Genomic DNA, 45,231 nt, shown 5'->3' on the forward strand with positions numbered 1-45,231 from the left:
GATCAACCCGAACGCCAGCGACATCTTGTTGATGTTGCTGTCGATCATCGCTGCCGCATCCGCATCATTGCCGGTCACCAGCTTGGTCACGTGGCGCGGCACATCGTTGCTCAGGGTCGAATACACCTGATCGTTCGCTGCCGTCAGCGCACTGGCCGCCGTCACGATCAGCACCACCCGCAGCGCACCGGTCACCAGTGCCATCATCGGCTCGCGCGAGCGACCGGTCACGATCATGAAGCCCTGGATCATGATCCAGATCGTCACCAGCACCATGATGATGCTCATCACCCAAGTCCCCATGCTGAACAGCAGATTGTCCTGGAAGATCACGATTTCCTTGTCAAGGAAGTCGAAGATCAGCCTGAAGAACGCCCATTGCGCGACACTATCCATCACTCACCCCTGCTGTTTCAGCCCTTCACCCCATCATCGATTGCGGGCACGATCCGTGTGAGACGCACGCAACGCCTCTTTCATGGCCTTGCCGGCCGTCAAGTCGACTGCGGCGCCGAGCAATGAAAACTCGCGTGTGCCATTGAGTGCACGATCCGCCAGCGTGGTCTGCGCGGCGCGCAGGTATTGCAGGCGGGCGTGGTAGGCATCCATGTAGGTCTTGTCCTGCAGGTGGTCGATCTGCAGCTGCGCCTGCAATGCCAGGATCTTGTTGGTGTTGGTTTGCAGCTTGCCGTAATCCTGGTAACCCTTGAGATTGTTGCGCTCTTCCTCGAGCTTGGCCAGGTCTTCATGCCGCTTCTTGGCGCGTGCGTACATCTCCAGCGAGTACTGGTACTGCGCCAGTTCAGTGGTCACGATTTCGGTACAGATCGTCCACTGCTGCCGGTGCACGTCCTCGGCCTTCCTCCCGGGCCGACTCCCGCAGCGTTCGGTGTTCTCGAACCGCGCTTGGGTGATCTTGGTCTTGTCCAGATTGGCGATGGCCTGGCCACCATGGCCCTTCATTTCCATCTCGCCCGGATCCTTGGTGATCTCGTTGGTGCCGCTGTTGCCACCAATCGTGTTGCTATCACGGATTTCCTTCAGCGTGCTGCGTGCTTCCCGGTCCTGCACTCGCCACTCGGCGGAGGCCGACAGGCTCAGTACCAGTGCCATGCCGGTGACAGTGAACAGGCCGTCGCGCAGCCAGCGACGACGGGGGGATGCAGGCCGCCGGGCGGGGCCCTGCGGGGGGCGGTGCGTGTGCGTGTTCATCCTCGTCTCTCCTTTGCTCTCATGCTCAAGCCGTGGCGCTGGCCATGGGCCGGTTCCAGCCCGGTTCGGTATCGCGCAAGCGCTTCTTGCCCGAGCCCTTGCGCTGTTCGTAAAACTCTTCCAGCCAATCCTGCGGTTGCAGGGCATCGACTTCGATCCCGCGTTTCCTGGCCTGCTCTTCCAGTACCCGGTGCAGGACTTCGATGTTGTCGGTGCTGGCCGAGATCACCGCCAGTGCGTCGTCCATGCCGCGCAGGTTGAGCTGGCAGATGGCCGAGGCGTGGCCCTGCTTGACCAGGAAGCAACGCGAGCGCTCGTCCAGTTCCTTGACCACGGCGAACTCGGCATCGGTCAGCTTCAGCCCGTCCACATAGTCTTCCTTGCTGGCGTTGGGGTTGGGCAGCAGGATCAGGGTGGCGGTCTGTTCGATCAGGGCCGCGGAAATGTCGCTGTGCAGCGCGTCTTCGGGGCTCTGCGTGGCGAAGATGCCGAGGCCATTCTGTTTGCGGATGGTCTTCTGCTTGTTCTTGGCGAACTCCTTGAGCCCGCCCTTGCCTTCCAGGATCTTCCAGAACTCGTCCATCACGTAGATCAGCGGACGGCCGTCGATCAGCGATTCCAGCCGATGCAGCAGGTACTGGATCACCGGCACGCGCACTTCGGGGTTCTCGATGATGTCGGTGTAGTCGAAGCCGATGATCGGTGCCTTGTGCAGGTCGATGGTGTCCATCGGGTTGTCGAACACCCAGCCCAGCGAGTTGCCCTGGGTCCATTTGCGAAGGCGAGCGTACAGCCCGTCATCGCCCATGTTGGGCAGGCTCTTCTGGAAGTTGCTCATGCTGCGCAGGTGCGGCGGCATGTCCAGCATCGCTTCCACTGCGCGGAAGATGTCCTCTTCCTCGCGCGCGGTGTAGTCCGGCTTGCCGGCCAGCACCTTGATCAGCTCGGCGAGGAACTGCACGTTCGCTTCGTTGCGCTCGCACTGGAACGGGTTGAAGCCGGTCGGCTCGCCGCTTTCCAGGGCCAGGTAATTGCCGCCGCAGGCGCGCACGAAGATCTCCGCGCCGCGATCCTTGTCGAAGAAGAAGATCGTCGGCACCGGGTCGAACTTCTGCGCCTGGCTGAGCAGGAAGTTGATCAGCGCGGTCTTGCCGGTACCGGACTTGCCGATGACCATCGTGTTGCCGATCGCCTTCTCGCCCAGCGAATCCTCGCCCGGCAGCGTGGCATGGAAATTGAAGTAATAAGGCTGCCCGTTGGTGGTCTGCAGCGTGGTGACGCACGGGCCCCACGGGTTGCGGTCCTGCTTGCCGCCGGCGAAGTTGTGCAGCGGCGAGAGGCCGAGGAAGTTGAGCGAGCTCACGTTCGCCAGCCGCGTGCGGTACTTCCAGTTGCCCGGCAGCTGCGAGAAGTACGAGGCGGCGATCGCCATGTTCTCCTTCGACGAGACGAAGCCGGCATTGGCCAGTTCCGCACGCGCCGCGGCGACCTGCTGGCCGAGCTGCTCCTGCGAGGCGGCATACAGGGTGAGGATGAAGTGGTACTCGCCGAGCACGAAGTTGCCGGAGGCGAGCTGGTCCATCGCCACGTCCAGTTCGGCGATCTGGCTCACCGCCTTGTCGCCGGAGGAAATCATCATGCCCTTGGTGCGTTCCAGCGCCTTGAGCGCGTCATAGCGGCTCTTGGGGCTGAACGAATGGGTGATGACGTACTCGAAATCGAGATACTTCAGGCCATTGAGGATGCCCGGCCAAGTGCCCTCCGGGTATTCCTTGACGTTGAGGATGGCGCCGAAGTGGTTCTTGCCCTCGGGCGTGTTGACGATGAAATCGCCGGTCTTGCTGGAAAACAGGTGCCGGCTCACCGCGAGGTAGTCCTTCACCGGGGCATCGAGCACCGGCACCGGCTCGTCGATGCGATTGAGGATGTAGCCGTACAGTTCCAGAACTTCGGAGAACACCACGCCGTTGTCGGCTTCGTACATGCCGAGGCGGTACGGGGCGTATTCCTTCAGCACCGCTTCCACGTTGGCGGCCAGCTCCTGGATGCGGCTGATCGCCTCCTTCTGCTCGGCTTCGAGCCGCGCCAGGTCGCTGGTCTTCTCGCGCAGGTGCCGGTTCTCCGGCATCGGCCGGTAGAGCATGGTCAGGTACAGTTCGTTCTGCATCAGCTTCTGCGTCGAGAGCGACTGGAAATACTCGTCGGACAGTTGCTGGTTGAACGGCTGTGCGAAGCGGCCGCCATCGCCGATGGTGCGTCGCCGGCGGATGTCATGCACCCAGAACGCGACGTTCACGAAATCCGGCGCGCGCAGGGTCTGCAGCAGGCGGTTGAAGGTGGCGTGCTTGTGTTCGAGCTCCCATTCCTCGCGCCCGACGAACGGCAGGCCTTCCAGCCGCCATGCCACCAGGAAATCCCCGCCCGTGGTCTTCACCACCGTGGGCGAGACATGGGTGGAGAGGGGGATGAACTCGCTGCTGGAGGTGTCGGGGTTGAACATGTCGGGTCAGGCAGGCATGCCGGCGCTCAGTCCTTGCGGGCGGGTTTGCTTCGGTAGGGGTTGGGGTTCAGCACCAGCAGGCCGTCATGCTCGCGCATGTTGCGCGCGCGCATGCGGAAGGTCATCCACAGGCCCAGCAGGCGGAAGATCAGTTCGTCCCGCTTGGCCATCATGCGCATGATGAAGATGACCACCGGCACGAAGATCAGGAACAGCAGGTTGGTGTACATGGCGAACAGCAAGGCGCCCCCGGCCCCGATGAAAAAGGGCACGTACGGCACCCCGAGGAACATCGGGGGCCGGGTGCAACCACGAAAGAGGATGTGCTTACGCATTCCTCACCGGGCTTTCGACAACCACGTAAGTCGTGGTGGCGCAGTTCTTCTTGAAGTCATCGCCGGCACCGATCACCATCGCCGCCAGCTGGCTCGCGGCACCGATCAGCAGGCCGCCGATCAGGATCGGCGCGACATCGGAAATGCGCTTGTGCGCGAATGCGATCTGGTAGCCGGCGAAGATGATGGCGATGGTCACGATCACGATCGAGGCGACCTTGAGGATGCTGTACACGTTGCCCATCACGCCGCAGATCTTGTCGGTGGCTTCACCGAGGTTGGCATCCTGGGCCAGCGCCATTGGCAGCAGCAGGACTGCGGCCCACAGCAGCAGCTTGCCGAAGCGTTTGATGGCAGGGCGAATGGATTGGGTGGGAGCAGTCTTCATTTGCGTGGGTTCCTGTCGGGGCTGGTTCAGAACACAAACGCCGCGTCCCCATTCTTCGGCGTTTGCGGGGAGGGTGAAGGGGTCGCCGCCGGGGTGGCGGTGGCGCGTGCCGGCACCGGTCCGGTGTCGGCGCTGGCATTGAGCATAACCGGCGTGGATGACGCCTCTGCGGCGGCCGCCTGGGCCGGGGTCAGTTCGCGTGCAGCCGCCAGCCCGGCGCGCCGCTCGATGAGCGAAGCGGTGACGGCTTCGGCACGTTGCCGGACGGCATCGGGCAGCGTGGGCGCCGCTGCCGCCTGGCTGCTGCGGCTGGCGGGCGCGGCGGCAGTGCCGGACCTGCGGCTGGAGATCACCGGGATCGCCAGCGAAGGCGTTTCCGGACTGCGCATGGCGAGCATGGAAGCCTCGACCTTCTGCACGTAGCCATGCCGGTAGCCGGTGGTGAAATTGCCCGAGTAGTAGCAGCTGAACGCCTTGCCCCAATGCCCGCCCGAGCGGGTATGGCATTCGCGCAGGATGCGTGCGCCGGCGTTGAGATTGGGGCAGGTCTGGAAGGCGGTACGGTAATTGGCGAGCCCGTACTTGGCGAGGTTGTAGCGGTTGACCTGGGCCAGGCCGAGGGAAAAGTTGAAGCCGCGGGCCTCGAGCATTTCCGCGGTGGCGACGGCCTCTTCGAGGTTGCGCGGTTGACGTGCCAGACGGCCACCCACCACCCCGATCGCATACGGGTTGTAGGACGACTCGACCTTGACCACATGGTGCATGACCGATGCGGGAACATCGATCTGGCACCCCATCAACTCCATGCCCGGCAACATTGTGCTGAACCTCCTGCGGCTTCCTGCCAGTTATGGATTATTCACGCTGATCAAGTCAAGTCAAGCGCCATGCCGCGCCGCGGCCGGCTCAATCGAACACGCGATCGGGCGTGTAGTCGATGCCGGTGATGTAGCGTCGCCCGGCGTGCGCCTTGATATGCACCACGATGTCGATGGTGAGCATCAGCAGGCGCTTGATGGTGGCGAACTCCAGGCCCGCCCCTTCCGGTGAGGCCTTGACCATCAAGGCCATCTGGTCCCAGGTCTGGCGGGTGTCGCCGGCGTGGCAGCTGGTGATCGATCCGGGGTGGCCGGAGGCGCAATTGCGGATGAAGTAGAAGGCTTCATCGCCGCGCAGCTCGGCCAGGATGATGCGGTCCGGCTTCATGCGCAGGCACGCTTCCATGCAGTTCTTCGCGGTGATGTTGCTGCTGCTCTGCCCGCCCTTGGAATACAGCAGGTGGACGGCATTCTGGTGCGGGATGAACAGCTCGCGCGCGTCCTCGATGGTGATCAACCGTTCGTTGAGGTCCACGTGGTCGACCAGCGACTTCATGAAGGTCGTCTTGCCGCTGCCGGTGGCGCCGGAAACCACGATGTTCTTGCGGTAGCCGACGGCGTGGCGGAAGAAGCCGCCGTAGTCGCGCGCCTCGCGCAGGGCAAGCAGGTGCTTGTCATGCTCGCTCAGCTCGCCCTCGCCTTCGAGGATCTCGTCGAAGAAGCCGTCGTCCTGGTATTGCTGCAGGGTGCGGTTCTGCCGTGCCGGCAGGCGGATGGTGATCGAGATCTTGCCCGGGTCGCAGGCCGGGGGAATCACGAACTGTGCGCGCTGCCCGGTCGGGAAGGTCAGCGAAACCATCGGGTCGGCATCGGTGATGCGCTGTCCGGTGTTGCTCTCGTTGACCACCGCGGTGCAGAACTGCCGGGCGCGCTCGAAGGACAGGGTCGGGACTTCGATCCGCTGCCAGCCGTCACGGGTTTCGATGTACAGCTCCCCGGGACGGTTGATGCAGATTTCGGTCACGTCCGGCGAGCCGAGATATTCCTGGATGCCCAGCACCTGGTACTGGTAATCCAGGAATTCGTTGGATATCCGGGCAACCGGGGATACGTCGTCTTCCACGCCCTCCTGCCTCAGCGTCCGCTCAGCACGCCGGTGAAGTCGACGTCCTGGGACACGTACACGTTCAGCATGCTGCCCTGGTTGATGGTGATGGTGGGTTGACGCAGTGCGCTGTCCTGCACCGCCTGCTGGGCCAGGCTTTCCACGGTACGCGCGGTATTGCTCTGGAACGGCTGGTCGACCACCATGCCGCTGCCCGGGTAGTAGACCGAGCCGCGCGGCCCATGCTTTTCGCCGGCGTACTTGAACGCGTCGCTGATCAGGCTGACCAGCACCGCCGTGGCGATGCGGTTGCCCCAGTGGGCGTTGCGCTGTCCGGGATGGCCGGAACCACCGAGGCTGTCCACGCCGGGGCTGGACATGGTCACGTCCAGGCCGGTGGGCGTGATCGCACGATCCCAGACCACCGCCACCCGATCGCGCGCCACGGTGTCATTGCCGTAGGTGCCCAGCAGCTTGGTGCCCACCGGGAGCAGCAGGCTGCGTCCGTTGATCGAATAGATCGGCTCGGCGACGACGCAGGAGGTGGCCCCGCCCAGATCGGTCACGATGCGGGTTTCAAGCACGCAGCGGATATAGGTACCCCGCACCAGCAGGGTATTCGGGTTGGCAAGCCGCTTGGCGCTGGTCTTCGGCGTGGAAACGGTCGCCACCGCGGTGGCCGACTCCGGATCCATCCCCCCCATGCCCGGGATTTGGCCCGGCATGCCCTCGTCCGGCGGCAGCTGCGAGTTGCCCATCCGCCGCTCGAGCAGGCTCGGGCCGGTCGGTCCCGCCGGCGCGGCCGGGCCGCCGCCCGCATCCGAGTACATGTAATCGTCCGGCGGCAGCACCGGGGGCGGGGGCGGGGGTGGAGGCGTGATCACTTCCACCGGCGCCACTGCCACCGGCGGCTGCTCCGGCAACTCGGGGGTTTCGATCACCGGTGCGGGTGCGGTGGCCTGGCTGGCGCCCGTGTCGCGATTGGTCAGCGTGGTCATGAACCAGAAGGCCATGAGCAGCATGGTCAGCACGATGCCGGCCAGGAAGAACAGGGCCTTGCGATTGAGCTGGCGAACCTCGTTGACGGTCAGCGTGGGCGCGCCTTCATCCAGATCGTGCCCGGCATCGCCCTGCTGCATGTAGGGGTTCGACTGGCCCGCTTCCCGGCGCTCGGCGTCTTCGGGCCTGCCCTCCTGCGGGTTTGCGGAATAGTCGGGGGGATAATTGCTGCTCATTGATAGGCACCTCGACGCAGGCCGATGACGTTGGATCCCTGCCGGATCACCAGGAACGGGTAGACCCCGTGGACGATGATGGTGCTGTTCTCCACCGTGGTGTTGAGCAGGAATTCCTGGCCGCGCTTGCTTTCGCGTGCAAACACCGCCGGGAAGTTCCCGGTCGGGATGCCACGCATGTCGGACATCTTGATATAGGTGAAGCGGCCATCGTCATAGACGTTGATCGGCACCAGCCAGGACGCCTTGCTGCGCGTGGCGTATTCGTAATTGAAGTTGTAGACCCGCGTCGGATCGAGGCTGGTATTGGCTTCCGCGGGTTTTGGCGCCTCCTTGGCCACCGCCGCGAAGGTGGCGTCGGTCGGGTAACGGAAGGAAACCCGGTACTGGACCCCGGCCTGCTTGGCCTGCTCCAGTGCCCGCCAATCGGTGGCGACCACTTTCAACTCGAAGATGTAGGAATTGGTTTCGGTGCGCACCATCATGTTGGTGTCGACATCGACGTTCTTCGGACGCAGGTAGAACACGTTGTCACGGCGGCTCACGTCCCAGCCACTGCTGAAGCCCAGGCTGTAATCGAGCACGTTTTCGTTGGGGCTGATTTCGATCGCGGTGGTGATGCCGAGCCCGGCGCGGATGGTGTACATCTTGCCCGGCTCGTAGAGATATTCCTGGATCGCCTGTGCGCGTGCCTGCGGGACGGCGCCCCAGGCGATACCGGCAGCCACGCACGCCGCCATCAAACGGAACCACGTCGTTTTCATCATTGCGACTCCTGCCCTTCGTCCGGCTGCGCGCCGGCTTCATCCTGTGCCTGATCCTGCGCGTCTTCGGCCGCCACCGCCGCATCGGCCGCGGCCGATCCCGCGGGCCTTGCCGGCTGCAGGGCCGGGGCGGCGAATTCGGCTGGCGGCGTGGTGAAGTCCTGATCGACGCGATAACGGGTGACATGGAATCGCAGCGGATTGACCATGCTGTCACGCTCGTTCAGCTTGATCTCGGGCCGATACACGAATTCGATGTTGGCGATCTTGTTGTCCAGCGGGCGCAGCGCGCCGGTGGCGACTTCGTAAAGCTGGCGCTGGAAGCGCACCACCGCACTGGTCGGCGGCCGCCCGGGAGGGCCGTCATTGAGCACCAGACTGAGAATCTTCACCCGCACCGCGGCCTGCGTGCCGTAGAGGTTGAACAGGCTTTGCGGGTTGTTGCGACTGCGCTCGGCAAGATAGCCGTTGCGCACCTGCTCCGAGGACATGGTGTAGACCACGCGGTTGTCGCGATCGGAAATCCAGCCGCCCGGTTCGTAGGACTCGCGCGCGATGATGTACTGGCTCACGTTGCTGTTGTTGACCGCCTTGTTGGCGCTCATGCGGTCGAAGGAGCCACTTTCATTCAGGCGCGCCAGGGTCGCGGTTCCCGAGGTCGAGTCCGCCATGACCAGGTAGGGCTCGCGCTTCTCCATGTGCGGCACCACGTAGAACAGGCCGGCGGCCAGTCCGAACGACATCAGCAACGATGCCCCGGCAACGCGCCACGCCCGCCTTTCGCTGCGTCGCGCCATGTCGGCTATCGTCAGCTCGAAGTCCTGTGACTTCCTGACCTTCTGTTCAATCTTTTCCGTTGCAGGCTTTTTCTTGAATTTCATGTTCGTGCTTCATGCCGCGGGGACGCAGCGCGTGGCGGCGGGGTGCCGGGGCGGAACAGGCGGGAAGGCATCACGGGGAGTCGGGGGAGCCCGCTGCCTCCGGCTGCGGGCGCGGGCGCACCACGAAGGAGCCGTTCTGCAGCGTGATCTGCACGCCCTGCGGGGCATACAGGCGATCCAGCTCGGCGGCAGCGTGCTCGGCGGACGTGGTGCGCACGGTGGAAACCGGCGCGTGCAGCGTGTAGTCATTGCCGACCTGGTAGCTCAGCCCGAGGCGGGCATCCTCGCTCCAGCGTGCCAGCAGCTGCCGGAGCGTGCCGTCCAGCGGCGTGGCATGGAAGGTGTAGGCGGGATTGAGCGGAATCGCCTGCGGCTCGGCGGAGAAACGGTTCACCGGCCGCCATTTGCCATTGAATTCGGGCGCCGGCGTGGTGCCACACGCTGCCAACACGACGGCTGCACCTGCAAGCAGGGCACGCCAAACACGAAAATTCATATCGAGCTTTCCTCGTTCAATCTTTCAATGTACCCACGGAGTGCGGTCGGGCTGGCCTTCACCTTCCCAAGCGCCCTCGCGCATGGCGGCTGGACACACCGTGCGGTACAGCCGTTCGCCATCGACCTCGCGCTGGCTCCAGCTGATTGAATAGGGATACGGGCAGGAGGTGGAGGGGACAATGCAATAGCCGGGCGTGACGATCCACAGACCCAGGCTCGGCTTGAGCGGATTCCATGCACGCGGGCGCTCGCGCATGCCCTGGGTGCAGAACAGGAAAGGGTCGTTATCGCGGAACAGACGACCGCTGGAGTCTTTCAGTTCCGTGTAGCACCCGGTGGGCGTGCTGACTCCCATGCACGGCGGGCCGGATTGCTGGGCTGTCACCGCACTCGGCAGTGCAATCAGCGCTACGGAAACAATGAAGCCGCAAGTCCTTTTCATGGCATTCCCCAAGCTTTGACGCATTTCTAACACACGCCTTTGACGTTTGTCACCGGCGAGGGCGCTCGCACGTTTCACGAATCCCTGTCCTGTCCGGCCGCGGCGGCACGCTTCCCGCGCTCTCCGGAACCCGCCATAGCAAACCACCTTGCCACCATAATGGCAAATCCGCGCGCGAACGCGCCCCCGGCTGGACAGCCGGCCGGCTCGAAACCTGCGCTCGCGCATGCCGGATGCACCGCAGCCTCGACGTGGCACGGCGGCTCTGGCGCACACATCGGGCCGGGCTGCCGCCTGCATCGGCCGCGATCACGGCGGCCGGCCGAAGCCGGCATGTCGGGCGGGCAATTTCCTCGCCGATAATCCCCCCATGTCGATGCCGTCGCGCACTCCATCCCGCCATCCGCGCGCGCTGCGCCGCGACATGGCGGTTCCGGTCCGCTTCATGCTGATCCTGGGCCTGCTGTCGGCGGCACCCGCGGTGGCGGCGCAGTGGCTGTCCTGGCCGCCGCAGCCGGACGCGGTGACGCCGCCACGCCACGAAGCCCGTGCGCCGGTGCGCCTGCGCGTCGAGTCGCGGGACGCTGTGCGCGAGGTGTGGGTGGACAACGATCTGGCCGGGCCTGTGGAAGTACGCATCGAGTCTGCCGCGGGGCTGCCGGGCTTGCCGTTGCAGGCGCTGTTGCGCACCCGCGGCGCGCACCGGCTGGCGCGCATCGAGCATGCCCCTGCGCTGCAGCTGACGCTCACCGCGGTGCCCGGGGTGCCGGCGGTCAGCGCGCAGGATGTCGCCTACCGCTTCCCGCTGGCATTGGCCCAGGCACGCGTCGGCCAGGGGCCGCACGGCCGCTTCAGCCATGCCGATGCGGAAAACCGCCATGCGATCGACTTCACCGCCGCACCCGGCACGCCGGTACTGGCCGCGCGTGCCGGGGTGGTGATGCAGGTCGAAGACCGCCATCCGGACCGCCCGGGGCACATCGACGAAGCCAATTTCGTGCGCCTGCTGCATGGCGACGGCAGCATGGCGCTGTATGCACATCTGCAACGCGGCAGTGCCGGCGTGCGCCCCGGCCAGCAGGTGGCCGTCGGGCAAGTGATCGCGCGCAGCGGCAATTCCGGCTACAGCAGCGGCCCGCACCTGCATTTCGCGGTGCAGGTCAATGCCGGGCTGCGCCTGCGGTCGGTGCCGGTGCGCATCGTCGGCGAGCGCGGCGAGTTGCGCCTGCCCGCCGGCAGCGACTGAAGGCGTCGCTGCCGCGCGGGACTCAGATCGCCACCCGCGTGCCCAGTTCGACGATGCGGTTGCCCGGGATATGGAAGAAGCCGGTCGCCGGCGCGGCATTGCGGTGCATGAAGGCGAACAGCCGTTGCCGCCACAGCGGCATGCCGCGGCGCGACGCCGCGACCACCGTTTCATGGCTGGCGAAGTAGGTGGTGTCCATCGGGTCGAAGGCCAGCTCCTCGCACTGATCGCAGGCCGCCATCAGCGCCTGCGGCACATCCGGGCTTTCCATGAAGCCGAAGCGCACCAGCACCCGGTGGAAGCCGTCGCCGATGGCGTGGATCACCAATCGCTTGTCCGCACCGACATAGGGTACGGCCAGGGTTTCCACGGTCAACAGCACATTGTGTTCGTGCAGCACCTTGTTGTGCTTGAGGTTGTGCAGCAGCGCGTGTGGCACCACGCCCTGGTCGGCGGTCAGGAACACCGCGGTGCCCGGCACCCGCGCCGGCGGTGCCAGCATCAGCCCGGGCAGGAAGCTGTCCAGCTGGATGCCGTCCTTCTGCACCTCCGCGCGCAGCAGGATGCGCCCGCGCCGCCAGGTGCGCAGCATGGTGAACAGCACGATGCCCAGCACCAGCGGGAACCACGCGCCCTGCATCACCTTGGCGCCGTTGGCGATGACGAAGGCCAGCTCGACCAGCATGAACACGCCGCACAGCGGCAACACCCAGCCGCGCCAGTTCGGCCACAGTGCACGGGCGACGATGAACAGCAGCAGGGTATCGATGAACATGGTCATCGACACCGAGATGCCATAGGCCACCGCCAGATTGGACGAGGTGCGGAAGGTCAGCACCAGCGCCAGCACCAGGATCATCAGCATCCAGTTGATCGCCGGGATGTAGATCTGGCCGATGGTTTCGCGCGAGGTATGCACGATGCGCATGCGCGGGATGTAGCCCAGCTGCATGGCCTGGCGCGAGATCGAGAAGGCGCCGGTGATCACCGCCTGCGAGGCGATCACCGTGGCCGCGGTGGCCAGCGCCAGCATCGGCCAGCGCGCCCATTCGGGCACGCCGATGTAGAACGGATTGGCGATCGCCGCCGCATCCTCCAGCACCAGCGCGCCCTGCCCCAGGTAGTTGAGCATCAGCGCCGGCAGCACGAAGAAGTACCAGGCACGGCGGATCGGCCGTGCGCCGAAATGGCCCATGTCGGTATACAGCGCCTCGCCACCGGTCACCGCCAGCACCACCGCGCCGAGGATGAAGATGCCGTGCCAATGGTGTTCGATGAAGAATCGCACGGCCCACAGCGGACTGATCGCCTGCAGCACCTCGGGCTCGTGCACGATGTTGAGCACGCCGATCACCGCCAGCGCGGCGAACCACAGCACCATCACCGGGCCGAACACCCGCCCCACCCGCTCGGTGCCGAAACGCTGGCCCATGAACAGCGCCAGCAGCACCAGCACGGTCAGCGGCACGATCCAGTCATGCAGGCGCGGCGCCACCACTTCCAGGCCTTCGATCGCCGACAGCACCGAGATCGCCGGGGTGATCACGCCATCGCCGAAGAACAGCGAGGCGCCGAAAATGCCGAGGATGCCGACCACGTAGGCCGACTTCGAACCCTTGCGCAGGGTGCGCTGGGCCAGCGCCATCAGCGCCATGATCCCGCCCTCGCCTTCGTTGTCGGCGCGCATGATGATGGTCACGTACTTCAGCGTGACCACCAGCATCAGCGACCAGAACGCCAGCGAGAGCACGCCGAGCACGGTGTCGTGGTCGGCGACGAGGCCGTAGTGCGGGCTGAACGCTTCGCGCAGGGTATACAGCGGACTGGTGCCGATGTCGCCGAACACCACGCCGATGGCGCCCACCGCAAGCCCGAGCAGTCCGGCCTGCCCCTGCGTGTCGCGTGAGGATGCCGGTGATGCCGAATTCGGTTTCATCAATGCCGTCGTGGCCGGTGAGGCGCGCATGATAGACCTGCGCGCGCCCGCCTGCAGCCGGCGCGCCATGGATGCCGCTGGCGGCCTACTTCAGCACTGACTGCAAGGCCTTGCGGATGATCGCCTCGACCGCATCGCCCTCGGCCATCGCCTTCTTCGCCATGCGCTCGGCCTCGGCCGGCTTGTAACCCAGCTGCTGCAGGGCGATCACCGCTTCGGACAGCGGATCGTGTGCCCCTGGCGCTGCACCGATGCCGGGGACGCCACCGACGAGGTCACTGGCGCGATCCCGCAGCTCGACCACGATGCGCTCGGCGGTTTTCTTGCCGATGCCGGGGATGCGCGTCAGCGCGGCGATGTCGCCGGCCTGCACCCGCGCCGCGAACTCGCCCACCGAAGCCCCCGACAGGATCGCCAGCGCGATGCGCGCACCGATGCCGCTGACCTTCTGCACGTCGCGGAACAGCCGGCGCTCGGCCTCGCTGATGAAACCGTACAGCGCCACGGTGTCGTCGCGATGCGCGTAGTGGGTGAACAGTGCCACCTCGCTGCCGGTGGCGGGCAGTTCGTAGAAGGTGCTCATCGGCGCCTCCAGCTCGTAACCCACGCCTTGCACGTCGACCACCAGCCAGGGCGGCTGCTTGTGGATGAGGATGCCCCTGAGTCTGCCGATCATCGCTGTCTCCTGCCCCAGGCCTGGCGCACGCCGACGCCCAGGCGCGCGGCACTCGCGCGCACGTGCGCGTGGGTGATCGCGACGGCCAGCGCATCGGCGGCGTCGGCCTGCAATTTGCCGTGAATGTTGAGCAGCACGCCGACCATGTGCTGCACCTGGGTCTTGTCGGCGCCACCCTTGCCGACCAGCGCCAACTTGATTTCACGCGCGGCGTATTCGGCCACCTTGAGGTCGCGCGCGACGCAGGCGGCCATCGCCGCGCCACGCGCCTGGCCCAGCTTCAGCGCGCTCATCGGGTTCTTCGCCAGGAACACCTGTTCGATCGCGACCTCGTGCGGCCGATGCGCGTCGATCAGTGCCCACAACCCGTCCAGCAACAGACGCAGGCGTTGCGGGAAGTCCTCCGCACCCAGCAGTACCAGCGGCTGGCTGTGCACATGCGTCATGCGTCCGTCGGCGGCGACGTCGATGATGCCGATGCCGGTGCGCTGCGAGCCGGGATCGATGCCGAGAATGCGCAACGGGGCGGCGGCACGGCCGGTGGCGGCGCCCGCGCTGCGCGCTTTGCTCAGCAAGACCTAGCCCTCCATCTCGGCATTGCTGTACACCGCCTGCACGTCGTCGAGATCGGCGAGCCGGTCGAGCAGCTTCTGCACTTCGACGGCGGTTTCGCCCGCGACCGGCGCATCGTTGTCCGCGCGCATCGTCACTTCGGCGAAACCGGGCTCGAGGCCTGCGGATTCCATCGCCGCCTTGACCGTGGCGAAGTCCTCCGGGGTGGTGATCACGTCGATGGCGCCATCGTCATACACCACCACGTCGTCGGCACCGGCCTCGATCGCGGCGTTGGTGACCGCATCCTCGTCGGCATCGGCGCCGTAACTGAGCACGCCCAGCTTGCGGAACATGAAGGCCACCGAACCTTCGGTGCCGAGGTTGCCGCCATGCTTGCCGAAGGCGTGGCGCACGTCGGCGACGGTACGCACGCGGTTGTCGGTGAGGCAATCGACGATCACCGCGACGCCGCCCGGAGCATAGCCTTCGTAGCGGATTTCCTCGTATTCGACGCCTTCCAGCTCGCCGGTGGCCTTCTTGATCGCGCGCTCGATCACGTCCTTGGTCATGTTGACGGCAAGGCCCTTGTCGATCGCGCTGCGCAGGCGCGGGTTGCCGGCCGGATCACCGCCACCGGCGCGGGCGGCGACGGAAATTTCGCGGATGATCTTGGTGAAGATCTTGCCGCGACGGGCATCGACCGCATTCTTGCGGGCTTCGATCGAAGGACCACGTCCCATGGTGCAAACGCTCCAGCCGGAAAGTCCTGATTTTAGGCGATCGGCCGCTGCGCGGCCGCAGCCGCCCGCTGCGCATCCGGATGCAGGAAACGACCATGACGCAGGAAGCGCACCGCCTGCTCGACCGCATCGCGGGAGAAGATCAGGCCGCTGTGGCTGGCCGGCAGGACGATGTGGTCGGCCAGGCCGGGCACCCGGGTTTCGTCCACCGCCACGGTGCCGTCGTGCTCGCAGTCGAAACCGGCCATGAAGTGGCCGAGACCGAGCGGCGTGCAACCGGCGACCATGCCGACTTCGAGATCGCGCGGCAGTCGCGGCACGCCTTGCAGCAACAACGGGCGGTGACGGCCCAGCAGGTGCTCACCGGCGGGAATGCGCTCACTCATGCCGCGTGCGGCGGCGCTGCCGGCCAGCGGGCTGCCCAGGCAGACGATGCGCGAAGGCGCGGCGGCACCGGCGCGTTCGGCTGCACGCACGGCCAGCAATCCGCCCAGGCTGTGTGCCACCACCGGGATGCCCGGCTCGGCGGCAAAGGTCGCGGCCAGCTTGTCCACCGTGGCATCGGTGTCCTGCAGCAGGCTGTAGTAACCGAATGGCTGTGGCGCGAAGCCTTGTTCGCGCAAGCGGCTGGCGAACCAGTGCATCGCCGGTGCATGCATCCACAGGCCATGCAGCAGCAGCACCGGCTGGCGATCGTCCCGGCTCGGCATCAGGCCCGCGCGTCAGCGACCATCGGCCAGACGCCGCAGCCAGTCATCCAGCAGGCGTTTCTCGTGGCGCAATGTTTCGTTGCCGGTCAGCACCGGGCTGCGCTGCAGGTAGCTCAGGTCGGTCAGGCGCACGCCCTTCTGTTCACTGACATGGCCATCGGCCGTGACCAGGCGATAGTCGAGTTCGATCCGCGGCGGGGTCACGTCGCGCAACACCCGGCGCTCCTCTGCGCTGCGTATCGGCTCGCACTCGCCGGCGCGGTCGATGTCGACGAAGTGCAGCTCAAGCCGTGCCTCCGGCGGCAGGCTGCGCTCGGCCCGGGTGCGCGCATGGCGGGCCAGATCCTCGACCCAGCCCGCATCATGATCGACCATGCGACAGGAAAACTCGCGGAACTTCGCCGGGTCGTTCCATGACACCGCCACCCGGCCTTCGTCAGGCAGGCGCAGCTCGGCCGGATCGGGTGCCGGCATGCTGGCACAGCCGGCCAGCAGCAGGGCGGGAACCAACAGCATCGAACAAGGCAGGCGCTTCATCGGCACGCTCCGCTGGGGGATGCCGCCACTGTACGCCAGCGCGGGTTCAGCCGATGTCGCGGCGCAGGATGAACTCCAGGTCGCGCGCCTCGCCCACCGGGTACAGGTATTCGCCGACCTTGCGGTAGCCGTGGCGGGCATAGAAGCGCTGCGCACCGTGGTTTCCGCTCCACACCCCGATCCAGATCGCGCGCGGTCCGTTGCGTCGCATCCAGCCTTCGGCCTCGTTGAACAGCCGCGTGCCGGCACCGCCATTCTGCGCCGCGCGGCGCAGGTACAGCCGCTTCAGCTCCATGTCGCCCGCCTGCACATCCGCATGCGGCAAACCGCACGGCCCGACGAAGGCATAACCCTGCACCTGCCCCTCGGCATCCTTCAACAACCACGCCGCACAACCCTGCTGCTCCAACGCATCCACGTACCGCTGCGGCGCATAGGTCTCATCCAGATAACGCTGCAGATCCTCGTCCCGGTACTGGTGACCGAACGTCTCGACGAACGTGTCGCGGGAGATCAGCGACAGGGCGTCGGCGTCGGCGGGGGTGGCGCGGTGGATGAGCATGGGAGCGAGTGGAGAGAAGTGAGTGAAGAGGAGTGAGAAGTGAGAGAAAAGCGCGGGAGAATCGAGCAAGCTCGAAAAGAGCGTGTGTGCAGCGGAGTGAAAAGCATGGGCAAGCCGAGCCGGTCACGTCAGCGGCTGTTGCCCTCTCTCACTCGTCACTTGTTTTCACTATCTCTTTCAAGCAACAACTTGGAGCGAGTGGAGAGAAGTGAGAAGTGAGAAGTGAGAAAAAAGCACGGAAGTTCGGAACGAGCAGCGTGCGCAACGGAGTGAAAAGCATGGGCAAGCCAAGTCAGTCACACCCGCCGCTGCTGCCCACTCTCACTCCTCACTTCTCTCCACTCACTCCTCGCTCCTCCACCCTCACATGTACTTCCGCCAACTGCGCCGCATCCACTTCCGACGGCGCGCCGGTCATCAGGCATTGGGCGCCGGTGGTCTTGGGGAAGGCGATGACGTCGCGGATGGAGTCGGTGCCGGCCATCAGGGCGGCGATGCGGTCGATGCCGAAGGCGATGCCGCCGTGCGGGGGGGCACCGTATTTCAGGGCGTCGAGCAGGAAGCCGAACTTGGCTTCGGCTTCTTCGGCGCCGATGCCGAGAAGTTCGAACACCGCGCGCTGCATCTGCGGGCGGTGGATGCGGATCGAGCCGCCGCCGATCTCGTTGCCGTTGAGCACCATGTCGTAGCCGCGCGATACCGCGGTGCCGGCATTGGCCTTGAGCTGGTCGATGTCATCGACCGCCGGGGCGGTGAACGGGTGATGCAGGGCGACGTGCCGTTGCGCCTCCTCGTCCCATTCGAACATCGGGAAATCGGTGATCCACAACGGCTTCCAGCCCTCTTCGACCAGGCCCAGGTCACGGCCCAGGCGCAGCCGCAGCGCGCCCATGAACTCCGAAGCGACACGATACGGCGCGGCGCCGAAGAAGATCGCATCGCCGGACTGGGCGCGGGTCGCGCGCAGGATCGCGTCGAGGGTGGCATCGTCGAGGAACTTGGCGATCGGCGAACTGATGCCCTCGCGACCCTTGCCGGCGTCCTCCACCTTCATCCACGCCAGGCCCTTGGCGCCGTGCTTGGCGGCATGCGCGGCCAGCTCGTCGATCTGCTTGCGTGACAGCGCGGCCGCACCCGGCGCACGCAGTGCCACCACGCGGCCATCGGCGCTGGCGGCGACATCGGCAAACACCTTGAACTCGCAATCGCGCACCAGCTCGGCGATGTCGGTCAGCTCCAGCGCGATGCGCTGGTCGGGCTTGTCCGAGCCATAGCGACGCATTGCCTCGGCCCAGGTCATGCGCGGGAACGGATCGTCGAGCTCGACGCCGATCACCTCGGCGAACACCTCGCGCATCATCGCCTCGACCGTGGCCTGCACCTCGTGCTCGTCGACCCAGGCGAACTCCATGTCCAGCTGGGTGAATTCCAGCTGGCGGTCGGCGCGCAGTGCCTCGTCGCGGAAGCAGCGCGCGACCTGGTAGTAGCGGTCGAAGCCGGCCATCATCAGGATCTGCTTGAACAGCTGCGGCGACTGCGGCAGGGCGTAGAACTCGCCGGCGTGCATGCGCGCCGGCACCAGGAAGTCGCGCGCACCCTCGGGCGTGGCGCGGGTCAGGATCGGGGTTTCGATGTCCTGGAAGCCGCGCGCGTCCAGCCAGCGCCGCAGCGCCGCCACCAGCCGCGTGCGGATGCGCATCTTGCGCTGCATGTCCGGCGAACGCAGGTCGAGGTAACGGTACTTCAGGCGGATGTCCTCGCCCGGATTCTCGTGGTGGTGGAACGGCAGCGGCTCGGCCTTGTTCAGCACCTCGATGCGTTCGGCCAGCACTTCCACCTTGCCGGTGGCGATGCGGTCATTCACCGCGTGCCGCGCACGCACGGTGCCGGTGATGCGCAGGCAGTCCTCGTAACCGATCTGCGCCGCAGTCTTCAGCACCTCGGCATTGCCCGGCACCTCGGCCGGCTCGGCCACCACCTGCACGATGCCTTCGTGGTCGCGCAGGTCGATGAACACCAGCCCGCCCATGTCGCGGGCGACATCGGCCCAGCCGCACAAGGTGACGGTCTGCCCGATCAGCGATTCGTCGATCAGGCCGCAGAAGTGGGTACGCATGGGCATGGGGCTGTTTTCACGGGCCGGGGCAAGCCCGCTAGTTTAGTCGCTCCAGCCGCGGCAGCGCCTCAGTCGACCTTGCCCGCGGGCGCGGCAGCGGGTTTGGCCTCGGCTTTCGACTCGCTGCCACCTGCCGCAGGCTTGGCGCCCTCGCCGCCTTCGGCCAGATTGCGGCGTTTCTCCCCGCTGCCCTTGAAGTCGGTTTCGTACCAGCCGCTGCCGGCGAGGCGGAACGCGGGCGCGGTGACCTGGCGCCGGACGCCGCCTTCCGCGCCGCACTGCGGGCACTGGCGCGGGTCCGGGTCGGACATCTTCTGCAGCTTGTCGAACGTGTGCCCACAGGCATCGCAGGCAAAGGCATAGATCGGCATGGCGGCTCCCGGAATGAACGGCGCCCCTCATGTGGGGCCACTGGCGGGGAAAGCAAGTCGGGGCTTGGCCCGCGGCCTGCCTGAATGCGTCGACTTCCGAATGCCTCGCGACGAAAACACAATATCTTGTGTTGACTAAACCGAAATCCCCCGATATGTTGATGCCCGTCGGTTCCCGCCGCCAGCAGCGTCGGGATGAAAAGGGAAGCCGGTGAAGGTCCGCAGGACCCATTCCGGCACTGCCCCGCAGCGGTAATTGGGAACGAACCTGCCATCAGCACTGGAGCGATCCGGGAAGCGGCAGGCGAGGCGAAAGCCGAGGAGTGAGTGCAGAGAAACGAGAAGTGAGAGAGAGCCAAAGCGCAACAGCGTGCCGCCTCTCACTTCTCACTCTTCTTCACTCACTTCTCGCTTCACACCCATCAGTCCGAAGACCTGCCGACAGCCGCGCGCAGCACGAACGCGCGGTGCCGGCACAGGTGTCTCCGGGGGGAGGCGGCCGGTGAATCGCGTTGGCGGGCGCTGCCCGTACGCGGTTTGCCCGCGTCCCGCACCCGGAACCCGTCGCCCGAGGGGGCGATGCCGCGATCCGGACGCCTGGCGGCCGTGGTCGTGTCGTCTCCCGCTCATGCGTGGCTTCGAGGGAAAGCCCGCGCCCCGTGCGTCCATCCGCTGGAGACGCCCATGAGCCAGAGCATCGAACTGTCCGCCCCGCCCGCCACCGACGCCGTCACCGGCACTGACACCGGCAGCGGCGGAAACTTCGCCCTGACCCCGCCGGCCACCGCGCATGCGATGACCGTGACCAAGCGCAACGGCCAGCGCCAGGCGGTGGATCTGAACAAGATCGTGTTCGCCGTGCAGCGCTGCTGCGAGGGCCTGCACGCGGTCGATCCGATGCGCGTGGCCACGCGCACCATCTCCGGCCTGTACGACGGCGCCAGCACCCGCGAACTGGACGAGCTGTCGATCCGCACCGCGGCGCTGCTGATCGGCGAAGAACCCGAATACGGCCGCCTCGCCGCACGCCTGCTGGCCAACGTCATCGCCAAGGAAGTGGCCGGCCAGGAAATCCACGCCTTCTCGCAATCGGTCGCGCGCGGGCATGAGGTCGGGCTGATCAATGACCGCCTGCTCGGCTTCGTGCAGACCCATGCGCGCAAGCTCAACGACGCCATCGACATCCGTCAGGACCTGCACTTCGACTACTTCGGCCTGCGCACCCTGTACGACCGCTACCTGCTGCGCCACCCGCACACGCGCAAGGTGATCGAGACCCCGCAGCAGTTCTTCCTGCGCATCGCCAGCGCGCTGTCGGAGAACGTCGGCGAGGCGATCGACCTGTACCGCACCATGAGCGCGCTGGAATACATCCCCAGCTCGCCGACGCTGTTCAATTCCGGCACCCGCCACGAGCAGCTCTCGTCCTGCTTCCTGCTGGATTCGCCCGAGGACAGCCTGGAGGCGATCTACGCCAAGTACGGCGAGATCGCGCAGCTGTCGAAATTCAGCGGCGGCATTGGCGTGGGCTATAGCCGGGTGCGTTCGCGCGGCTCGCTGATCCGTTCCACCAACGGCCATTCCAACGGCATCGTGCCGTGGCTGAAGACGCTGGATTCGTCGGTGGCCGCGGTCAACCAGGGCGGCAAACGCAAGGGCGCGGCCTGCGTGTACCTGGAAACCTGGCACGCCGATATCGAGGACTTCCTCGAGCTGCGCGACAACACCGGCGATGACGCGCGCCGCACCCACAACCTCAATCTGGCCAACTGGGTGCCGGACCTGTTCATGCAGCGGGTCGAGGCGGATGCCGAATGGTCGCTGTTCGATCCGCACGCAGTGCCGGAGCTGGTCGATCTGCACAACGAGGCCTTCGAGGCCGCCTATCTGCAGGCCGAGAAGCAGGGCAAGGCGGTGCGCACGATCCCGGCGCGCAAGCTGTACGCGCGGATGATGCGCACCCTGGCGGAGACCGGCAATGGCTGGATGACGTTCAAGGACAAGTGCAACCGCGCCGGCAACCAGACCCTGCGCCGCGAAAACGTGATCCACCTATCCAACCTGTGCACCGAGATCCTGGAGATCACCTCGAAGGAGGAAACCGCGGTCTGCAACCTCGGCTCGATCAACCTCGCCCGCCATTTCGACGAATACGGCGACTTCGATTTCGACAAGCTGGCCGAAACCGTGCGTCAGGCGGTGACGCAGCTGGACCGCGTGATCGACCTGAATTTCTATCCGATCGAGAGCGCACGCCGCGGCAACCTGCGCTGGCGTCCGGTGGGTCTGGGCTGCATGGGCCTGCAGGACGTGTTCTTCAAGAAGCGCCTGGCCTTCGACAGCGACGAGGCGCGCGCGCTGTCGAAGAAGATCGCCGAAACCATCTACTTCCATGCGCTGGATGCCTCCTGCGAACTGGCCCAGGCCAAGGGCGCGCACCCGGGCTTTGCCGATACCCGCGCCGCCGAGGGCCAATTGCAGTTCGACGCCTGGGACGTGGTGCCTGAGGATGCCGCGCGCTGGGACGCACTGCGCGCGCGCATCCGCGAACACGGCCTGCGCAACTCGCTGCTGATCGCGATCGCGCCGACCGCGACGATTGCCTCGATCGCCGGCTGCTACGAATGCGTCGAGCCGCAGGTGAGCAACCTGTTCAAGCGCGAAACCCTGTCCGGCGACTTCCTGCAGATCAACCGTTACCTGGTCGAAGAGCTGAAGAAGCTGGGCCTGTGGACGCCGGAAATGCGCGACACGATCAAGCTGGCCGACGGCTCGATCCAGGGCATCGCCGACATCCCCGAAAGCCTGCGCCATGTGTATCGCACCGCCTGGGAAATCCCGATGCGCAGCCTGATCGACATGGCCGCCGACCGCGGCGCCTTCATCGACCAGTCCGCCTCGCTCAACCTGTTCATGGAAAGCCCGAGCATCGGCGCCCTGTCCTCGATGTACATGTACGCCTGGAAGCGCGGCATCAAGACCACCTACTACCTGCGCTCCCGCCCCGCCACCCGCATCGCCAAGACCACCGTCTCGGCGTACACGCCGGCGCAGGCGGTGGCGTGCTCCTTGGAGAATCCGGAGAGCTGCGAAGCCTGCCAGTGAGCGAGGAGTGAGTGCAGAGGAGTGAGGAGTGAGAGAAGGGCGGGTTGGCGGTCAGGGTGATGGACTGCTGGCTCTGGCTCGAAGGTTTCGGCGCATGGTGGTGAGGATTCGGCTCACTTCATCGATGTCGCGTTCGACTTCCATGGTTGCCGCCGGCTGCAGCCAGCCGGCGCGCCGGCACAGGCGCAGCTGCGTGTCCAGCTCGGACAACGATCCATGGGCGATGGACAGGAACTGCGCTTTCTCCCGCTTCGACTCGCGTGTCCAGCCTTCGGCGATGTTGCCGGGCACGGACACGGCGGCCCGCGTCATCTGACTGCGCATGCCGAACCGCTCCTCGCTTGGCAACTGCCTCGACAGGCACAGCACCGCTCCGGCCACATCCATGGCCTTCTGCCACACCACCGTTTGCCGGTAATGCATCGCTGCACTCCGCATCCACCTGACAACCACCTTGCCATTCATCGCGACACATCCCCATCAGGAGATTCCCATGCAAGCCTCAGCCAACCAGCCGCAACCGACCCCTCTCACTCCTCACTCCTCTGCACTCACTTCTCGCCTCCTCGATCCAGGTTTCGAGCTCACCCTCCGTCCCATGCGTTATCCGCAGTTCTACGAGATGTATCGCAATGCGATCCGGAACACGTGGACGGTGGAGGAGATCGATTTCCAGATCGACATTTCCGATCTGCACGGCAAGATGTCGCCGGCGGATCGGCATCTGATCCATCGGCTGGTGGCGTTCTTTGCCACCGGCGATTCGATCGTGGCCAACAATCTGGTGCTGAACCTGTACAAGCACCTCAATGCGCCGGAGGCGCGGATGTACCTGTCGCGGCAGTTGTACGAGGAAGCGCTGCACGTGCAGTTCTACCTGACCCTGCTGGACAACTACCTGCCTGATCCGGCCGAGCGCACCAAGGCCTTCGCCGCGGTGGAGAACATCCCCTCGATCAAGGCCAAGGCCGACTTCTGCTTCAAGTGGATCGATTCGATCCAGGACTTGGACCGGATCGAAACCCGCGAGCAGCGTCGCCAGTTCCTGCTCAACCAGATCTGCTTCGCCGCCTGCATCGAGGGCCTGTTCTTCTTCGGCGCGTTCGCCTACGTGTTCTACCTGCGCTCGCGCGGCCTGCTGCCGGGCCTGGCCTCGGGCACCAACTGGGTGTTCCGTGACGAGTCCGCGCACATGGAGTTCGCCTTCGAATCGGTGCGCACCATCCGCGAGGAGGAACCGGAACTGTTCGACGAGGCAATGCAGACGCAGATCCGCGAGATGCTGGCCGAAGCGATCGAATGCGAGATGCAGTTCGCCGAGGACGTGCTCTCCGGCGGCGTCGCCGGGATTTCCGAACGCGACATGCGCCAGTACCTGCAGCACTGCGCCGACAACCACTTCGCCAAACTGGGCATGCCCAAGGTCTACAACGTCCGCAACCCGCTGCCGTTCATGGAACTGCAGGACGTGCAGGAGCTGACCAACTTCTTCGAACGCCGCGTCAGCGCCTACCAGGTCGGCGTGACCGGCGAAGTGGATTTTGATCATGCATTTTGAAGGCTAGAAGTGAGTGCAGAGAAGTGAGAAGTGAGAGAAGAGCGGGGCGATGGCAAGCAAAAACGATTTGGGGGAAGTCCGGGACTTGGATGAGGTGTGGTGAGCGCTGTGGTGTCAGGTGTTCAGAAGCCTTCACTGCCTCATTGACTCTTGCGGCCCGAGCCGGCTCGCCGCGCACGGCCGCCGCTCCCGATGGCAGAAAGCAAGCGAAAAGCACCCGCTTTTGCCCTCTCTCACTTCCCACTTCTCTTCACTCTCTCCTCGCCAGCCCCCCACTCACTCCCCGCCTCCCCACCGCCACTTCGAGCCACTCACCTCCAGCCCTCCGCCACCTGCCTTTCTCTCACTTCTCACTTCTCTGCCCTCACTCCTCGCTCTCATGTCCCAAGCTTCCCCCGAAATCCGCATCACCGAAATCGTGTTCCCCGACCACAGCAATCACCTCGGCACGCTGTTCGGTGGGCAGGCGCTGGCGTGGATGGACAAGGCGGCGTTCATTGCGGCCAGCCGGCATGCCCGGCGCACCGTGGTCACCGCGCGCAGCGAGCAAATCGATTTCAGTGCCCCGGTCCCCACCGGCGCCATCGTCGAATTGCGCGCACGGGTGGTGTCGGTGGGCCGCACCTCGATGCAGGTCGAGGTGGAACTGCACTGCGAAGACCTGCACAGCGGCCAATCACGCCTGGCCACGCGTGGACGCTTCAGCATGGTCGCGGTGGATGAGAGGGGGCGGCCGGTGGAAGTAGAGAGCTAGTAACGAGTGGAGAGGAACGAGGAACGAGTGAAGGCGAGGAACGAGGAACTAGAAACGAGGAACGAGTAAAGGCGAGGAACTAGAAACGAGGAACGAGGAACGAGTGCGATCAGGCACGACGTCAGCCCCAACTCGTTCCTCGTTCCTCTCCACTCGTTACTAGCTCTCAAGCGCTTGCTCGAGATCCGCCAACAAATCCCCCACATGCTCGATGCCCACGCACAGCCGCACGGTGTCTTCGCGGACGCCGGCGCGTTGCAGTTCGTCGGGGGACAGTTGGCGGTGGGTGGTGCTGGCGGGGTGGGTGGCGAGGGATTTGTTGTCGCCGATGTTGACCAGTCGGGTGAACAATTGCAGTGCGTCGAGGAAGCGTTCGCCGGCGGCGCGGCCGTCTTCGCCGGCGATGCCGAAAGTCAGCAGGCCGGAGCCGTGGCCGCCCAGCAGGCGCTGGGTCAGTGCATGGTCGGGATGGTCCGGCAGGCCGGCGTAATCGACCCAGGCCACCTTCGGGTGCTGCTGCAGGTATTCGGCCACTTTCTGCGTGTTCTCGCAGATGCGCTGCATGCGCAGGGACAGGGTTTCCAGGCCCTGCAGGATCAGGAAGGCGTTGAACGGTGACAGCGCGGCGCCGGTGTTGCGCAGCGGCACCACACGCGCGCGGCCGATGTAGGCGGCTTCGCCCAGCGCTTCGGTGTAGACCACGCCGTGATAGCTCGCATCGGGCTGGTTCAGTTGCGGGAAGCGCTCGGCATGTTCGGCCCAGGGGAAGCGGCCGCTGTCGACGATCATGCCGCCGATCGAATTGCCATGGCCGCCGATGTACTTGGTCAGCGAATGCACCACGATGTCGGCGCCGTGTTCGATCGGACGCAGCAGCCACGGCGTGGCCACGGTGTTGTCGACGATCAGCGGCACGCCGTGGCGATGCGCCAGCTCGGCCAACGCCGGGATGTCGGCGACGCGCCCGGACGGATTGCCGATGCTTTCCACGTACACCGCCTTGGTACGCGCATCGATCAGGGCTTCCAGTGCCGCCAGGTCGTGCTGATCGGCCAGCCGCGCCTCGATGCCGAACTGCGGCAGGGTGTGGGCGAACAGGTTCCAGGTGCCGCCGTACAGCGAGGACGCGCTGACGATGTTGTCGCCCTGCCCGGCGATGGTCTGGATCGCATAGGTGATCGCCGACTGCCCGGAGGCCAGCGCCAGGCCGCCGATGCCGCCTTCCAATGCGGCCACACGCGCTTCGAGCACCGCGCAGGTCGGGTTCATGATCCGGCTGTAGATGTTGCCTGGCACCTTCAGGTCGAACAGGTCGGCGGCGTGTTGCGCACTGTCGAAGGCATAGGCGACGGTCTGGTAGATCGGCACCGCCACCGCACGGGTGGTCGGCTCCGGCGTGTAGCCGGCATGCAGGGCGAGGGTTTCGAAATGTTGAGTGCTCATGGGACGGCCCGGATCAAGGAAGGGTCACCTTAGCACCATTCATCGCTTCATGCGCATGAAGCGATGGGATATCAAACCACCGCCATGAAAAAGGGCGGCATGGGCCGCCCTTGCTGATGTCATGGATGTCTGCGAGGCGCCGGCGCTCACCAGCCCCACGGGGTCGGCGGTGTCGGCACGTCCTGCTGCAGGTCGAACTCGACCTTGAACAGGCGGCCACCCGGGCGCGACAACTCGTAGACGAAGGTCTGCGGATGGATCTCCATCGCCCAGGTGTTCTCCACCGAGGCATTCAAGCCACCCTGCTCGAACATGGCGATGGATTCGGCATCGACCGGAAACTCCTGACGCTCGGCGCTGCCGGCGCTCGCGGTATCGCCGCCGTACATGGTCATGTCATCGGGCTCGCCATTGGCCTGGCGGTGGTCGTGCTTGAGTCGCAGGCCCTCGCCCTGGCGGGTCAGGATCCAGGTGCGCGAATGATCCTCGCCGACGTGGAACGGGATCTCGATGCGCTCGTTCGGCGCATCGCAGCCGCGCACATGCATGACCAGGCGCTGGCCCTCGAAAGCATCAGGCTCGGGCGACTTGGGTTCGTTGGCGACGATGCGGCCCTCGTAGGCCTTGCCGCAATGCGTGGCGATGGCGGCGAGGAAGGCATCGACCGGTGCGGCGGCCTGTTCGACCGCGGCATCGGTGCCGGCATCACCGACCATTGCGGTGGTGTCAGGCGCCGCGGTGTCGGCGGCGGGCGTGCAGGCGGCAAGTGCCAGCGCGAGCGGGGAAAGCAGGATCACGGAGAGTCTGTTCATCGCCCGACGATAACGTGAAACGGCGACACGTGCAGTGCCCGCACAGCGGGACGCTCAGCCGTACAGCTGCAACAATGCCTCCTCGGCGGCCTCCAGTTCACTGCGCAGCTGCATCTGCTCGCGGCCCAGATCGATCACGCGATCGGCATCGGCATACACGTCCGGATCGGCCAGTTGCGCCTCGCAGGCCGCCAGTTTCTGCTCCAGCCGTGCCACCCGCGCCTCGGCTTCCTTCACCTTCTGCGGATTGGCTTTGGCCGGCTTCGGCGGGTTCGCAACGGGGCGTGGCGCTTGCGCCGCCGGCTTCTTTTCTTCCGCCACCTCCGCGCCCGGCGCCGGACGCGCGCGCAGCCACTCGGCGTAATCGTCGAGGTCGCCGTCGAACGGTTCGACCACGCCATCATGCACGCGCCAGAACGCATCGCAGACCAGGCCGATCAGATGGCGATCATGGCTGACCATGACGATGGCGCCGTCGAAGTCACTCAGGGCCTCGGCCAGCGCCTCGCGCATGTCGAGGTCGAGGTGGTTGGTCGGCTCGTCCAGCAACAGCAGGTTGGGCCGCCGCCACGCGATCAGCGCCAGCGCCAGGCGCGCCTTTTCGCCGCCGGAGAAATGGTCGATCGGCTCGAATGCGCGGTCACCGGCGAACTGCCAGCGGCCGAGGAAGTTGCGGAACTCCTGGGTCGAGCCGTCGGGCGCCAGCGTCCGCAGATGGTCGATCGGCGAGCTGCCCGCACGCAGCGATTCCACCGTGTGCTGGGCGAAGTAGCCGATGACGAGGTCGGGATGGGCGATGCGCTCGCCGGCCATCGGCGGCAACTCGCCGACCAGGGTCTTGACCAGGGTGGACTTGCCGGCGCCATTCGGCCCGAGCAGGCCGATGCGGTCGCCCGCCTCCAGGGTGAAACCGACGCCCTGCAGGATGCGTGCCTCGCCGCCGTAGCCGGCATCCACCGCACGCAATGCGAGCAGCGAATTGGGCATCCGCGCCGGCTGCGGCAAGGCGATGTGCAGTGCACGCTCGGCACGCACCGCCTCGGTGCCGGCCAGCTTGGCCAGCCGCTTGATGCGCGACTGCGCCTGGCGCGCCTTGCTCGCCTTGGCCTTGAAGCGGTCGATGAACTTCTGCAGGTGCGCGCGCTCGGCCTGTTCCTTGTCGAAGGCGATCTGCTGCTGGCGCAGGTGCTCGGCGCGCTGGCGCTCGAACGCAGTGTAGTTGCCGGCATACAACCGCGCCTGCCCCTCATGCAGATGCAACACGTGGGTGGCGACGTTGTCGAGGAACTCGCGGTCGTGGCTGATCACCAGCAGGGTGCCGGCATAGCGCTTGAGCCAGTCTTCCAGCCACACCACGGCATCGAGGTCGAGGTGGTTGGTCGGCTCGTCCAGCAGCAACAGGTCGCTCGGCATCATCAGCGCGCGCGCCACGTTCAGGCGCACCCGCCAGCCACCGGAAAACGCCGCCACCGCGCGGCGGTGGGTCTCCGCGGCAAAGCCCAGGCCATGCAGCAGGCGGCCGGCACGGGCCTCGGCATCGTAACCATCCAGCTCGCCCAGGCGCTGGTGCGCGGCGGCCACCGCTTCCCAGTCCTCGCGCGCCACCGCCTCGCGTTCGGCCACGACCGCGGCGTGCAAGCGGTCATCACCGGACATCACGAAGTCCAGCGCCGCATCCGGCAAGGACGGGGTTTCCTGCGCCACGCTGGCGATGCGCGCCCTGGCCGGCAGGTCGATGTCGCCGCGATCGGGCTCCACCTCGCCCATCAACGCGGCGAACAGCGAGGACTTGCCGCTGCCGTTGCGGCCGACCACGCCCACGCGCCAGCCCGCGTGCAGGGTCAGGTCGACCGCGGACAGCAGCAGGCGTTCGCCACGGCGCAGGGCGAAATCACGGAAGGAAATCATCGGCGAATTGTAAGCCGCACCATGCCACGGCCCGCTTGTCGGCTAGCGCGTGGTCTGTCGCAGGTAGTGGCGGCGATGGGGGTGCCGCACCCACTTCACCTTGATGTCCGGATCGGCCTGCAGCAGCACGTCGACCAGCGCATCGGCATGCCATTTGAGCGAATCGAACGCGTCCTCGCCGCTGGAATGCAGCTGGATCGACATCGCCGGCTGCCCTCCGGCGAAATCCTCGGCCTGCACCCAGATGCCGCCGCTGGCGGCGACCTCGATGCGCTCGCCATCGACCTCGATGGTTTCGACCTGCATCCCGCCGAGCCAGTCTCGCACCGCGGCGCGCACCGCCTCGGGCCGCTGCGTCCACGGCTGCGCTTCGAGCAGCACGTCGCGCCACACGTTCCAGCGGTGGCTCGGATGCGCCCACTGGTAGATGCGCTGCCAATGCAGGGGGCGACGGGGTCGGTATCGGGCCATGGGGGTCTCGGGGCGTGATGCGGGGCGGCGCGTTGCCGCCCCGCTCCGGATCATCGGGCTGACGGACTGTAACGCAGGGTCAGTGCATATTCGCGACCCGGCTGGTGGTACCAGGCGCTGGTTTCGTAACGCTTGTCGAACACGTTGCGCACCACTGCCTGCAGTTGCCAGTCGGGGCTGAAGCGCCAGTCGGCGCGCAGGTCGCTGGTGGCGAAGCCGCCGAGGCGCACGCTGTTGGCCGGATCGTCGTAACGATGGCCGCTGCCGTTGAGGCTGGCGCCCACGCTCCAGTCGCCGAACGCACGGTCGACATCGATCCGCGCCAGCGCGCGTGCGCGGCGATTGAGCAGGTTGCCGTCGAACGCACCGGGCGTGGTGTTGCGCGGGTCGATCCAGCTCGCCGTCGCATTCACCGCCCAGCCGGCGATGTCCACGCCGAGGCTGCCTTCCACGCCGCGGATGCGTGCGCGCTGGATGTTCTCCGGCATGCCCCAGGGGCTGTCGGGCGAGCTCGCCGCCGGGTTGAACACGATCAGGTCGCGCAGGCGCGTTTCATAGGCATTGAGCGACCACAGGCCCCAGGCCGGGGTGCCGCGCAGGCCCAGTTCCGCGGTGTGCGAGCGCTCCGGGCGAAGCGCCGGGTTGCTGGAGCCGGGGTAGTACAGGTCGTTGAAGGTCGGTGCGCGGAATGCGCTGCCATAGCCTGCGCTCAGACGCAGCGTGTCACTGAGGTCGAAACCCCAGTTGGCGCTGCCGGTGAACACGCCGCCGAACTGGCTGTTGTCGTCATGCCGCGCGGCAAGCTGCAGCCGGTGTGCATCGAAGCGGCCCAGCCACTGGCCGAACACCCCACGCACGCTGCGGCTGTCAAGGTCCAGCGGGCTGGAGGCATGCACCCGCTCGCGTTGCCAATCGAAACCGACGCTGGCCTGGCCGGCCTCGCCGGTGGCGAAATCCGCCTGCACGCCGGCCACCCGGCGACGGGTATCGATGGTGTTGACGTAGGCCCCGTCAAGGAAGCCATCGGACAGATCCTGCGCGCTGCCGAGATTCAGGCTCAGCGCGAACGCCTGCGTCGGGGCATAGCGCAGCTTGCCGCCGAGCACCTGCTGCACCACCTCGGTTTCGTTGCTGAAGCCACCATCGAACTGGCTGCGGCCCTCGGCACGCAGGGCGCGCGCCTCGGCCGACCAGGCCTCGTTGAATTCCATGCCGCCGGCGAGCGAGAGCGAGCGGTTGCGATATCCGTCGCGGTCTGGCTCATCGACGAAGCAGCCGGCACCGGGCACGTAGTCCGGGCTGCCCCAGGCACCGACCGGCGCACGCCCGCGGCAGGCATCGATGCCGTCGCTGCGTTCGTGCGCGGCCTGGATGTTGAACCAGCCGCGCTGCTGGCGCGCGCCGATGCCTGCTTCCAGCGCACGCAGGCGATGGCTGCCCACGGTCAGCGCGCCGTTGCCGCGCAGGCCCTCGCCGGGCTGGCGGGTGAAGATCTGGATCACGCCGCCGATCGCCTCGGCCCCGTACAGGCTGGAATACGGCCCGCGCACGATCTCGATGCGCTCGACCTGGGCCAGCGGGATGTCCTGCAGCATCGGCATGCCGGCGGTGGCGGAGGCGATCTTGACGCCATCCACCAGCACCAGCACATGACCAGTGCCGGTGCCGCGCAGGAACAATCCCGAAAGCTTGCCCGGTCCGCCCTGGTTGTACAGGGTGATGCCGGCCTGACCACGCAGCAGGTCGAGCAGCGAGGCCGGCTGCAGACGCTCGATCTGCTCGCGGTCGATCACCGTGGTCGCGGCCAGCGCCTCGCGCAGCGGCTGTTCGCTGCGGGTGCCGGTGACCACCAGGGTGTCCAGCGAACGGGGATCGCTCTCGGCGGCGATGGCAGCGGTCGCCGGCAATGCGGCGGCAATCGCCACGGCAAGCACGACGGGACGGAAACGGGGGGAAAACAACGACATGGTGCACTCCTGCGGTCCGCGTCTGCATGCGCGGTGGACTGGCGGAAGGACAGCAGAAGCGCGCAACGACGCGGCCCACGGCCGGCACCGTCCGCATGCCCACCGCATGTCCGGTCAATCCCAGGCCGGTCTCCGGGCTTGCCTGCCGGATCCGTGTGGATCCGCGGGAGCGACGCCTTCCCATGCGTGCCGCACAGTGGCGTGTGTCGTCCCTTGGCTGGCTTACCGTTGCGGGGGCAGCTCCGGATTCGCGCCTGCGCGCCCACCGGATTCCCGTTTCAGCCCGATGCCCTGCACGGACATCGCGGCCACCTGAGAAGCGGAATATTAACACGCGGCTCCACGCTCACGCTGCTCATGCGCGGACCGCGCCTGCGCCGTGTCCAAGCGGCGCATGTCGCCATCCGCATCGCGAAGGTGGATGGAAGGCTACGACCAAATGCCCATTGCATTTTGTGAAGAATTCATGAAATGCTCGGGACACCCCCACCGCATCGTGGAGATTTCCCATGCAACGTCACCTGCTTGCCACCGCCATCGCGCTGGCCATCGCCACCCCCGCGCTGGCCCAGGACCCCGCGCAGACCGAGCGCGAGAAGTCCGCGCTGGATACCGTCATCGTCACCGGCACGCGCGCGCTCGACCGCACCGTGGCCGAATCGCCGGCACCGATCGACGTCATTTCGCGCGAGGCGCTGCAAGCGACCGGCTCCACCGAACTCGCCACCGCGCTGGCGCGCGCGCTGCCGTCGCTGAACTTCCCGCGCCCGGCATTGACCGATGGCACCAGCGCGATCCGTCCCGCGCAGTTGCGCGGGCTGGCCCCCGATCAGGTGCTGGTGCTGGTCAACGGCAAGCGCCGGCATACCTCGTCGCTGCTCAACCTCAACGGCACCATGGGCCGCGGCTCGGCGCCGGTCGACCTCAACACCATCCCGGTTTCGGCCATCGACCGCGTCGAGGTGCTGCGCGATGGCGCCTCCGCGCAGTACGGCTCGGACGCCATCGCCGGCGTGGTCAACGTCATCCTCAAGGGCAGCCGCGAAGGCGGCAGCATCGGCATGACCACCGGCAAGACTTCGGCCGGCGACGGCGAACAGTGGCAGCTGGCCGGCGACGCCGGCTTCCCGCTGGGCGAGGCCGGCAGCCTGCACCTCTCGGCCCAGGTCGGCACCCAGGAGCGCACCAACCGCGCGCGTCCGTTCGCCGGCACCCCCAGCCCGACGCAGCCGCAGCTCGGGCAGAAGGCGTTCGTGATCGGCGACCCCTCCGTCGACTTCGGCGCCGTCTCGCTCAACACCCGGATCAAGCTCGGCGAGAACGTCGAACTGTACGGCTGGGGCACCGCCAGCCATCGCGACATCACTTCCTATGCGTTCTTCCGTGCGCCGAACAACCCGACGCAGAACATTCCCTCGATCTACCCCGACGGCTTCCTGCCGCGCATCAACAACATCTCGCGTGACCGCTCGGCGGTGCTCGGCGTGCGTGGCGTGATCGCCGGCGAGTGGGACTGGGATCTCAGCTACAACTACGGCTGGAACGACCTCGCCTTCCACACCCGCAACACGCTCAACGCGAGCCTGGGCCCGACCTCGCCGCGCGAGTTCTACGACGGCACGCTGGAAACCACGCAGAACATCGTCAACCTCGACTTCCGTCGCGGCTTCGAGATCGGCCTGGCGGCTCCGCTCAATCTCGCTTTCGGTGCCGAGTACCGCTACGACAAGTGGAACCAGTCGCCGGGCGAGTACGGCTCCTACGCGCAGCCCGACCTGAGCCGCCCCGGCGGCGCGCAGGGCTTCCCCGGCTTCTCGCCCGCGGTGTCCGGTCACTACGACCGCAAGAGCCATGCCCTGTACGTGGATGCGGAAACCGACATCACCGCGGCGTTCACCCTCGGTGGCGCGGTGCGCTACGAGGACTTCAGCGACTTCGGCGACAAGACCTCGGGCAAGCTTTCGGCGCGCTATGCGTTCAACCCGGTCTTCGCCCTGCGCGGCACGGTGTCCACCGGCTTCCGTGCACCGTCGCTGCCGCAGCAGTACTTCCAGACCGTGAGCACGGTGTACCTGCCGGGTGTGTCGACGCCGTTCGAGATCCGCACCTTCCCCGCCTCCAGCGCCATCGCGCAGGCATTCGGTGCCGAGCCGCTGAAGCCGGAAACCTCGCGTTCGGCCAGCCTGGGCCTGGTGATGCAGCCGGCGAACGGGTTGTACGTGACCATCGACGCCTACCAGGTGGACGTGGATGACCGCATCGTGCTTTCGTCCAACCTGACCGGCGAGGGCGTGCGCGCGCTGCTCGAAGCGCAGGGCATCTTCGGCGTCAACGGTGGCCGCTACTTCACCAATGCGGTCGATACCCGCACCCGCGGCGTGGACGTGGTCGGCCAGTACCGTTGGCAGTTTGCGGCCGGCGCGCTGGATCTGACCGCAGCCTACAACCACACCAGGACCAAAATCACCCGCATCGCGCCGAACCCGCCGCAACTCGAGCAGAGCGGCCTCAACCTCGAGCGCATCGACCGCACCGAGACCGGGCGCATCGAGAAGGGCTTCCCGCGCGACAAGTTCATGCTTGGCGGGGTATGGAGCAGCGCCAACTGGGAGTTCTCGTTGACCGGCACCCGCTACGGCAGCGTGCAGACCACGCCGAACAACGCGGCCAACGACCAGACCTATGGCGCCAAGTGGCTGACCGACATCGCGGCCAGCTACAAGCTCGACGGCTGGAAGTTCACCTTGGGCGCGGACAACGTGTTCGATGTCTATCCGGACGAGAACATCTTCGCCAACTCGACCAACGGCCAGTTCCCCTACAGCAACAGCTCGCCGTTCGGCTTCAACGGTGCCTACGTGTACGGCAAGGTCGGTTTCAGCTGGTAAACCGGGCCGTCCACGGTTCCATCGGAACGGGCGCTGCGGCGCCCGTTTCCTTTTCAGGCAAGGCATTGTCCAGGTGGCACATAGAATGAAGGCAGGCCCGAACCCGGCACGCGCATGAACGCCACCAATGAACCACCCCGGCTGACGCCGGTCGAGGCACGCATCCTCGGCTGCCTGATCGAAAAGGAAGCAACCACGCCGGATGCGTATCCGCTGACCGTCAACAACGTCATCCTGGCCTGCAACCAGAAGACCGCGCGCGAGCCGGTGCTGGCGCTGGAACCCGGCGAGGTGCACCACGCGCTGCGCCAGCTGGAAGTGCGCGGGCTGGTGCGTTCGCAGCACACCGCGCGCGCCGAGCGTTATGCGCATCGTTTCGAGATCGTCCTCGACCTGACCCCGCCGCAGACCGCGCTGATGGCCCTGCTGATGCTGCGCGGGCCGCAGACCGTGCACGAGCTGTACGCACGCAGCGAACGGCTGGCACGGATCGAAAGCGCCGAGCAAACCGCCTTCATCCTGCAGCGGCTGATGCAGCGCGAGGTGCCGCTGGTGGCGGTGCTGCCGCGCCGTTCCGGGCAGCGCGAGGACCGTTACCGGCAGCTGCTGGTCGAGGCCGATGATGCGGACTTCATCGACGAAATGCCGCAGGCCGATGCCACCGGCGGCACGCCACCGCTGCGCCAGCGGCTGGAGGATCTGGAGCGGCGCGTGGCGGCGCTGGAGCAGCGGCTGGCTGCACGCGGCGATGGCGCGGACGAGGTGTCGACGGAGGCTTCGGGCGAAGCCGGTGACGGCGCTGAAAGTGGGCAAACCCGCGGAGCCGGCATCGCATGAATCTGGTCGTGCTCAGCGGCGCCGGGATGTCGGCGGAAAGCGGCATCGCCACCTTCCGCGACGCGCTGACTAGCTTGTGGGCGCGCTTCGATCCGGCGGAACTGGCCTGCGAGGAGGGTTTTCGCCGCGACCCGGCGCTGGTCTGGGGCTGGTACCGCTGGCGCGCGGCGCAGCTCATGGCTTGCGAGCCCAATGCCGGACATCGTGGCATTGCCGCACTGGAACAAGCCGGACACGCGGTCACCGTGGTCACGCAGAACGTCGATGACCTGCACGAGCGCGCCGGCAGCTCGCGGGTGATCCATCTGCACGGGCGGCTGCTGAAGTCGCGCTGCATCGACTGCGGGGCCGAGCAGACACCCGACCCGATCCTGGCCGCGCCGCCGGTGCCGCTGGACGCGGGCCGACGCGAGCCGCCACCGGCCTGCGTGCATTGCGGCGGGATGTTCCGACCGGGCGTGGTCTGGTTCGGCGAGGCGCTGCCGGCCGCCGACTGGCAGCAGGCGCTGGCCGCGATCGAAAGCTGCGATCTTGCGGTGGTGATCGGCACCTCCGGACTGGTGCAACCCGCTGCCAGCCTGCCTGCCTTCGCCCGCCAGTGCGGCGTGCGCACCATCGAAATCAACCCGCAGGCCAGCGCCCTCAGCCGCAAGGTGGACGAGCACTGGCCGCTGCCGGCCAGCGCCGGCGTCGCGCGCCTGCGACAGATGCTGGCGGACTGATTACGGCACGCACGAAAACGGCGCCCGCGGGCGCCGCTTCGGTTGCCACGCTGCCGTGGCTCAGCCCTTCACGAATACCAGCTTGCCGCCTTCGGCGTCGACCTTGACCGTATCGCCCTGGGCGAAGTGGCCGGCGAGGATTTCCGAGGCCAGCGGGTTTTCGATCTGCTGCTGGATCGCGCGCTTCAGCGGGCGCGCGCCATACACCGGGTCGAAGCCGACATTGCCAAGCAGCTCGAAGGCCTTGTCCGACAGTTCGATGCCGATGCCACGCTCGGCCAGACGCTTTTCCAGACCGCGCAGCTGGATCTTGGCGATCTCGCGGATCTGCGCCTTGTCCAGCGGGTGGAACACCACGATGTCGTCCAGCCGGTTGATGAACTCGGGGCGGAAGTGCGCCTGCACCACGCCCATCACCGCGGCCTTCATCTGCACGTAGGCTTCGGGTGAATCATCCCCGGCAAGCTCCTGGATCTGGTGCGAGCCGAGGTTGGAGGTCATCACGATCACCGTGTTGCGGAAGTCCACGGTGCGGCCCTGGCCATCGGTCAGGCGGCCATCGTCCAGCACCTGCAGCAGGATGTTGAACACGTCCGGGTGCGCCTTTTCCACCTCGTCCAGCAGGATCACGCTGTACGGGCGGCGGCGGATCGCCTCGGTCAGGTAGCCGCCTTCCTCGTAGCCGACATAGCCCGGCGGTGCGCCGATCAGCCGCGCCACCGAATGCTTCTCCATGAATTCGCTCATGTCGATGCGCACCATCGCATCGCTCGAGTCGAACAGGAATTCGGCCAGCGCCTTGGTCAGCTCGGTCTTGCCGACGCCGGTGGGGCCGAGGAACAGGAACGAGCCGGACGGGCGGTTGGGATCGGACAGGCCGGCACGCGAGCGCCGCACCGCATCGGACACCACCTTGACCGCCTCGTCCTGGCCGACCACGCGGGTATGCAGTTGCTGCTCCATCTTCAGCAGCTTCTCGCGCTCGCCCTCCAGCATCTTGCTGACCGGGATCCCGGTCCAGCGGCTGACCACCTCGGCGATTTCCTCGGCGGTGACCTTGTCCTGCAGCAGGCGGAAGCCGCTGGTTTCGACCTCCTGCGCGGCGGCCAGCTGCTTTTCCAGCTCCGGCAGCTTTCCGTACTGGATTTCGCTCATGCGGGTGTAGTCCTGCGCACGCTGCGCCGCCTCCAGTTCGAGGCGCGCGTCCTCGATCTGCTCCTTGATCTTGGTCGCGCCCTGCAGCGTGGCCTTCTCCGACTTCCAGACTTCCTCCAGGTCGTTGTACTCGCGCTCCAGCACCGCGATCTCGTCCTCCAGGTCGGCCAGCCGCTGGCGCGAGGCATCGTCGGTTTCCTTCTTCAGCGCCTCGCGCTGGATCTTCAGCTGGATCAGGCGGCGCTCCTTGCGGTCCAGCTCCTCCGGCTTGGAGTCGATCTCCATGCGGATGCGCGAAGCGGCCTCGTCCATCAGGTCGATGGCCTTGTCCGGCAGCTGGCGGTCGGCGATGTAGCGGTTGGACAAGGTTGCGGCGGCGACGATCGCCGGGTCGGTGATCTCCACGCCGTGGTGCACCGCGTAGCGCTCCTTCAGCCCGCGCAGGATGGCGATGGTGTCCTCGACGCTCGGCTCGCCCACGAACACCTTCTGGAAGCGCCGCTCCAGCGCCGCGTCCTTCTCGATGTACTGGCGGTATTCGTCCAGCGTGGTCGCGCCGATGCAGTGCAGCTCGCCACGCGCCAGCGCGGGCTTGAGCATGTTGCCGGCGTCCATCGCGCCATCGGCCTTGCCGGCGCCGACCATGGTGTGCATCTCGTCGATGAACAGGATGATCTGGCCCTCGCTCTTGGCCAGGTCACTGAGCACCGCCTTCAGCCGTTCCTCGAACTCGCCGCGGTACTTGGCGCCGGCGATCAGCGCGCCCATGTCCAGCGACAGCACGCGCTTGCCGCGCAGGCCTTCCGGCACTTCGTTGTTGACGATGCGCTGGGCCAGACCCTCGACGATCGCGGTCTTGCCCACGCCCGGCTCGCCGATCAGCACCGGGTTGTTCTTGGTCCGGCGTTGCAGCACCTGGATGCAGCGGCGGATTTCCTCGTCGCGGCCGATCACCGGGTCCAGCTTGCCCTTCTCGTGCCGGGCGGTGAGGTCGATGGTGTATTTTTCCAGCGCCTGGCGCTGGTCTTCGGCGCTTTCGTCCTGCACGGTTTCACCTCCACGCATGTGTTCGATGGCGGCTTCGAGCCGCGATTTGTCGGCACCGCCGGCCTGCAGCGCACGGCCGACCGCGCCACCGTCCTCCAGCGCGGCGAGCAGGAACAGCTCGCTGGCGATGAACGCATCGCCACGCTGCTGCGCCAGCTTGTCGGTGACATTGAGCAGCCGCGCCAGGTCGTTGCCGATGCCGACGTTGCCGGCCTGGCCGCTGACTTTCGGCAGCGTGTCCAGCGCCTCGACCAGACGCTCGCGCAGCACCGGCACGTTGACCCCGGCCTGCTGCAGCAACGGCCGGCTGCCGCCGCCGGACTGGTCGATCAGCGCCAGCAGCAGGTGCGCCGGCTCGATCAGGTTGTTGTCGCGTCCCACCGCCAGCGACTGCGCATCGGCCAGCGCCTGCTGGAAGCGGGTGGTGAGTTTGTCCATGCGCATCGGCGCATCTCCTTCCGGGGCGGGCGATCCCGCGATGCCCTCCAGATGGTGGCGCAGACGCGTTAAATCAACGTGTTGCCGCTTCTCGCCACCCTCACCGCCACTGCGGGACACTGGCCCGCCACGAACGGAGCACGACGATGAGCCATCATCAGGATTCGCAGGACCATCAGGAACAGCGCAAGACCCTCGGCAAGCTGATCGACAGCTTCGGCGTGGCCATGCTGACCAGCGTCGATGCCGATGGCCGGCTGGCATCGCGGCCGATGACGCCACTGGGCGACGAGTTCGATGGCGGCTTCTGGTTCGTCACCGAAGCGGACAACCCGCTGATCGCGCAGATCAAGGCACAACCGGCGGTCAATGTCGGTTTCATGCACGAAGGCGACAACCATTACGTCTCCGTCGCCGGCCGCGCCGGCAGCGTCGAAGATCGCGAACAGTTGCGGCGGCTGTGGAACACGGCGCTGGACGCCTTCTTCAAGGACGGCCCGGACGATCCGCGCATCACCCTGCTGCGCGTCGAGGCCGACGAAGCCGCCTACTGGGACGGCCCCGGCAACCTGCTGACCAAGCTGGCCTATTTCGCCACCGTCGCCACCACCGGCGACCACGAAGCGCTGAGCGAGACCGGCCAGGTCAAGCTGTAAACCGCGCTCAGGCGCGCCAGACCAGCGTCGCGATACGGCCAGTGCGGCCGCTGCCCTGCTGCGTGCTGCGCCGGTGCGAGAAGAACGCCTGCGGCGCGCCGATGCTGCAGCGTGTGCCGCCGTGGACGGCGCACACCCCAACGGCAGCGAGGGCGCCACCGGGGCGCCCTCGTGCGGATGTTCGCCGGCCTGTACCAGCCTCGACCAGACTCAGTAGCGCCCGACCACGTTGAGGAAAAAGCCCCGGTGGTCGTAATCGAAATTGGTCAGATCGTCACTGAAGTCGGTGAAGTTGTAGCCGACGCCGACCCGGAAGTTGCGGCCGATGTCGCGGTCCACGCCGACCAGGAAACCGGAGCGGTTGCCGCCATCGCTCACGCCCAACCAGCGGGCCTCGCCCAAGGCATGCCACTGGCCGCCGATGTCGTAGCGCACCTGGCCTGCCGCGAAGTTGGCGGTGGAATCGGCCCATGCACCCTGCAGCCGACCCATGCGCACCTCGCCGCTGCGATGCGCCAGCTTGCCGGCGAACTCCCAACGAGCGTCCGCCTTGTACACGCCTTCGACTGACAGCACCTGGCTGCGCTGGTCGTAGTTGGCCACGTTCTCACCGATCTGCGACAACGCGGACACGTCATAAAGGTAGGTGTAGCGCCCGAACATTGCCCAGCGGGTGCTGTCCCATGGCCGCCAGGCAAAGCCCAGGTTGCCTTCGACGAACTTGGCACCCGCGCTGGCAACCAGCTCGTCGGTGGTCTTCGAGTAGTTCAGCCGAGCGGCGATGCGCAAGCTCTCGTTGATCTTGTGGGTCAGGTGGTTGGTGGTCACCCACTGCTCCCGGCGCTCGGCACCGGTATCGCGACGGAATTCCAGCTTGCTCTGCCACTGGGTGGCATTGGAGGTGCGCCCGCCGTTGACACTGATCGCGCGGCGATCGACCTGGCCCGCCGCGCTGTCCAGGTCCGCTTGCTGCAGCGCGAAACCGAGGTTCCAGCCCGGTGCCGGGTAGAAGTCCATGCCGAAGGTATGCGCCAATCCCGACTTGTTCGGTGCCTTCAGCCATTGGCTTTCGTTGTACATGTTCACCTGGTTCGACAACCGCCAGCGCTGGCCAATCGTCCAGCCGGTGTCCTGGCGGGCATTGAACAGCGGATCCCAGGGGCTGCGATCGGTGCTGTGGGTGTAGTTGGCGTACAGCGAATGGTTGGGATTGAGCCGGTACTCGGCACCGACCACGGCCGCGTCGCCACGATCACCAGTGGTGAACTCGGCATTGACGCTGGACAGGTCGCCGAACAGGTATCGGCCACCGATGGTGATCGCGTCGTTGTCGGCGTACTTGCCACCATCGTCGTCCACGGTCGCCTGCGCCGTGCCGTACAGCTCCAGCGAGGTGCCGAAGCGGTGCCGGTACTGCACGGCGGCCAGCAGGCCGGCCGCGGTGCTGCCGATGCGAGCCTCCTCGACGCGACGCAGCTCGGCTGCCAGGGTGTTGAAGTCGCTGATCCGCCATTCGGCCTTGACCTGGCCCTGGGTCAGCGACTCCGGCCCGCGTTCGGCGCGGCTGTAGCGGCTGTGCAGGCTGAAGTTCGGGCTGAACTGGCCGAGCAACTCGCCGCCGTACTCCTCGATATCCTGGCCGGCATCGAAACGCGAAATCGAGAAGCCGGCATCGACCCGCCGCCACCACGCGGCACTCGACCATTCCAGTTCCGTCCAGCCCAGCTCCTTGAAGTTCGCCCTCGCCTCGAGCGCCCGCGCATCGCCCTTGCGGGCGCCGGATACCGGATTGCTGCGGATGAAGCTCAAACCGCCATCGCTGGAGAAGAATATCGGTGCGCTGGTGGCCTGGGTCCGGCTCTGCTCGAGCTTCAGGTAGGTACCGCGCCCGGCCTGCAGGGTGATGTCCACTCCCGCCAGACTGTAGTCGTCACCTGCGCGATTCTCGTCGACATAGGTGCCGCCGACGGCCAGATGATCGCCGAACCAGTGCTTGCCGCGCACACCGACGGTCATCTGGTCGGCATCGAAGCTTGGCGGGAGGTACTCGTAGTCCACCAGCAACACCTGCAGCAGGCCGTGCAGCGGCGTGTCGCGGGTCAGGCTGGGCGCGTTCTCGCGGGTCAACACCGACAATGGCCGGGTCAGGATGATGCGGCCCTGCATGTCGTCGATCTGGTAATCCGCGCCATCCTTCAGCTCGACGCGGCCTTCGGTACGGCCGGTGGCCGGGTCGCGGATCTCCAGCACCACGCGTTCCGAACCCGGCAGCACGTCGGTGTGCTTGAGGTAGTACAGGCTGCCGCCGGTACCCAGGAACTCGCTGTGGCCGGGCGCGGTCTGCGCCTCGGACCCGAACACCTTCAGCACGCTGCCGGCTTCACCCTGTGCGGTGCTGCGCCGGCTGCGCCAGCTCAGCGCGCCGCCGTACAGCGAACGCGAGTACTGGCCGTATTCGGTGCCGGTGATGCCGGTATGGAAGTTGCCCCACAGCGCCTGACTCTTGTCCCAGTCCACGCGCACATGCAGGCGGCCCATGGTGTCCACGTCACGGTAGGTGGTGGAGTCGTCGCCGTATACCGGGTAGTACTGGTCCGGATCCAGACGGCGGAAGATGTCCTGCGGATTGGCCTTCCAGAACCCGTTGAACAGTTGGCTCACCTCGCGTTCGCGGGTATCGGCCTGAGCGGTGACCAGATATTTGCCCTTGATCTTGCCCTTCAGATAGAAGGCGAGGCGACCATCGACGGTCAGGTCCTTCTCGAAGTGGTCGTCGCCGGCCAGGGGTTCGATCGAGCCGGACACGTTGTTGCCGGACACGGTCACGTCCGCCAGCGCCACCGCGAACATGTACTTGCCGCTGACATCCACGTCCAGCGTGCGCTGGATCGGGGTGGGCATGCCGGCACCGCCCACTTCGATGTCGAAGCGGTGCTGCCCGACCGGCGCCAGGTACTCGGCCACCAGCTTGCGCTCGATGTCGAGCGGATGGCCGCGTCCATTGATGCTGACGCTGGCATTCTCCGGCAGGTTGCGGCCCTGGATCCGGATCCGCGAGCCGTGGATCGGAATGTTCTGCACGCGCAGGTTGTTGCTGCCGAACACGCCGTCCACCAAGCTGGCGGACTGCGCTTCATCGGCACTCATGCCCTGCCCCAGCTTGCGCTCGGCGGCGTTGCGCAGCATCTGGTTGCCGCGCTCGGCTTCTTCCGGCGTCACCAGCTGCATGCGGCGCGGGTAAGTCTCGTCGAAACTGCCGTCATTGCCATGCACGCGCAGCAGGTAGACCAGCTCATCGCCGACCCTTGTCTGGAGGCCTGCGGGCAACACGCCATCCCATTCGGCATCGGCCATGGCGGCCACCGGCAGCGGGATGGTCGCGACCGGGGTCACCAGGTCGGCGTCGCTTCCGAGGAACACGAGCACTTCGGCGCGTTCGATGAACGCACTGTAGTTGCTGTAGCCATGGAAGCGCACCGGCTTGGTGATCCGACTGCCGTCGAACGGCACGATCGAACTGGCCGACAAGGCCAGCTGCGGTTGACCGAGTGCCGGATCTTCGGTCGCCCACAGCACGCCACCGTCAGGCAACTGTACCGACCACTTGCCCAGCGCCACGGCCCGGCCGGGCTGCTCGGTCTCCACGGTGACGCGGCGATCGGGTTGCAGTGCCGGCGAGTTCTCCGCCGCATCCCGTGTCTCGGGTTGGCGTTCGCCACGGGTGCGCACCCGCATCAGGATTTCACCTTCTGCGCCGGAGCAACCTGCATCACTGCAGTCCATGCCGGCCTGCGCGTCGGCAACCGGTGTGCCAGCTTCCTGCGCCACCGCACCCTGTGACGCCAGGCCAGCCAGGATACCGATCAGGGCGCAGTCCAGAACCTTCATTTTCATCGTCTTCATTACCGTTCCCTCAGCGGCTCTTCAGGCCGACCGGGGCCGTCGGGTCATCATTGATCTCCACTCGCAAACGGCTGCGTGCCTCGGCACTCAGCTTCGCTGCAATGGCCTCGTAAACCGCCTTGGCGCGACGCATGCCCAGTGCCAGGTTGTAGGCATCCGACCCGCGTCGGTCGGCATGACCGATCACGCCCACCACGCCACCGCCCAGCTCCTCGATGTCGGCGGCGATCTTCTCGATCACCGGCACGAATTCGGGTTTGATGGCCGACTTGTCGGTGTCGAACAGGATCGTGCCCAGCACTGGCGACTCGCCCAGCGACAGCAACGTGCTGCGCGGATCGGCCAGGTCGGTGCGCAGACTGACCGTGGTCGCCTGCGCCAACTCCGGATCGAGTTGCAGCAACAATGCGTCACGCACCGCCTTCGCACGGTCGTAGGCCAAGGCCTCGTGCTCGCCGTTGGCGGCGATCACCACCTCGCCGGCGCCATGCTTGCGAATCTGCACGGCCATCCTCTCGACGATCGGCAGATATTCGCTGCGCAGGTTGGCGCTCTGCGGATCGAACAGGAATTCACCAAGCTCCAGCTCGATCTGATGGCTGCCGCCTTCGATCAGTTCGACCGGCAGCTTCACGCCGAAGTCGAAGCGCACCGGCAGGCCCGGGGTCACCCGGCGCAGACGCGGGTTCTCGGTGGTGAACACGCTTCCCGGCGGCAGGGTGGCGGGGTCGGCCTTCAGGATGAAGTTCCGGCCACGCTCCCAGCGCCCGCCATCGATGCCGGTCAAGTGGTAGCGGCCGAACTGGTCGGTCTCCACCAGCAAACCTTCCACCGAGGCAATGCGCACGCCCGGGATGCCGCGTTCGTCGATTCCCGCGTTCTCTATCACGTAGTCAACGCGATAGCCGTCCGCCACCTGGCTGATCACCCGCGACACGGTCGGCGCGGCAGCCGTCAGGCCCCTGGCCGCCTGGCCCGCATGCTCCAGCGTGGTGTTGCCGCTGGCATCCATGCGCACCGTCACGCCTTCATCGCTGGTCAGCACGAAGTCGTTGGTGAACTCCAGCGCGCTCAGCGTCTGGCTGACCACCACCCGGCGCCTGGCGGCCGGGTCGGCCTCCGACTCGCGTCCGGCAATGGATCCAATCACGATGCCGTGCAGCAGCGGAGCGCTGGCATCGGCTTGCGGCTGGGCACCGGTGCCGCGATCAACCGTGGTCGAACCGGCAACGTAGGCACCCGGTGCGAAACCGCCCTGCACCTTCACCGCGCTCATTGCGGCGCTGTCCTGCCAGCCGTCACCATCGCGATCGTCGAACACCGTACCCACGATCAGCGATTCGTCCAGCATCGGATCGGCACTGAGCTGCACGCTGGCCGTGGCCACATTCGACACGGTCACGCCATCCTTGCTCACCAGCGCACTGTTGGTGTGGATGCCGGCACGCACGCCCGCACCGACGCGCAACAGGTAGGTGACGGTCGCGGTCTCGCCCGACGGCACGTCGATGTTGGCGATGGTGATCGGGTGGATGCCGGTCAACTGCCCCGCGCTGTCAGCGTCGCGCACCACCAGCGAGCCATCGATGTAGCTGAAGCCCGCGGGCGGCGTATCGATGATCGTGCCCCCGACCAGCGCCGTGGTGCCGGTGTTGTGCATCGCCAGCGTGTAACGAACCAGGTCGCCAGCCTTCACCTTGTGCGGGCTTGCCGACTTCACGAGACGAATTTGCACAGGGTCGGCTTCGTTCAGGGTGGTCACCACCGGCGGGCTGTCGCAGCCCGTGGTGCAGTCCGGATCGCCACCGCCGCTCACGCTCGCGGTGTTGGTCACGCTGGCACCGGCCGCCGCCGTCGGCGTCACGTTGATCGTGAACACCGTGTTGGCGCCCGCCGCCAGGCCCGAAGCCACCGTGCAGCTCACGTCCTGGCCGCTGATG

Annotated in this window: 39 protein-coding genes and 2 riboswitches; of the genes, 8 read left to right on the top strand and 31 right to left on the bottom strand. The window is 66.5% G+C overall.

Going from position 1 to position 45,231, the window contains the following annotated elements; translation table 11 throughout:
• The 12 genes from ACW11F_RS09145 to ACW11F_RS09200 form a co-directional block, all read right to left on the bottom strand.
• Positions 1-396, bottom strand: a 396-nt coding sequence (locus ACW11F_RS09145) for a type IV secretion system protein (RefSeq protein WP_456996593.1), incomplete at its 3' end; no start/stop codon positions are given.
• Between the two features lie 33 nt (positions 397-429).
• Complete coding sequence (locus ACW11F_RS09150; protein ID WP_456996594.1) at positions 430-1,212, bottom strand: hypothetical protein; 783 nt, start codon at positions 1,210-1,212, stop codon at positions 430-432.
• A gap of 25 nt (positions 1,213-1,237) precedes the next feature.
• A complete protein-coding gene (locus tag ACW11F_RS09155; RefSeq protein WP_456996595.1) occupies positions 1,238-3,712 on the bottom strand; it encodes a VirB4 family type IV secretion/conjugal transfer ATPase in 2,475 nt (824 codons plus the stop codon).
• A 26-nt stretch (positions 3,713-3,738) separates the two neighbouring features.
• The gene (locus ACW11F_RS09160; RefSeq protein WP_456996596.1) at positions 3,739-4,047 is read right to left on the bottom strand and encodes a type IV secretion system protein VirB3; all 309 of its coding nucleotides are present in this window, start codon (positions 4,045-4,047) and stop codon (positions 3,739-3,741) included.
• Positions 4,040-4,435 (bottom strand): TrbC/VirB2 family protein, encoded by a 396-nt coding sequence (locus ACW11F_RS09165; RefSeq protein WP_456996597.1) that lies wholly within the window; start codon positions 4,433-4,435, stop codon positions 4,040-4,042. Before ACW11F_RS09165 ends, ACW11F_RS09160 begins: the two co-directional genes overlap by 8 nt.
• A gap of 26 nt (positions 4,436-4,461) precedes the next feature.
• The gene (locus ACW11F_RS09170) at positions 4,462-5,253 is read right to left on the bottom strand and encodes a lytic transglycosylase domain-containing protein (protein WP_456996598.1); all 792 of its coding nucleotides are present in this window, start codon (positions 5,251-5,253) and stop codon (positions 4,462-4,464) included.
• Between the two features lie 88 nt (positions 5,254-5,341).
• Complete coding sequence (gene virB11, locus ACW11F_RS09175) at positions 5,342-6,376, bottom strand: P-type DNA transfer ATPase VirB11 (RefSeq protein WP_456996599.1); 1,035 nt, start codon at positions 6,374-6,376, stop codon at positions 5,342-5,344.
• A gap of 11 nt (positions 6,377-6,387) precedes the next feature.
• Positions 6,388-7,593 carry a TrbI/VirB10 family protein gene (locus ACW11F_RS09180; protein ID WP_456996600.1) on the bottom strand — a complete coding sequence of 402 codons (1,206 nt, stop codon included), beginning with the start codon at positions 7,591-7,593 and terminating at the stop codon, positions 6,388-6,390.
• The gene (locus ACW11F_RS09185; RefSeq protein ID WP_456997082.1) at positions 7,590-8,333 is read right to left on the bottom strand and encodes a TrbG/VirB9 family P-type conjugative transfer protein; all 744 of its coding nucleotides are present in this window, start codon (positions 8,331-8,333) and stop codon (positions 7,590-7,592) included. The genes ACW11F_RS09180 and ACW11F_RS09185 overlap by 4 nt, the downstream gene beginning before the upstream one ends.
• A gap of 23 nt (positions 8,334-8,356) precedes the next feature.
• A complete protein-coding gene (locus tag ACW11F_RS09190; protein ID WP_456996601.1) occupies positions 8,357-9,238 on the bottom strand; it encodes a virB8 family protein in 882 nt (293 codons plus the stop codon).
• Between the two features lie 70 nt (positions 9,239-9,308).
• Complete coding sequence (locus tag ACW11F_RS09195; RefSeq protein ID WP_456996602.1) at positions 9,309-9,689, bottom strand: hypothetical protein; 381 nt, start codon at positions 9,687-9,689, stop codon at positions 9,309-9,311.
• A gap of 69 nt (positions 9,690-9,758) precedes the next feature.
• Entirely contained in the window at positions 9,759-10,178 is a 420-nt protein-coding gene (locus ACW11F_RS09200; protein ID WP_456996603.1) for a hypothetical protein, read from the bottom strand.
• A gap of 370 nt (positions 10,179-10,548) precedes the next feature.
• Here ACW11F_RS09200 and ACW11F_RS09205 point away from each other — a divergent pair, with 370 nt between their 5' ends.
• The gene (locus ACW11F_RS09205; protein ID WP_456996604.1) at positions 10,549-11,424 is read left to right on the top strand and encodes a M23 family metallopeptidase; all 876 of its coding nucleotides are present in this window, start codon (positions 10,549-10,551) and stop codon (positions 11,422-11,424) included.
• 22 nt (positions 11,425-11,446) lie between these two features.
• On the opposite strand, the gene ACW11F_RS09210 is transcribed toward ACW11F_RS09205, so the two are convergent.
• The 9 genes from ACW11F_RS09210 to ACW11F_RS09250 all read right to left on the bottom strand — a co-directional run bounded on the left by ACW11F_RS09210 (position 11,447) and on the right by ACW11F_RS09250 (position 19,627).
• A complete protein-coding gene (locus ACW11F_RS09210) occupies positions 11,447-13,360 on the bottom strand; it encodes a potassium transporter Kup (RefSeq protein ID WP_456996605.1) in 1,914 nt (637 codons plus the stop codon).
• A gap of 85 nt (positions 13,361-13,445) precedes the next feature.
• Positions 13,446-14,036 (bottom strand): Holliday junction branch migration protein RuvA, encoded by a 591-nt coding sequence (gene ruvA / locus ACW11F_RS09215; protein ID WP_456996606.1) that lies wholly within the window; start codon positions 14,034-14,036, stop codon positions 13,446-13,448.
• Positions 14,033-14,557, bottom strand: a complete 525-nt coding sequence (gene ruvC, locus ACW11F_RS09220; RefSeq protein WP_456997083.1) for a crossover junction endodeoxyribonuclease RuvC — start codon at positions 14,555-14,557, stop codon at positions 14,033-14,035. Before ruvC ends, ruvA begins: the two co-directional genes overlap by 4 nt.
• Positions 14,558-14,614: 57 nt before the next feature.
• Complete coding sequence (locus tag ACW11F_RS09225; protein ID WP_456996607.1) at positions 14,615-15,331, bottom strand: YebC/PmpR family DNA-binding transcriptional regulator; 717 nt, start codon at positions 15,329-15,331, stop codon at positions 14,615-14,617.
• 32 nt (positions 15,332-15,363) lie between these two features.
• The gene (locus ACW11F_RS09230) at positions 15,364-16,041 is read right to left on the bottom strand and encodes an esterase/lipase family protein (protein ID WP_456996608.1); all 678 of its coding nucleotides are present in this window, start codon (positions 16,039-16,041) and stop codon (positions 15,364-15,366) included.
• 12 nt (positions 16,042-16,053) lie between these two features.
• The gene (locus tag ACW11F_RS09235; RefSeq protein ID WP_456996609.1) at positions 16,054-16,578 is read right to left on the bottom strand and encodes a DUF3016 domain-containing protein; all 525 of its coding nucleotides are present in this window, start codon (positions 16,576-16,578) and stop codon (positions 16,054-16,056) included.
• A 46-nt stretch (positions 16,579-16,624) separates the two neighbouring features.
• The gene (locus ACW11F_RS09240) at positions 16,625-17,140 is read right to left on the bottom strand and encodes a GNAT family N-acetyltransferase (protein WP_456996610.1); all 516 of its coding nucleotides are present in this window, start codon (positions 17,138-17,140) and stop codon (positions 16,625-16,627) included.
• A 328-nt stretch (positions 17,141-17,468) separates the two neighbouring features.
• On the bottom strand, positions 17,469-19,256 hold the full coding sequence (gene aspS, locus ACW11F_RS09245) for an aspartate--tRNA ligase (RefSeq protein ID WP_456997084.1): 1,788 nt from the start codon (positions 19,254-19,256) through the stop codon (positions 17,469-17,471).
• Positions 19,257-19,324: 68 nt separating this feature from the next.
• On the bottom strand, positions 19,325-19,627 hold the full coding sequence (locus tag ACW11F_RS09250) for an FmdB family zinc ribbon protein (protein WP_456996611.1): 303 nt from the start codon (positions 19,625-19,627) through the stop codon (positions 19,325-19,327).
• A 152-nt stretch (positions 19,628-19,779) separates the two neighbouring features.
• Positions 19,780-20,084: riboswitch (cobalamin riboswitch) on the top strand.
• Positions 20,085-20,422: 338 nt separating this feature from the next.
• On the opposite strand from ACW11F_RS09250, the gene ACW11F_RS09255 reads away from it, so the two are divergent.
• Positions 20,423-22,732, top strand: coding sequence for a ribonucleoside-diphosphate reductase subunit alpha (locus tag ACW11F_RS09255; protein ID WP_456997085.1), 2,310 nt, complete (start codon positions 20,423-20,425; stop codon positions 22,730-22,732).
• A 51-nt stretch (positions 22,733-22,783) separates the two neighbouring features.
• Here ACW11F_RS09255 and ACW11F_RS09260 read toward each other — a convergent pair whose 3' ends face one another.
• The gene (locus ACW11F_RS09260) at positions 22,784-23,197 is read right to left on the bottom strand and encodes a four helix bundle protein (RefSeq protein WP_456996612.1); all 414 of its coding nucleotides are present in this window, start codon (positions 23,195-23,197) and stop codon (positions 22,784-22,786) included.
• Between the two features lie 133 nt (positions 23,198-23,330).
• Here ACW11F_RS09260 and ACW11F_RS09265 point away from each other — a divergent pair, with 133 nt between their 5' ends.
• Both ACW11F_RS09265 and ACW11F_RS09270 read left to right on the top strand, forming a co-directional pair.
• Entirely contained in the window at positions 23,331-24,290 is a 960-nt protein-coding gene (locus ACW11F_RS09265) for a ribonucleotide-diphosphate reductase subunit beta (protein ID WP_456996613.1), read from the top strand.
• A 379-nt stretch (positions 24,291-24,669) separates the two neighbouring features.
• Entirely contained in the window at positions 24,670-25,044 is a 375-nt protein-coding gene (locus tag ACW11F_RS09270; RefSeq protein WP_456996614.1) for an acyl-CoA thioesterase, read from the top strand.
• 159 nt (positions 25,045-25,203) lie between these two features.
• Here the strand turns inward: ACW11F_RS09270 and ACW11F_RS09275 are convergent, their stop codons facing one another.
• From ACW11F_RS09275 to btuB, 5 genes are all read right to left on the bottom strand, one after another.
• On the bottom strand, positions 25,204-26,487 hold the full coding sequence (locus ACW11F_RS09275) for an O-acetylhomoserine aminocarboxypropyltransferase/cysteine synthase family protein (protein ID WP_456996615.1): 1,284 nt from the start codon (positions 26,485-26,487) through the stop codon (positions 25,204-25,206).
• A 146-nt stretch (positions 26,488-26,633) separates the two neighbouring features.
• On the bottom strand, positions 26,634-27,299 hold the full coding sequence (locus ACW11F_RS09280) for a hypothetical protein (RefSeq protein ID WP_456996616.1): 666 nt from the start codon (positions 27,297-27,299) through the stop codon (positions 26,634-26,636).
• A 54-nt stretch (positions 27,300-27,353) separates the two neighbouring features.
• A complete protein-coding gene (locus ACW11F_RS09285) occupies positions 27,354-29,207 on the bottom strand; it encodes an ABC-F family ATP-binding cassette domain-containing protein (RefSeq protein WP_456996617.1) in 1,854 nt (617 codons plus the stop codon).
• A gap of 42 nt (positions 29,208-29,249) precedes the next feature.
• Positions 29,250-29,678 (bottom strand): hypothetical protein, encoded by a 429-nt coding sequence (locus tag ACW11F_RS09290; protein ID WP_456996618.1) that lies wholly within the window; start codon positions 29,676-29,678, stop codon positions 29,250-29,252.
• 50 nt (positions 29,679-29,728) lie between these two features.
• Positions 29,729-31,711, bottom strand: a complete 1,983-nt coding sequence (btuB, locus tag ACW11F_RS09295) for a TonB-dependent vitamin B12 receptor (RefSeq protein WP_456996619.1) — start codon at positions 31,709-31,711, stop codon at positions 29,729-29,731.
• A gap of 40 nt (positions 31,712-31,751) precedes the next feature.
• Positions 31,752-31,976, bottom strand: a riboswitch (cobalamin riboswitch).
• 178 nt (positions 31,977-32,154) lie between these two features.
• On the opposite strand from btuB, the gene ACW11F_RS09300 reads away from it, so the two are divergent.
• From ACW11F_RS09300 to ACW11F_RS09310, 3 genes are all read left to right on the top strand, one after another.
• A complete protein-coding gene (locus tag ACW11F_RS09300; RefSeq protein WP_456996620.1) occupies positions 32,155-34,533 on the top strand; it encodes a TonB-dependent receptor plug domain-containing protein in 2,379 nt (792 codons plus the stop codon).
• 114 nt (positions 34,534-34,647) lie between these two features.
• Entirely contained in the window at positions 34,648-35,370 is a 723-nt protein-coding gene (locus ACW11F_RS09305) for a YceH family protein (protein WP_456996621.1), read from the top strand.
• Positions 35,367-36,092 (top strand): SIR2 family NAD-dependent protein deacylase, encoded by a 726-nt coding sequence (locus ACW11F_RS09310; RefSeq protein WP_456996622.1) that lies wholly within the window; start codon positions 35,367-35,369, stop codon positions 36,090-36,092. The genes ACW11F_RS09305 and ACW11F_RS09310 overlap by 4 nt, the downstream gene beginning before the upstream one ends.
• Positions 36,093-36,152: 60 nt before the next feature.
• On the opposite strand, the gene clpB is transcribed toward ACW11F_RS09310, so the two are convergent.
• Positions 36,153-38,738 carry an ATP-dependent chaperone ClpB gene (gene clpB, locus ACW11F_RS09315; RefSeq protein ID WP_456996623.1) on the bottom strand — a complete coding sequence of 862 codons (2,586 nt, stop codon included), beginning with the start codon at positions 38,736-38,738 and terminating at the stop codon, positions 36,153-36,155.
• Between the two features lie 140 nt (positions 38,739-38,878).
• Here clpB and ACW11F_RS09320 point away from each other — a divergent pair, with 140 nt between their 5' ends.
• Positions 38,879-39,388 carry a pyridoxamine 5'-phosphate oxidase family protein gene (locus ACW11F_RS09320; protein WP_456996624.1) on the top strand — a complete coding sequence of 170 codons (510 nt, stop codon included), beginning with the start codon at positions 38,879-38,881 and terminating at the stop codon, positions 39,386-39,388.
• Positions 39,389-39,395: 7 nt separating this feature from the next.
• Here ACW11F_RS09320 and ACW11F_RS09325 read toward each other — a convergent pair whose 3' ends face one another.
• From ACW11F_RS09325 to ACW11F_RS09335, 3 genes are all read right to left on the bottom strand, one after another.
• Positions 39,396-39,602: a laccase domain-containing protein gene (locus ACW11F_RS09325; RefSeq protein WP_456997086.1), complete on the bottom strand. Its 207-nt coding sequence runs from the start codon at positions 39,600-39,602 to the stop codon at positions 39,396-39,398.
• Positions 39,599-43,291 (bottom strand): hypothetical protein, encoded by a 3,693-nt coding sequence (locus tag ACW11F_RS09330; RefSeq protein ID WP_456996625.1) that lies wholly within the window; start codon positions 43,289-43,291, stop codon positions 39,599-39,601. Before ACW11F_RS09330 ends, ACW11F_RS09325 begins: the two co-directional genes overlap by 4 nt.
• A 10-nt stretch (positions 43,292-43,301) precedes the next feature.
• The coding region (locus tag ACW11F_RS09335) for an OmpA family protein (RefSeq protein WP_456996626.1) at positions 43,302-45,231 on the bottom strand (1,930 nt) is incomplete at its 5' end.

The sequence above is a fragment of the Luteimonas sp. e5 genome (genome assembly GCF_054031035.1).

Excerpts from the sequence above, each read along its gene's own strand:
- ACW11F_RS09150 (WP_456996594.1), bottom strand. The coding sequence starts at position 1,212 with ATGAACACGCACACGCACCGCCCCCCGCAGGGCCCCGCCCGGCGGCCT.
- ACW11F_RS09155 (WP_456996595.1), bottom strand. The coding sequence starts at position 3,712 with ATGTTCAACCCCGACACCTCCAGCAGCGAGTTCATCCCCCTCTCCACC.
- ACW11F_RS09160 (WP_456996596.1), bottom strand. The coding sequence starts at position 4,047 with ATGCGTAAGCACATCCTCTTTCGTGGTTGCACCCGGCCCCCGATGTTC.
- ACW11F_RS09165 (WP_456996597.1), bottom strand. The coding sequence starts at position 4,435 with ATGAAGACTGCTCCCACCCAATCCATTCGCCCTGCCATCAAACGCTTC.
- ACW11F_RS09170 (WP_456996598.1), bottom strand. The coding sequence starts at position 5,253 with ATGTTGCCGGGCATGGAGTTGATGGGGTGCCAGATCGATGTTCCCGCA.
- ACW11F_RS09180 (WP_456996600.1), bottom strand. The coding sequence starts at position 7,593 with ATGAGCAGCAATTATCCCCCCGACTATTCCGCAAACCCGCAGGAGGGC.
- ACW11F_RS09185 (WP_456997082.1), bottom strand. The coding sequence starts at position 8,333 with ATGGCGGCGTGCGTGGCTGCCGGTATCGCCTGGGGCGCCGTCCCGCAG.
- ACW11F_RS09190 (WP_456996601.1), bottom strand. The coding sequence starts at position 9,238 with ATGAAATTCAAGAAAAAGCCTGCAACGGAAAAGATTGAACAGAAGGTC.
- ACW11F_RS09200 (WP_456996603.1), bottom strand. The coding sequence starts at position 10,178 with ATGAAAAGGACTTGCGGCTTCATTGTTTCCGTAGCGCTGATTGCACTG.
- ACW11F_RS09205 (WP_456996604.1), top strand. The coding sequence starts at position 10,549 with ATGTCGATGCCGTCGCGCACTCCATCCCGCCATCCGCGCGCGCTGCGC.
- ACW11F_RS09210 (WP_456996605.1), bottom strand. The coding sequence starts at position 13,360 with ATGAAACCGAATTCGGCATCACCGGCATCCTCACGCGACACGCAGGGG.
- ruvA (WP_456996606.1), bottom strand. The coding sequence starts at position 14,036 with ATGATCGGCAGACTCAGGGGCATCCTCATCCACAAGCAGCCGCCCTGG.
- ACW11F_RS09225 (WP_456996607.1), bottom strand. The coding sequence starts at position 15,331 with ATGGGACGTGGTCCTTCGATCGAAGCCCGCAAGAATGCGGTCGATGCC.
- ACW11F_RS09230 (WP_456996608.1), bottom strand. The coding sequence starts at position 16,041 with ATGCCGAGCCGGGACGATCGCCAGCCGGTGCTGCTGCTGCATGGCCTG.
- ACW11F_RS09235 (WP_456996609.1), bottom strand. The coding sequence starts at position 16,578 with ATGAAGCGCCTGCCTTGTTCGATGCTGTTGGTTCCCGCCCTGCTGCTG.
- ACW11F_RS09240 (WP_456996610.1), bottom strand. The coding sequence starts at position 17,140 with ATGCTCATCCACCGCGCCACCCCCGCCGACGCCGACGCCCTGTCGCTG.
- aspS (WP_456997084.1), bottom strand. The coding sequence starts at position 19,256 with ATGCGTACCCACTTCTGCGGCCTGATCGACGAATCGCTGATCGGGCAG.
- ACW11F_RS09250 (WP_456996611.1), bottom strand. The coding sequence starts at position 19,627 with ATGCCGATCTATGCCTTTGCCTGCGATGCCTGTGGGCACACGTTCGAC.
- ACW11F_RS09255 (WP_456997085.1), top strand. The coding sequence starts at position 20,423 with ATGACCGTGACCAAGCGCAACGGCCAGCGCCAGGCGGTGGATCTGAAC.
- ACW11F_RS09260 (WP_456996612.1), bottom strand. The coding sequence starts at position 23,197 with ATGAATGGCAAGGTGGTTGTCAGGTGGATGCGGAGTGCAGCGATGCAT.
- ACW11F_RS09265 (WP_456996613.1), top strand. The coding sequence starts at position 23,331 with ATGCGTTATCCGCAGTTCTACGAGATGTATCGCAATGCGATCCGGAAC.
- ACW11F_RS09270 (WP_456996614.1), top strand. The coding sequence starts at position 24,670 with ATGTCCCAAGCTTCCCCCGAAATCCGCATCACCGAAATCGTGTTCCCC.
- ACW11F_RS09275 (WP_456996615.1), bottom strand. The coding sequence starts at position 26,487 with ATGAGCACTCAACATTTCGAAACCCTCGCCCTGCATGCCGGCTACACG.
- ACW11F_RS09280 (WP_456996616.1), bottom strand. The coding sequence starts at position 27,299 with ATGAACAGACTCTCCGTGATCCTGCTTTCCCCGCTCGCGCTGGCACTT.
- ACW11F_RS09285 (WP_456996617.1), bottom strand. The coding sequence starts at position 29,207 with ATGATTTCCTTCCGTGATTTCGCCCTGCGCCGTGGCGAACGCCTGCTG.
- ACW11F_RS09290 (WP_456996618.1), bottom strand. The coding sequence starts at position 29,678 with ATGGCCCGATACCGACCCCGTCGCCCCCTGCATTGGCAGCGCATCTAC.
- ACW11F_RS09300 (WP_456996620.1), top strand. The coding sequence starts at position 32,155 with ATGCAACGTCACCTGCTTGCCACCGCCATCGCGCTGGCCATCGCCACC.
- ACW11F_RS09305 (WP_456996621.1), top strand. The coding sequence starts at position 34,648 with ATGAACGCCACCAATGAACCACCCCGGCTGACGCCGGTCGAGGCACGC.
- ACW11F_RS09310 (WP_456996622.1), top strand. The coding sequence starts at position 35,367 with ATGAATCTGGTCGTGCTCAGCGGCGCCGGGATGTCGGCGGAAAGCGGC.
- clpB (WP_456996623.1), bottom strand. The coding sequence starts at position 38,738 with ATGCGCATGGACAAACTCACCACCCGCTTCCAGCAGGCGCTGGCCGAT.
- ACW11F_RS09320 (WP_456996624.1), top strand. The coding sequence starts at position 38,879 with ATGAGCCATCATCAGGATTCGCAGGACCATCAGGAACAGCGCAAGACC.
- ACW11F_RS09330 (WP_456996625.1), bottom strand. The coding sequence starts at position 43,291 with ATGAAGACGATGAAAATGAAGGTTCTGGACTGCGCCCTGATCGGTATC.